At 61.6% G+C, this 55931-nt stretch carries 51 protein-coding genes and 7 pseudogenes (1 of these 58 cut by a window edge); 18 read left to right on the top strand and 40 right to left on the bottom strand.

The window, feature by feature from the left end; translation table 11 throughout:
* Positions 1-747 carry the 3' portion of a class I SAM-dependent methyltransferase gene (locus AC07V9_RS17020; protein ID WP_495016833.1) on the top strand. 24 nt of this gene lie to the left of the window's left edge, so the window shows 747 of its 771 coding nt (coding positions 25-771); the start codon falls outside the window, past its left edge; the stop codon is at positions 745-747.
* 99 nt (positions 748-846) lie between these two features.
* Here the strand turns inward: AC07V9_RS17020 and AC07V9_RS17015 are convergent, their stop codons facing one another.
* The 3 genes and pseudogenes from AC07V9_RS17015 to AC07V9_RS17005 all read right to left on the bottom strand — a co-directional run bounded on the left by AC07V9_RS17015 (position 847) and on the right by AC07V9_RS17005 (position 2899).
* On the bottom strand, positions 847-1713 hold the full coding sequence (locus tag AC07V9_RS17015) for an NHL repeat-containing protein (RefSeq protein WP_495016832.1): 867 nt from the start codon (positions 1711-1713) through the stop codon (positions 847-849).
* A gap of 25 nt (positions 1714-1738) precedes the next feature.
* Positions 1739-1963: pseudogene (locus AC07V9_RS17010) on the bottom strand (manganese efflux pump); the annotation flags it as partial.
* 21 nt (positions 1964-1984) lie between these two features.
* Positions 1985-2899, bottom strand: a complete 915-nt coding sequence (locus tag AC07V9_RS17005) for a LysR family transcriptional regulator (RefSeq protein ID WP_495016831.1) — start codon at positions 2897-2899, stop codon at positions 1985-1987.
* Between the two features lie 144 nt (positions 2900-3043).
* On the opposite strand from AC07V9_RS17005, the gene AC07V9_RS17000 reads away from it, so the two are divergent.
* A complete protein-coding gene (locus AC07V9_RS17000) occupies positions 3044-3448 on the top strand; it encodes a RidA family protein (RefSeq protein WP_495016830.1) in 405 nt (134 codons plus the stop codon).
* Positions 3449-3667: 219 nt separating this feature from the next.
* Here the strand turns inward: AC07V9_RS17000 and AC07V9_RS16995 are convergent, their stop codons facing one another.
* Positions 3668-4180 (bottom strand): GNAT family N-acetyltransferase, encoded by a 513-nt coding sequence (locus tag AC07V9_RS16995; protein WP_495016829.1) that lies wholly within the window; start codon positions 4178-4180, stop codon positions 3668-3670.
* Positions 4181-4228: 48 nt separating this feature from the next.
* Positions 4229-6244 carry an excinuclease ABC subunit UvrB gene (gene uvrB, locus AC07V9_RS16990; protein WP_495016828.1) on the bottom strand — a complete coding sequence of 672 codons (2016 nt, stop codon included), beginning with the start codon at positions 6242-6244 and terminating at the stop codon, positions 4229-4231.
* Positions 6245-6579: 335 nt separating this feature from the next.
* On the opposite strand from uvrB, the gene AC07V9_RS16985 reads away from it, so the two are divergent.
* Positions 6580-7776, top strand: a complete 1197-nt coding sequence (locus AC07V9_RS16985) for an amino acid aminotransferase (RefSeq protein WP_495016827.1) — start codon at positions 6580-6582, stop codon at positions 7774-7776.
* 309 nt (positions 7777-8085) lie between these two features.
* On the opposite strand, the gene AC07V9_RS16980 is transcribed toward AC07V9_RS16985, so the two are convergent.
* Positions 8086-8913, bottom strand: a complete 828-nt coding sequence (locus AC07V9_RS16980) for an alpha/beta fold hydrolase (RefSeq protein ID WP_495016826.1) — start codon at positions 8911-8913, stop codon at positions 8086-8088.
* Positions 8914-9134: 221 nt separating this feature from the next.
* On the opposite strand from AC07V9_RS16980, the gene AC07V9_RS16975 reads away from it, so the two are divergent.
* Complete coding sequence (locus AC07V9_RS16975) at positions 9135-9614, top strand: MerR family transcriptional regulator (protein ID WP_495016825.1); 480 nt, start codon at positions 9135-9137, stop codon at positions 9612-9614.
* 15 nt (positions 9615-9629) lie between these two features.
* Here AC07V9_RS16975 and AC07V9_RS16970 read toward each other — a convergent pair whose 3' ends face one another.
* Positions 9630-10556, bottom strand: a complete 927-nt coding sequence (locus tag AC07V9_RS16970) for an acetoacetate decarboxylase (ADC) (protein WP_495016931.1) — start codon at positions 10554-10556, stop codon at positions 9630-9632.
* A 115-nt stretch (positions 10557-10671) separates the two neighbouring features.
* A complete protein-coding gene (locus AC07V9_RS16965; protein WP_495016824.1) occupies positions 10672-11475 on the bottom strand; it encodes a type 1 glutamine amidotransferase domain-containing protein in 804 nt (267 codons plus the stop codon).
* Positions 11476-11669: 194 nt separating this feature from the next.
* Between AC07V9_RS16965 and AC07V9_RS16960 the strand changes: the two genes are divergently transcribed.
* A complete protein-coding gene (locus AC07V9_RS16960; RefSeq protein ID WP_495016823.1) occupies positions 11670-11858 on the top strand; it encodes a hypothetical protein in 189 nt (62 codons plus the stop codon).
* Positions 11859-12109: 251 nt separating this feature from the next.
* Entirely contained in the window at positions 12110-13342 is a 1233-nt protein-coding gene (locus AC07V9_RS16955; RefSeq protein WP_495016822.1) for an NADH:flavin oxidoreductase/NADH oxidase family protein, read from the top strand.
* Here AC07V9_RS16955 and AC07V9_RS16950 read toward each other — a convergent pair.
* From AC07V9_RS16950 to AC07V9_RS16940, 3 genes and pseudogenes are all read right to left on the bottom strand, one after another.
* Positions 13306-13824, bottom strand: coding sequence for a hypothetical protein (locus tag AC07V9_RS16950; RefSeq protein ID WP_495016821.1), 519 nt, complete (start codon positions 13822-13824; stop codon positions 13306-13308). The two genes, AC07V9_RS16955 and AC07V9_RS16950, sit on opposite strands and share 37 nt — an antisense overlap.
* Positions 13825-13996: 172 nt before the next feature.
* Positions 13997-14092 (bottom strand): annotated as a pseudogene (locus AC07V9_RS16945) (3-oxoacyl-[acyl-carrier-protein] reductase); the annotation flags it as partial.
* Positions 14073-14465, bottom strand: a pseudogene (locus tag AC07V9_RS16940) (carbon-nitrogen hydrolase family protein); the annotation flags it as partial. The pseudogenes AC07V9_RS16940 and AC07V9_RS16945, both read right to left, overlap by 20 nt.
* A gap of 160 nt (positions 14466-14625) precedes the next feature.
* On the opposite strand from AC07V9_RS16940, the gene AC07V9_RS16935 reads away from it, so the two are divergent.
* Positions 14626-15222: a cupin gene (locus AC07V9_RS16935; RefSeq protein ID WP_495016820.1), complete on the top strand. Its 597-nt coding sequence runs from the start codon at positions 14626-14628 to the stop codon at positions 15220-15222.
* Between the two features lie 258 nt (positions 15223-15480).
* On the opposite strand, the pseudogene AC07V9_RS16930 reads toward AC07V9_RS16935, so the two are convergent.
* Positions 15481-16245, bottom strand: a pseudogene (locus tag AC07V9_RS16930) (oxidoreductase); the annotation flags it as partial.
* Between AC07V9_RS16930 and AC07V9_RS16925 the strand changes: the two are divergent.
* Positions 16236-16682 (top strand): annotated as a pseudogene (locus tag AC07V9_RS16925) (helix-turn-helix domain-containing protein); the annotation flags it as partial. The pseudogenes AC07V9_RS16930 and AC07V9_RS16925 sit on opposite strands and share 10 nt — an antisense overlap.
* Here the strand turns inward: AC07V9_RS16925 and AC07V9_RS16920 are convergent.
* Entirely contained in the window at positions 16671-17189 is a 519-nt protein-coding gene (locus AC07V9_RS16920; RefSeq protein WP_495016930.1) for a TetR/AcrR family transcriptional regulator, read from the bottom strand. The pseudogene AC07V9_RS16925 and the gene AC07V9_RS16920 overlap by 12 nt on opposite strands.
* 21 nt (positions 17190-17210) lie before the next feature.
* Between AC07V9_RS16920 and AC07V9_RS16915 the strand changes: the two are divergent.
* Positions 17211-17516 (top strand): annotated as a pseudogene (locus AC07V9_RS16915) (glutathione S-transferase family protein); the annotation flags it as partial.
* 81 nt (positions 17517-17597) lie between these two features.
* On the opposite strand, the gene AC07V9_RS16910 reads toward AC07V9_RS16915, so the two are convergent.
* A complete protein-coding gene (locus AC07V9_RS16910) occupies positions 17598-18350 on the bottom strand; it encodes an SDR family NAD(P)-dependent oxidoreductase (protein WP_495016819.1) in 753 nt (250 codons plus the stop codon).
* 245 nt (positions 18351-18595) lie between these two features.
* Between AC07V9_RS16910 and AC07V9_RS16905 the strand changes: the two genes are divergently transcribed.
* Together AC07V9_RS16905 and AC07V9_RS16900 are read left to right on the top strand one after the other, a co-directional pair.
* Positions 18596-19483, top strand: a complete 888-nt coding sequence (locus AC07V9_RS16905; RefSeq protein ID WP_495016818.1) for an alpha/beta fold hydrolase — start codon at positions 18596-18598, stop codon at positions 19481-19483.
* Positions 19484-19643: 160 nt separating this feature from the next.
* The gene (locus AC07V9_RS16900; RefSeq protein WP_495016817.1) at positions 19644-19880 is read left to right on the top strand and encodes a hypothetical protein; all 237 of its coding nucleotides are present in this window, start codon (positions 19644-19646) and stop codon (positions 19878-19880) included.
* Positions 19881-20105: 225 nt separating this feature from the next.
* Here AC07V9_RS16900 and ydiJ read toward each other — a convergent pair whose 3' ends face one another.
* On the bottom strand, positions 20106-23132 hold the full coding sequence (gene ydiJ / locus AC07V9_RS16895; protein ID WP_495016816.1) for a D-2-hydroxyglutarate dehydrogenase YdiJ: 3027 nt from the start codon (positions 23130-23132) through the stop codon (positions 20106-20108).
* A gap of 159 nt (positions 23133-23291) precedes the next feature.
* On the opposite strand from ydiJ, the gene AC07V9_RS16890 reads away from it, so the two are divergent.
* Positions 23292-24176 carry a LysR substrate-binding domain-containing protein gene (locus AC07V9_RS16890; RefSeq protein ID WP_495016815.1) on the top strand — a complete coding sequence of 295 codons (885 nt, stop codon included), beginning with the start codon at positions 23292-23294 and terminating at the stop codon, positions 24174-24176.
* 8 nt (positions 24177-24184) lie between these two features.
* Here the strand turns inward: AC07V9_RS16890 and AC07V9_RS16885 are convergent, their stop codons facing one another.
* From AC07V9_RS16885 to AC07V9_RS16835, 11 genes are all read right to left on the bottom strand, one after another.
* A complete protein-coding gene (locus AC07V9_RS16885) occupies positions 24185-25729 on the bottom strand; it encodes an amidase family protein (RefSeq protein ID WP_495016814.1) in 1545 nt (514 codons plus the stop codon).
* A 44-nt stretch (positions 25730-25773) separates the two neighbouring features.
* Positions 25774-26667, bottom strand: a complete 894-nt coding sequence (locus AC07V9_RS16880; RefSeq protein WP_495016813.1) for a glycine betaine ABC transporter substrate-binding protein — start codon at positions 26665-26667, stop codon at positions 25774-25776.
* A 42-nt stretch (positions 26668-26709) separates the two neighbouring features.
* Positions 26710-27375, bottom strand: coding sequence for an ABC transporter permease (locus AC07V9_RS16875; protein ID WP_495016812.1), 666 nt, complete (start codon positions 27373-27375; stop codon positions 26710-26712).
* Positions 27376-27377: 2 nt separating this feature from the next.
* Positions 27378-28376 (bottom strand): ABC transporter ATP-binding protein, encoded by a 999-nt coding sequence (locus AC07V9_RS16870; RefSeq protein ID WP_495016811.1) that lies wholly within the window; start codon positions 28374-28376, stop codon positions 27378-27380.
* Positions 28373-29056: an ABC transporter permease gene (locus AC07V9_RS16865; RefSeq protein ID WP_495016810.1), complete on the bottom strand. Its 684-nt coding sequence runs from the start codon at positions 29054-29056 to the stop codon at positions 28373-28375. The genes AC07V9_RS16870 and AC07V9_RS16865 overlap by 4 nt, the downstream gene beginning before the upstream one ends.
* Before the next feature lie 327 nt (positions 29057-29383).
* Positions 29384-30379 carry a GlxA family transcriptional regulator gene (locus AC07V9_RS16860; RefSeq protein WP_495016809.1) on the bottom strand — a complete coding sequence of 332 codons (996 nt, stop codon included), beginning with the start codon at positions 30377-30379 and terminating at the stop codon, positions 29384-29386.
* Between the two features lie 264 nt (positions 30380-30643).
* A complete protein-coding gene (locus tag AC07V9_RS16855) occupies positions 30644-31618 on the bottom strand; it encodes a dienelactone hydrolase family protein (RefSeq protein ID WP_495016808.1) in 975 nt (324 codons plus the stop codon).
* A gap of 34 nt (positions 31619-31652) precedes the next feature.
* Entirely contained in the window at positions 31653-32546 is an 894-nt protein-coding gene (locus AC07V9_RS16850) for an amidohydrolase family protein (protein ID WP_495016807.1), read from the bottom strand.
* 166 nt (positions 32547-32712) lie between these two features.
* Positions 32713-33039 carry an AzlD domain-containing protein gene (locus tag AC07V9_RS16845; RefSeq protein WP_495016806.1) on the bottom strand — a complete coding sequence of 109 codons (327 nt, stop codon included), beginning with the start codon at positions 33037-33039 and terminating at the stop codon, positions 32713-32715.
* Positions 33036-33779: an AzlC family ABC transporter permease gene (locus AC07V9_RS16840; protein WP_495016805.1), complete on the bottom strand. Its 744-nt coding sequence runs from the start codon at positions 33777-33779 to the stop codon at positions 33036-33038. Before AC07V9_RS16840 ends, AC07V9_RS16845 begins: the two co-directional genes overlap by 4 nt.
* A 131-nt stretch (positions 33780-33910) precedes the next feature.
* A complete protein-coding gene (locus AC07V9_RS16835) occupies positions 33911-35095 on the bottom strand; it encodes a DUF2252 domain-containing protein (protein WP_495016804.1) in 1185 nt (394 codons plus the stop codon).
* A gap of 168 nt (positions 35096-35263) precedes the next feature.
* Here AC07V9_RS16835 and AC07V9_RS16830 point away from each other — a divergent pair, with 168 nt between their 5' ends.
* Positions 35264-35746 (top strand): DUF2938 domain-containing protein, encoded by a 483-nt coding sequence (locus tag AC07V9_RS16830; RefSeq protein WP_495016803.1) that lies wholly within the window; start codon positions 35264-35266, stop codon positions 35744-35746.
* Positions 35747-35817: 71 nt separating this feature from the next.
* Positions 35818-36071 (top strand): annotated as a pseudogene (locus AC07V9_RS16825) (NAD-dependent dehydratase); the annotation flags it as partial.
* 157 nt (positions 36072-36228) lie between these two features.
* On the opposite strand, the gene bla reads toward AC07V9_RS16825, so the two are convergent.
* From bla to AC07V9_RS16790, 7 genes are all read right to left on the bottom strand, one after another.
* Positions 36229-37116, bottom strand: coding sequence for a class A beta-lactamase (gene bla, locus AC07V9_RS16820; RefSeq protein WP_495016802.1), 888 nt, complete (start codon positions 37114-37116; stop codon positions 36229-36231).
* A 90-nt stretch (positions 37117-37206) separates the two neighbouring features.
* Entirely contained in the window at positions 37207-37635 is a 429-nt protein-coding gene (locus tag AC07V9_RS16815) for a TOBE domain-containing protein (protein ID WP_495016801.1), read from the bottom strand.
* A 145-nt stretch (positions 37636-37780) separates the two neighbouring features.
* Positions 37781-37984: a hypothetical protein gene (locus AC07V9_RS16810; protein WP_495016800.1), complete on the bottom strand. Its 204-nt coding sequence runs from the start codon at positions 37982-37984 to the stop codon at positions 37781-37783.
* 42 nt (positions 37985-38026) lie between these two features.
* On the bottom strand, positions 38027-40096 hold the full coding sequence (locus AC07V9_RS16805) for a 2Fe-2S iron-sulfur cluster-binding protein (protein ID WP_495016799.1): 2070 nt from the start codon (positions 40094-40096) through the stop codon (positions 38027-38029).
* A 164-nt stretch (positions 40097-40260) separates the two neighbouring features.
* Positions 40261-40884, bottom strand: a complete 624-nt coding sequence (locus AC07V9_RS16800; RefSeq protein WP_495016798.1) for a glutathione S-transferase family protein — start codon at positions 40882-40884, stop codon at positions 40261-40263.
* Positions 40885-41056: 172 nt separating this feature from the next.
* A complete protein-coding gene (locus AC07V9_RS16795) occupies positions 41057-41959 on the bottom strand; it encodes a LysR family transcriptional regulator (protein WP_495016797.1) in 903 nt (300 codons plus the stop codon).
* Positions 41959-42879, bottom strand: a complete 921-nt coding sequence (locus tag AC07V9_RS16790) for a LysR family transcriptional regulator (RefSeq protein ID WP_495016796.1) — start codon at positions 42877-42879, stop codon at positions 41959-41961. The genes AC07V9_RS16795 and AC07V9_RS16790 overlap by 1 nt, the downstream gene beginning before the upstream one ends.
* A 531-nt stretch (positions 42880-43410) precedes the next feature.
* On the opposite strand from AC07V9_RS16790, the gene AC07V9_RS16785 reads away from it, so the two are divergent.
* Complete coding sequence (locus tag AC07V9_RS16785; protein WP_495016795.1) at positions 43411-44703, top strand: MFS transporter; 1293 nt, start codon at positions 43411-43413, stop codon at positions 44701-44703.
* Here the strand turns inward: AC07V9_RS16785 and AC07V9_RS16780 are convergent.
* From AC07V9_RS16780 to cydP, 5 genes are read right to left on the bottom strand one after another with little or no spacing between them, the layout of a single operon-like run.
* Positions 44691-44993 (bottom strand): cyd operon YbgE family protein, encoded by a 303-nt coding sequence (locus AC07V9_RS16780; protein WP_495016794.1) that lies wholly within the window; start codon positions 44991-44993, stop codon positions 44691-44693. The genes AC07V9_RS16785 and AC07V9_RS16780 overlap by 13 nt on opposite strands.
* Entirely contained in the window at positions 44983-45099 is a 117-nt protein-coding gene (gene cydX, locus AC07V9_RS16775) for a cytochrome bd-I oxidase subunit CydX (protein WP_296257165.1), read from the bottom strand. Before cydX ends, AC07V9_RS16780 begins: the two co-directional genes overlap by 11 nt.
* Positions 45100-45125: 26 nt before the next feature.
* The gene (cydB, locus tag AC07V9_RS16770; RefSeq protein ID WP_495016793.1) at positions 45126-46268 is read right to left on the bottom strand and encodes a cytochrome d ubiquinol oxidase subunit II; all 1143 of its coding nucleotides are present in this window, start codon (positions 46266-46268) and stop codon (positions 45126-45128) included.
* A gap of 10 nt (positions 46269-46278) precedes the next feature.
* Positions 46279-47868, bottom strand: a complete 1590-nt coding sequence (locus AC07V9_RS16765) for a cytochrome ubiquinol oxidase subunit I (RefSeq protein WP_495016792.1) — start codon at positions 47866-47868, stop codon at positions 46279-46281.
* Positions 47865-48062 (bottom strand): cytochrome oxidase putative small subunit CydP, encoded by a 198-nt coding sequence (gene cydP / locus AC07V9_RS16760; protein ID WP_495016791.1) that lies wholly within the window; start codon positions 48060-48062, stop codon positions 47865-47867. The genes AC07V9_RS16765 and cydP overlap by 4 nt, the downstream gene beginning before the upstream one ends.
* Before the next feature lie 294 nt (positions 48063-48356).
* Between cydP and AC07V9_RS16755 the strand changes: the two genes are divergently transcribed.
* Genes AC07V9_RS16755 through AC07V9_RS16745 form a run of 3 tightly spaced genes read left to right on the top strand, consistent with a single transcriptional unit; the run spans position 48357 to position 51244 of the window.
* Positions 48357-49127 (top strand): substrate-binding periplasmic protein, encoded by a 771-nt coding sequence (locus AC07V9_RS16755; RefSeq protein WP_495016790.1) that lies wholly within the window; start codon positions 48357-48359, stop codon positions 49125-49127.
* 2 nt (positions 49128-49129) lie between these two features.
* The gene (locus AC07V9_RS16750) at positions 49130-50476 is read left to right on the top strand and encodes a GGDEF domain-containing protein (protein ID WP_495016789.1); all 1347 of its coding nucleotides are present in this window, start codon (positions 49130-49132) and stop codon (positions 50474-50476) included.
* Between the two features lie 18 nt (positions 50477-50494).
* Positions 50495-51244: a substrate-binding periplasmic protein gene (locus tag AC07V9_RS16745; RefSeq protein WP_495016788.1), complete on the top strand. Its 750-nt coding sequence runs from the start codon at positions 50495-50497 to the stop codon at positions 51242-51244.
* 116 nt (positions 51245-51360) lie between these two features.
* On the opposite strand, the gene AC07V9_RS16740 is transcribed toward AC07V9_RS16745, so the two are convergent.
* Positions 51361-53622, bottom strand: coding sequence for a TonB-dependent siderophore receptor (locus tag AC07V9_RS16740; RefSeq protein ID WP_495016787.1), 2262 nt, complete (start codon positions 53620-53622; stop codon positions 51361-51363).
* 166 nt (positions 53623-53788) lie between these two features.
* The gene (pvdP, locus tag AC07V9_RS16735; RefSeq protein WP_495016786.1) at positions 53789-55414 is read right to left on the bottom strand and encodes a pyoverdine maturation tyrosinase PvdP; all 1626 of its coding nucleotides are present in this window, start codon (positions 55412-55414) and stop codon (positions 53789-53791) included.
* Positions 55415-55931: the final 517 nt, after the last annotated feature.

Below are 55931 nucleotides of genomic sequence, written 5' to 3'. Positions count from 1 at the left end.
CAAGTGGGATTTTCGACGCAAGCAGGCACATACACTCAGGGGCGCCCGGATTACCCGGATGCGTTGAGCAACTGGCTCAGGCACACCCTGGCCATCGACGCCCAGGCCTGGGTGGTCGACCTGGGCGCCGGTACAGGCAAGTTCACCCGGTTGCTCGAACCGTTGACCGAACATCTGACCGCGATCGAGCCGGTCGAGCCCATGCGGCAGGAGTTCGCCAAGGGCCTTCCCGACACCCCCATCCTTCACGGCACCGCACAATCTCTTCCGCTTGCCGATGCCACCGCCGACGCGCTGGTCTGCGCCCAGGCCTTTCACTGGTTTGCCAACGAAGCCGCATTGGGCGAGATTCATCGAGTGCTCAAGCCCGGTGGCCGACTGGGGCTGATCTGGAACGTGCGCGATGAATCGGTGGACTGGGTCGCCGAGATCACCCGCATCATCACGCCGTATGAAGGCGACACCCCGCGTTTCCACACTGGCCAGTGGCGCCAGCCGTTCGATGGACGCTTGTTTGCTTCGCCCGAACTGACTTGCTTCAACTACAGCCACAGCGGCCCGCCGGAAACCGTGATCATGAACCGCTTTCTGTCGGTGAGTTTCATCGCCGCGCTGCCTGAAGCGGACAAAGCCATCGTCACTGCACAGTTGCGCGAGCTGATCAAGACTCACCCTGCCCTGCACGGTCGCGAAACCATTGATTTCCCTTATCAGACCCAGGCCTACCTGTGTCGCCGGCTGCCTTGAACCAAGGAAAACACCATGAAAATCATCCGCACCAAAGCCTTCACCGAGCAAAGCTGGCGCGAGGGCCGCGTGGCAGTCCTTGCCCAGTAAAACCCAGGCTCAAAGTGGTGCCGGGGTCAGCTCCAGAATCCGGTCACGCCCGCCCTCGGCCAACAGGTACGTGCCCCGCGCGGTGGGAATGATCGACTGCGGCGCCTTGAGGAACGACACAATGGTGTGCCGCTTGCCCTGCGGGTCGATCAATAACAACCGGGCGCGATGAGTGGCGTCTTCACTGATCCACAGGCCACGCGGGTCGCACATCAGGAAGGTGGGCTGATTGAAACCGCTGAATACCACGGGGTCGTGGCCATCTTCGGTCAGCTGGTGGATCACGCCCTTTTCCTTCTCGGTGTAGAGCATGCGGCCATCGGTGCAGCGGGTAATGGATTCGGTTTCCGAGAGCCCGGCGCGCAGCACCGTCAGTGAGCCGTCGCCCCAGTGATAGCGCAGCAAGCGGCCATCGCCCTTGCGGTCCTCAATGGCGTAAAGGTCATCGCCCTCGTTCCACAACCCCTGCACATCGGCGCCTTTGAACAGCTCGGTGACCTTGCCGTCCTTGAAGAAATTCACCATCGCGCCGTCGACTTCCTGGCTGAACACCCAGCCGCCCCGCGCCGCGATCATGCCATCGGGTTTTGACAAACCCTCGACCAGCGTTTCCCGCTGGCCACTGGGCCGGATGCGCACGATGCTGCCTTTGCCGTCGCGCAGTTCCTGGCTGACCACCAGCGAGCCGTCCTCGCTCACCACCATGGACGCCGCTTTCGGCACGCCCTTGTGCAAGACATCAACGCGCCAGCCATCGCTGGCCTGCACCGGGAAGAAGCTTTGCCAGGCGAAGAAGCCGAGGGCCGCGAGAACGATCACGCCCGGCACCGCCAGCATCAGTGTGAGGAAGCGACGTGGCGCGCGTGTGGGGGTCATGCTTTCAACTGCTTTATTCATCGAATCAGACTGCCGACAGGTGCTCGTAGAGGATGGTTGAGCCGACCATTATCAACACAATGCCGCCAACAATCTCGGCGCGTTTGCCCACCACCGTTCCCAGCACGCGGCCCAGCATCACGCCGATGGTCACCATGACCGTGGTCGCAATGCCGATCGCCATGGCCGCCACGACGATATTCACGTCGACGAGCGCCAGGCCCACACCGACGGCCAACGCGCCGTCACTGCAAGGCATTGCCCTCACCATTCAACGCATCTGCGGCGCAAGCCCCGCCATCAGTTCGACGACCCAGTCGATGAACACCCGCAGCTTGAGACTGATGTGCCGATTGGGCGCATAAGCCACGAACATCGGCATCACCTCCAGTTGCCAGTCCTCGAACAGCGGCACCAGTTCGCCCTTCTCCACTGACGTTTTGGCCATGTAGGTCGGCAGCCAGAGCACGCCCATTCCCGCCAGGCCAGCGGCGATGTAGGCATTTCCGTCGTCCACTGCCAGCGCATAGCGGCTCTGCACCTGAATGGTTTCGCCTGCGCGGCGCAGGATCATGGGGAACAGCTTGCCGGTGCGCGCCCAACGGTAACCGACAATGCGGTGATGGGGCTCTTCCAGCTCGCGAGGGTGGCTCGGCGTGCCCACTGTGCGCAGGTAATCCGGGGCGGCGTAGACACCCAGTTGCAGGTCGCCAATGCGCCTCGCCATCAGCGACTGGTCCTTGAGCTCGCCGCCGCGCACCACGCAGTCGACGTTTTCGCCGATCAGATCAACCATGCGATCGCTCACTCCCAGATCGATCTGGATGTCCGGATAGCGGGCATGAAAGGCAGGCAGCGCCGGAATCAGAATGAACCGCGCGAACGGGCTGGGCACGTCGATCCGCAGTCGTCCGCGTGGCAAAGTGGCGGCGCTGGACAGGCTCGTTTCAGCGTCATCGACATCGGCCAGCACCCGCACCGCACGCTCGTAATAGGCAGCACCATCGGCCGTGACGTTGACCTTGCGCGTGGTGCGGTTGAGCAGCTTGACCCGCAGGCGCGCTTCGAGCTGCTGAATCAGCTGTGTGACGCTGGTCTTGCTCATATGCAGCGTGTTCGCAGCCTTGGTGAAACTGCCGGTTTGAACCACACGAACGAACGCCTGCATTGCATCGAAACGGTCCATTACGGCTCCCGGAATCAGCATGATTGTTTGCAATGACCAAACAGTGCTGATCAAGGTTGCTCGTTTATCCGTCCCGCGCAAGCCCTTTACAGTCACGCCATCGTTAATGATGGGTCAACGTTGACCCGCTATTGGAGGCTGCACATGACTGTACGTGACGTTGTTTTCCCACCGGGTCGCCAAGCGCTTTACGAGATCAACCGCTACTCGCCTGCGATCAAATCCAATGGTCTGCTGTTTGTGTCCGGCCAGGTCGGCAGCCGTGAAGATGGCTCACCCGAGCCTGAACTCAAGGCACAGGTGCGACTGGCATTCACTAACCTCAACGCAATCCTCAAAGAGGCCGGCTGCACCTTCGACGATGTGATCGACGTCACCGTGTTTATCGTCGACCCGCAGCAACGGTTCGAGGAGATCTGGAGCGTCGTGCCGGAGTTCTGGGGCCAGGCGCCACACCCGACCGTCACGGCGGTGGGCGTGACTTGGCTCTATGGGTTTGATTTCGAAATCAAGGTCATTGCCAAGCTGCCGGAAACAGGCGCGGTCTGATGACGGGAGGCTGAGCTTGGTAGGACGGCGATCAATGTGGGCGGCCCTCTCAACGTCTGGCCTACACCCTGTGGGAGAATTCATTCGCCAGAGGCGGGCACATCCGACACATTTCTGTCGTCTGTACTTATGTCTCGCGAATGAACTCGCTCCCACAGGACGCTGGCCAAATACATTGTTGTGGTGGTTTTGATGTCTGGTTTCACTCTCACGAGGAATTTACCGCCTCGCTCGATAAACCAGACTCGCCGCCTGCCCCGGCACATCGTTCAGGGTGTCGATGCGTTGCATGCCGACCTTCTCCAGCACCCGTATCGATGCATGGTGCTGGGGCCTGACGATGGCGTAGACCTCGGGCACTGCAAGCTCAAGCAAGCCGTAATCGAGCGCCGCCTGGCTGAGCTCGGTGGCGTAGCCCTGCCCCCAGGCCTTCACGCCGAAGCGGTAACCCAGATTCAGGCGCTCGACTTGCAGGTACTTGCGCGCATCGATGCCGCCGAAACCGATCACCGCATCCGGCGCCTCGCGGGTGGCGATCGCCCATTGCCCGTAACCCTTGATCTGCCAGTGCGCCATCCAGCCATCGAGCAGCCCCTGCGCCTGCTCGATGCGGGTCAGTGGGCCTGAGGGATTGAACTGGTTCGTCGCCGGATCGCCGTAAATCGCGAACAAGTTTTCCAGATCGTCCGGGGTCGGTGCTCTCAAGATCAGTCGTTCGGTGGTTCGTGGCATCACACTACCCTGTCTGATGAAAAGCCATGGGGCTACAGGTCCAATGCGCTAAACCGCCAGCAACCGCTCGCGCATCTTGGCGATTTCGTCGCGCATCTGCGCCGCGGCCTCGAATTCCAGGTCGCGGGCGAGTTGGTACATCTTCTCTTCCAGCTGGCGAATGCGTTTGTTGATCTCGCTGGGCGAGCGCAACTCGGCTTCGTATTTGGCGTTCTCCTCGGCGGCCTTGGCCATGCCCTTGCGCTTCTTGCTGCGCGAGCCGGGCACGGTCGCGCCTTCCATGATGTCGGCCACATCCTTGAACACACCCTTGGGGGTGATGCCGTGGGCGAGGTTGAAAGCGATTTGTTTTTCACGACGGCGCTCGGTTTCGCCGATGGCGCGCTCCATGGAGCCGGTGATGTTGTCGGCGTAGAGGATCGCTCGGCCATTGAGGTTACGCGCCGCACGGCCGATGGTCTGGATCAGCGAGCGCTCGGAACGCAGGAAGCCTTCCTTGTCGGCATCGAGAATCGCCACCAGCGACACTTCCGGCATGTCCAGACCTTCACGCAGCAGGTTGATCCCCACCAGCACATCGAAGGTGCCCAGACGCAAATCGCGGATGATCTCGACCCGCTCCACGGTATCGATGTCCGAGTGCAGGTAGCGCACGCGCACGCCATGGTCGGCCAGGTAATCGGTGAGGTCTTCGGACATGCGCTTGGTCAGGGTGGTGACCAGTACGCGCTCTTCCAGCTCGACGCGCTTCTTGATTTCCGAAAGCAGATCATCGACCTGAGTCAGTGCCGGACGAATCTCGATCTGCGGGTCGACCAGGCCGGTCGGCCGCACCACCTGCTCGACCGTACGCCCTGCGTGCTCGCCCTCGTAAGGGCCGGGGGTGGCCGACACGAAGATGGTCTGCGGGCTGACGCTCTCCCACTCATCGAAACGCATGGGCCGGTTATCCAGCGCCGAGGGCAGGCGGAAGCCGTATTCCACAAGTGTCTCCTTGCGCGAGCGGTCGCCTTTATACATGGCGCCGACCTGCGGCACGCTGACGTGGGATTCGTCGATCACCAACAGCGCGTCCGCCGGCAGGTAGTCGTACAAGGTCGGTGGCGGCGCGCCGGCCGGACGACCGGAGAGGTAGCGCGAGTAGTTTTCGATGCCGTTGCAGTAACCCAGTTCGAGGATCATCTCCAGGTCGAAACGGGTGCGCTGCTCAAGGCGCTGCGCTTCTACCAGCTTGTTGGCGCCGCGCAGGTATTCCAGGCGCTCCTGCAGCTCGACCTTGATGCCTTCCATCGCGTCCAGCAGGGTTTCCCGGGGCGTGACGTAATGGCTCTTGGGGTAGAAGGTGAAGCGCGGCAGCTTGCGAATGACCTCGCCGGTCAGCGGGTCGAAGGCCGACAGGCTCTCGACCTCATCGTCGAACAGCTCGATGCGGATCGCTTCCAGGTCCGATTCCGCCGGGAAGATGTCGATCACGTCGCCACGCACGCGGAAGGTCGCACGGGCAAAGTCCATGTCGTTGCGGGTGTACTGCAAGTCGGCCAGGCGACGCAGCAAGGCGCGCTGGTCCATCTTGTCGCCACGATCGACGTGCAAAACCATGCGCAGGTAGGTTTCCGGGCTGCCCAGACCGTAGATGCACGACACCGTGGTGACGATGATCGCGTCCTTGCGCTCAAGCAAAGCCTTGGTCGCCGACAGACGCATCTGCTCGATGTGATCGTTGATCGAGGCGTCCTTCTCGATGAAGGTGTCCGACGACGGCACATAGGCTTCGGGCTGGTAGTAGTCGTAATAGGAGACGAAGTACTCGACCGCGTTGTTGGGGAAAAACGCCTTGAACTCGCCATACAGCTGTGCCGCCAGGGTCTTGTTCGGCGCCAGCACCAGGGTCGGGCGCTGCACCTGCTGGATCACGTTGGCGATGCTGAAGGTCTTGCCCGAACCGGTCACCCCGAGCAGGGTCTGGTGCGACAACCCGGCGTCGATGCCTTCTACCAACTGACGAATCGCCTCCGGCTGATCACCGGCCGGCTCAAAACGGGTAACGAGCTGAAACTCGGACATGACGTACCTCTGTGTTCGCCTCGCCCCGAAACAGGATCGGGACAAGGCGTGATGAGCGCGGACGACTGCTCTCGCCAGGAGAAAAGGCGTTCGAAGAAAAGATGATGGGACTACAGATGGTGTTCATATAACCAGCTTTCAAGCCGTCATCAGGACATTAGTCCGCGCGACATGACTAATGGTCGAAAATAATCGGAAAAACCCGGAAAAAACCGCCCCGCACCTGTCGCCCCCGCCCCCGATGCTCTCTATACTGACTCCCCGTTTGCGCACCGCTCTAGTGCATTCGGCCGGAGCGATGCAGTCCATTCACTCCCATTCAGAGCCGCCGCAAAATGAGCCTGTTCTCCGCTGTCGAAATGGCACCACGCGATCCTATCCTGGGCCTCAACGAAGCATTCAACGCCGATACCCGTACCACCAAGGTCAATCTGGGTGTGGGCGTTTACAGCAACGAAGAAGGGAAAATCCCGCTGCTGCGTGCCGTTGCCGAAGCCGAAGAAATCCGTGTCGCTCAACACGTGCCGCGCGGCTACCTGCCGATTGACGGGATCGCCGCCTACGACAAAGCCGTGCAGACCCTGCTGTTCGGCGCCGAGTCGCCCCTGCTGGCCTCGGGCCGCGTGTTGACCGTGCAGGCCGTCGGCGGCACTGGCGCCCTGAAGATCGGCGCTGACTTCCTCAAGCAACTGTCGCCGAACGCCGTCGTGGCCATCAGCGACCCAAGCTGGGAAAACCACCGCGCGCTGTTCGAAACCGCTGGTTTCCCGGTACAGAACTACCGCTACTATGACGCCGCGACCCACGACGTGAACCGCGCCGGCATGCTCGAAGACCTGCAGAACCTGCCATCGGGTTCGATCGTCGTCCTGCACGCGTGCTGCCACAACCCGACCGGCGTCGACCTGACCCTCGAAGACTGGAAAAAAGTCCTCGAGGTGCTCAAAGCCAAAGGGCACGTGCCGTTCCTGGACATGGCCTATCAGGGCTTTGGCGACGGCATCGATGAAGACGCCGCCGCTGTGCGTCTGTTCGCTGACTCGGGCCTGACCTTCTTCGCTTCCAGCTCGTTCTCCAAATCGTTCTCGCTGTACGGTGAGCGCGTCGGCGCGCTGTCGATCGTGACCGATTCGAAAGAAGAAACCGGGCGCGTGCTGTCGCAGGTCAAGCGTGTGATCCGCACCAACTACTCCAACCCCCCCACCCATGGCGCAACCATCGTCGCTGCCGTGCTGAACAACCCTGAGTTGCGTCAGAAGTGGGAAGACGAGCTGGCCGAGATGCGCGTTCGCATCAAGGGCATGCGTGAGGAGATGACCAACCGTCTGGCCAACAATGCGGCAGGTCAGGACTTCAGTTTCGTGGCGCGTCAGCGTGGCATGTTCTCGTACTCGGGCCTGACCACGCCGCAGGTGCATCGTCTGCGCAATGAGTTCGGGATTTACGCGCTGGATACCGGGCGGATTTGTGTGGCGGCTTTGAACAAGAGCAACATTGAGGCAGTGACAAAGGCGATCCTGGCGGTCATCTGATCATCAGGTGATCCATCTGCAGCAACACGGCTTGCCACCGGCAGCGGTTTTAAAGAGGCCACTGCGGGCAAGCCGTACTGCGACGGAGATAGACGATAAAGGGGAAGCGGATTTTGGTCTGCATCCCCTTTTTTTTGGATGGATTCTTATCGACACTCGCTTGCGGCATATCCGAAGCCACTGCCGATACCGAAGCCGGCGTGCCGCCCTCTCCCGAACTGCTCGCCGCCATGGGCCACTCGGTGTAAGTACAATGTCAATCCAGTAATGTAGAAACAAAAAAAGGGCGGGATCATACCGCCCGGATTTCTAACGCCGAACGAACGCTAGTAGGTCGGCGTTAATCGTCTCGGCGTTGGTTGTAGGCATCCCATGAGGAAAGCCGGGGTAGATTTTCAACGTACTGTTTTGCAGAAGTTTGGCCGACAAGACCCCGGCATTTTCATAAGGCACGATCTGGTCATCATCCCCATGCATCACCAGGACGGGGATCTTGATGCTCTTTAAAGCTTCGGTGAAGTCGGTCTGAGAAAACGCCACGATTCCGTCATAGTGTGCCTTTGCACATCCCATCATGCCCTGTCGCCACCAGTTCCAGACAATGCCCTCGGACGATTTTGCACCTGGGCGGTTATAGCCGTAAAAAGGCCCTGGAACGTCATAGTAGAATTGCGCGCGGTTGGCTTTCAGTTGTGCCTGCAAGTCGTCGAACACTGATTTCGGCAAGCCGCCAGGATTGGTCGGCGTCTGAACCATCAACGGGGGTACCGCACTGATGATGGCTGCTTTTGATACTCGGTCTTCGCCATGGCGAGCGATGTAGTGAATGACTTCGCCGCCGCCGGTTGAATGCCCGACATGGACGGCGCCTTGCACAGCCAGATGATCAACTACGGCCGCGACGTCGTCGGCATAGTGATCCATGTCGTGACCGTCCCAAACCTGAGTGGAACGCCCGTGTCCCCGCCGGTCATGTGCTACAACCCGGTAGCCGTTGCCTAGGAAAAAGAGCATTTGCGCGTCCCAATCATCCGCACTCAGTGGCCATCCGTGGTGGAAAAAGATGACCTGGGCATCGCGTGGCCCCCAGTCTTTGTAATAGATTTCGACACCATCCGGCGTAGTGACATACCCCATATTCGTATCTCCTGTGTGAAGTAAAGGCCGTCATCGAATCGTGTTCCGATCATGGCCTCGAATGAACAGAGTGCAGCCCGTCCATTAGGCAGTTCAGGGGGTGATGGATTAGTCCGGCTTCCCCATGAGCGCCATTGCGACCAAGCCATGTTGTGCTTGGTCGCCCGATGACTTTAGGTTTAAAGTCAACTTTAAGGTCAACAGGTTTTTCAGGGTGAGGTATGAGAATAGGCGAACTGGCGAAAATCAGCGGACTGGCGCCGTCACGCATACGATTCTATGAGGCCAGTGGCTTGATCAGCTCCGTCGAGCGCAAAGCTAATGGCTACCGTGACTACGCGCCTGATACCGAGTGGGTTTTGGACATCATCACCGGCGCACAGGCGGCGGGGTTCTCGTTGGAGGAGATTCGGCAACTGATGCCGATGAACGCCGGTGCCTGGCGGCATGACGAGTTGCTTGCCAGACTCAAGCAAAAGGTCGAGGAAATCAGCGTCTTGCAGGAGCGACTAGCGCAGAACAAGGCGCAACTTGTGCTCGTCATCAAGGGCATCGAAGGTAAGCCCGAGGGCATGGCATGTGGGGACAATGCGCAAATGCTGATAAATCGCCTGCGGGAAGAAGGGATTGGCAAAGCTTCGGGTGGGCGTAAGGCAACGTCTTCCACGAAGAAAAAAGCCCGCCAGGCTTCCGGGGCCTGACAGGCGCAAACTGTCTCAGCGCTGGCCAGTCAGACTGGCGAGTGGTTGGGGTGCATAAAGCGCACTCTGGAACTCTGGCACGTATTCGTACTTCATCATTTTCCCCAGCTTCAGGGCGCGGAGGTATTTCGACAGACTGCCTTCGCCCAGCGTGAGGGTGACCGATTCTGCGTCGCGGCTGGAGCCGTGACTGAGCTGGCGAGAAACCGCATATCCGTACGCCAATTGGCCCTGATGATCGAGATTGGTGAAGCTGCTGGTGACAATATCGGCATCATGAGACAGGTTGTCGAGTTTCTTCGCTTTGAAGGACACGTCGACTTTTCCTGATTGGCTGTCGGTGATGTCATAGACCACGGATTGGGCATCTTCTTTGCGGTCAATACCGGTCAGCCATTTTGGCAGGTTGTAACCGACGACACCGCGCACCCGTGCCAGCTCGGTATTGACCGGCAGCTTGAGCACATAGCCCCAGAAGTCGCCAGACATCGACTGGCCAATCAGCGTGAGCGGCCCCAGATTGGCTTTGCCTGGCTTGTTGGTAATGATCGACACCGCCACTTCGTTATAGGCGTCATTATCACAGTGCTCATAGGTGTACGCGGTAAATGCAATCAAACCGCGACCTGGCCAGATTTGCAGGGGGTGTACGGTTGCCAATACTTGCGGCGGTATCAATGCTCGAAGTGCATCCAGATCGGCCGTATAGACCGCCGTAACCCGACTGTTCTGGTAGTAAAAGTTCGGGGAGTATGATTCGAAGCCAATGTCGACTTTTTGTTTTTCCAGTCCTTTGAACCAGCTCAAATCCACACCTGGCAGTTCTGCTGCAATCACCGACAGGGGCGGATTCGAGCGATAACGGTCGTACAGGCCGCCCTTGACGACCGGCACCGTATGGCCTGCGATATCGATTGTGTTGGTTTCATTCGAGCTGAGCATTTCAGGCGTCCCCGCCAACGCATGGTTGGCAATTGAGCTGTACAGCAATCCTGTTACTACGTCGCTTGCGAGTTTCAATCGGTCTCTCTCCGGGTGATGGGAACTATTTGAGGGTTCAGCGAGCCAGGGTGTCGCCAGAGAGCACCGCCATCACGGCTTCAGCTACGGCTTTGGGCGATTGAGGGTTTTGGCCGGTGACGAGCCTTCCATCCGTGATGGCAAATGACGTGAATGGCAGCCAGCCCTTGCGGTACCGCGCACCCTGGCCCACTAACTTGTCCTCCAGGAAGAAAGGCACCTGGCTTTTCATGCCGGAGAGCAACTCTTCACGATCCGAGAAGCCGGTGATGTGCTTGCCCTTGATAATCAACTGGCCTTTTTCATCCTTCAGATCCAACAGACCCGCTACGCCATGGCAGACTGCCGAGACGATACCGCCCTGGTTGTAAATGCTTTCGGCGACACGTTGCAGATCGGGATTATTGGGGAAGTCCCACATCACCCCATGGCCGCCGGTGAAGTAGATAACGCCGAACTGGGTGGGGTCGACATCGGCGATCGGCAGCGTGTTTTGCAGGCGAGCACGAAAGGCGGGAGACTGCAAATGCTCACGGGCGGCGTTGTCCATGTACAGCCAACCGAGGCTGCGCTCATCCAGAGGCACTGCACCGCCTTTGGGGCTGGCAAAAACTGTGCTGTAGCCAGCTGCCTCCACTACATCGGTGAAATGCGTCAGCTCAGTCAGCCACAACCCCGTCGTATCAGTGCGCGAGGGATAGCTGGAGTGATTGGTTAGAATCACCAGAATTTGGCGATTCCTGGCAGAAATTGTGGAAGGGGCGGTGTCAGCATTTACAAATGTCATGAAAGCGCTACCTATCAATATCAACGCATAAGAAACAAAGGACTTGAGCATCATCCCGGTTCCATCAATCAAGCAGGTCAGTGCATGCTCACCTTAAACCTCGCTTTAAGGTCAACCCCGCTGCTGCAAACAATATTCACCGCTATTCGCTCACTTTAACTTGCCCCTCAACCTGACTTTAACGTTAGCGTCTGATGCTGGATGGGCAAGGCAATGACGCCCGTCACTGATTCACTCGGGAGCCATGCATGAGCCAGCAAGACAACGTCGATACGCGGATGAAATGGTTTGCTAACTGGATTCGTCCTTTGCTGGGTTTGCCGTTCGTGCAGCGACTGTGCAACGCGAGAGTTGGCAAAACGGTGATCGGCCCGGATCAGGAAAAACGCGCCGACCAAGGCACTTATGTGGGGGCGAGCTTCGTAACGCCCGGGTGATTGCAAAACCGCACGCGTGCATACCGCGAACGTGTACAGCCTGAGGTCGACGCCGCATTGGCAGTGGTTGATTACGTTGCAAGTGCGTCCGACTGGCGGGGCTTACACGCCCGCATTGTTGTTGGGTGCTGAACGGGTGAGGCACTTGCCAGGGTCTGGCGCGGTGAACATCGACTGACCCGGAAAAAGGTGTTGACCTTAAAGTTGGCTTCAAACTTAAGGTAGCCTCATATCCAGTTGAGGACTGCTCCATGAATGTGTTCGACACCCTGATGCTTCCCAACGGTTCGTCCGTCAAGAACCGAATCGCCAAGGCCGCCATGGAAGAAAACATGGCGGACGCTGATCAGGCACCCTCTGAAGAACTGATGCGCCTCTATCAAGCGTGGGCCGACGGTGGTGCCGGCTTGATCATCACCGGTAACGTAATGGTCGACGGCCGCGCCATGACTGGGCCGGGTGGCGTGGTGTTACAGGATGATCAGCAACTGGAAAAGTTCAAGCGCTGGGCGCGGGTTGGCCGATCCGGTGGTGCGCAGGTCTGGTTGCAGATCAATCACCCAGGTCGGCAAATGCAGGCCAACCTTGGGCAAAAAACCTGGGCGCCGTCGGCTGTGCCGCTGGATCTGGGCAAAATGTCCAAGCGTTTTGCCACGCCTCAAGCTATGACCTCAAGCGTGATCGAAGAGGTCATTCAGCGCTTTGCGAATACCGCACGCTTGGGCGAACAGGCTGGCTTCACCGGCGTAGAAATTCACGCCGCCCATGGTTATTTACTGAGCCAGTTCCTTTCGCCACTGACCAATCAAAGGACCGACGAGTGGGGTGGGTCTCTGGAAAACCGGGCGCGCCTGTTGCTCGAAATCGTTAAGGCGGTCAGGGCCGTGGTTTCAGCTGAATTTGCGGTAGCGGTCAAACTCAATTCCGCCGATTTCCAGCGCGGAGGCTTCACCGCCGATGATGCGAAAAAAGTCGTTGAGTTACTTAACGGGCGTGGTGTGGATTTGGTGGAATTATCCGGCGGTAGTTACGAAGCGCCGGCCATGCAGGGGGAGGCGCGAGATGGCCGCACCCTGGCTCGCGAAGCCTATTTCGTCGAGTTCGCCCGTGATATCCAAACGGTCGCAAAAATGCCGGTGATGGTCACCGGCGGTATACGTCGCCGCCCGGTGGCCGAAAGCGTGGTGCAGAGTGGCGTGGACATGGTAGGCATAGGAACGGCGTTAGCCATCGACCCGCACTTGCCTCGAGACTGGCTGCTGGGCAAAGACAGTGCCCCGCAATTGCCGCCGATTACCTGGAAAAATAAAGCCATCGCATCTTTGGCAAACATGGCGGTAGTGAAGTTTCAATTACGAAAATTGAGCCGGGCGAAAAAGCCCGATCCGAACGTTTCACCGATGCGTGCGCTGATCCTGCAGCAGCTCGGAATGGCATTTCGCACTCGTCAATATCGGCGTTGGGTGGAAAAGCGTTTGATGTGAGTCGATACTTTTTTGATTTGAAGCGTTAATCCCTGTCGTAACAGGCATTTGGTAAAGCAGGAGCGTCCGCAATTGGCCGATCGTGTGTCATAAGCCCTGCTCGGAACATTCTGACGTGATGTTCCAGCGCTCAAACTCGGCATCGAAGTCTTCAAGCTTGAGCAACCTCGCTCGCCACTCTCGGCAGTCCCCAGCACCTCAACCTGCATCGCGCCAAGGTCGCTACCAAAACGGTCCAGCATGAGATCGGAAAACCGGTTCAGCCGAGTCGCCCACCGACCGACCGGCATCGGCACCCCACTCCGTCTCACCGCTGCCGCCGACCAGAGTGCGACGTGTTGAATGCGCAACTCCAGCGCGGCATGGAACTCGACATCACGTACGCCAGGATAACGCGCCGGGAACAGCGCCAGATCAGGCACATCGCAGGCCGCGCCCAGCGTGGCGCCATGCCGGCGAAGGTGAAGCGACGGTTTGATCAAGCTATCGGCCGCTCTGCCGTGTTTTTCCAAAGTTCACGCACGAGCACGCACCTCGGTTTTTGGTCGACGTTTTTACACACTCTGGGCCAAAAGCGGTCCTTGGCCACAGAGCGCTGACCAAGACACATCTTTGTTCAACAAGTATCTACCCTTTCCCGCGTCCGCGAAGCTGTCAGAGGTATTCCACATTCCCATCAACGCTGATGGACTGGCCGCTGATATTCACCGCCGCTTGAGAGGACAGAAAGCGCCCCGCCATTGCCAGCACTGAACACCACGTCTTCCCCGGTGTGCAGGTGCTGCTTGATGTAGATCGCCTGCGTGCCATCGGCAGCCAACACCAGCGCGCCAATCAGGATGGCGTCGCTGCCCGGCTGACGCAGCGGCAGGCCGACGACAGTGGTCATGGCCAGGCGTTGCGCACGCTCACGCAGCGGCTGCAGGCACGGCGCATCCGGGGTTTGCGCAAGTTCGCGGGCCAGCGAGGGCTCGTAGCCGGTAAGGGACAATTCCGGGAAGAGCAGAAAGTCGACCCAGTGTTCGGCGGCGAGGGTCATGAAGCGCAGGTGGCGATGGATATTGGCGTCGAGATCGCCGGCGATCGAGCAAAACCGGGCAGCGCAGAGAGTGAGGTGGGCCATCGGCGTCACGTCTGAAAAAGGGGTCAGTAAAGCACGGTTTTTTGTCGACCGGGCACTGCCCGGCCCCTCTGCAGGTCCAACGCGCAGACGCCCGTTCGGGGTTTGCCCCATCACCCACTCCGACAGGCACCGTCAAACCTTCCGATTGCGGAGATCCAGCATGGCGACGTTCGACAGACGAGGCTTCATCAAGAGTGCATTGATCATCGGCGCAGGATCGGTGGCGTTACCTGCGCACGCGGCTTCAGCCAAGACACCGGCGGCGCCTCAGACGCTGTTGCTCAAGCGCAATGACTGGGTGCCGAACAACCCTCGCTTGCCGGTGCTTCATTACAGCGGCGTGATCGGCGGCGGCGATATCGCTGCGCAAATGGAGGCGTTGTTCGCCCGTAATGGCTGGCCGCCACAGTGGCGCAACGGCATCGACGACTACCATCACTATCACTCCACCGCCCATGAGGTGCTGGGATTTGCAGCCGGTTCCGCCCGGCTGATGCTGGGTGGCCCGAACGGCCATGAAGTAGAGGTGACCCAGGGCGATGTGGTGCTGCTGCCGGCGGGCACCGGCCACTGCCGTCTCTGGGCCAGCAGTGATTTTCTGGTGGTGGGCGCTTACCCGCCGGATCAACCCTGGGATATTTGCCGTGAGGCGCCCACCGAGGCCATGCTGCAACGCATCGCTACGCTGCCGTTCCCCGGAACGGACCCGGTTTCCGGCAAGCAGCCGCCGCTGACGCAGTACTGGCAGACGGTGTGATCGACGCCTGTGAATCACTGCTAGTGCCGATAAGGCGTCGGCCACGGCGATCCCGGCACCGATGCCGACGGCGGTCAGAAACAGCGTCGCGATCGAGCCGCCAAACCCGCGCAAACCGATGACGGCGAACAGCGCCGCCAAGGCCAGGAGGATCACCCGATCACGCCCGATCCGGCGCGCCAGCCAAGGGGTGGACAAGGCCAGCAAACCATGAGCAAGGTTGGAATGGCGGTCAGCAGGGCCGGCTGGTGCCTGTGATCAGCCGGCGTAAGCCGGGTAATCGGTGAAACCCGCTTCGCTGCCGCCGTACATCGTCGCCGGGTTCAGGGGGTTGAGGGGCCAGCCGTTGATGATCCGCGCAGGCAGATCCGGGTTGGCTATGAACCGACGGCCGAACGCGATCAGGTCCGCGAGCCCCGCCTCCACCAGCCGCGCGCCACGCTCTGCGGTGTAGCGGCCGGCGTAGATGATCCGGCCACTGAACGTGCTGCGCACGTCACGGCGGAACGCCTCGGGCAGGTCGGGGGCGTTGTCCCAGTCGGCTTCGGCGATGGAGACGTAGGCCACGCCCGCCTGCTCCAACACCTTGATCGCTTCGATGTAGGTACGGTGCGGATCGCTTTCCACCATGCCGATGTACACACGGTCCTGATCGGTGGTGGTGAACAGCGGCGTGAAACGCACACCCAGACGCTCCGCGCCGATGGTCCGAGACACGGCGTCGATGATTTCCCGCAGAAAGCGCAAGCGGTTTTCCAGCGAGCCGCCGTACTCGTCATCGCGCTGATTGGCGTGTTCGGAGATGAACTGGATGACCAGATAACCGTTCGCCGCATGGCTTTCCACGCCATCGAAACCGGCGGCACTGGCGTTGCTTGCAGCCTTGGCATAGAGCCCGACCAGCGTCTTGATTTGCGCCACGGTCAGGGCGCGCGGCACCGAGGGTGCGACCAGCTCGCCAGTATTGGCCGCCGTTTCGATGAAGGCTTTGGCGTTGGTTGCGGCGATGGCCGGACCTGGCGCGCAGGATCGCGCGTAAACTGGTGATCTATCAGCGCCGTGGCAGTGAGCAGTCGCAGCTGTCAGCGCTGCTGGAACTGGACCCCAAATCCGATCGCGTGCAACTGGCGATGGCGTATGCGCGCGAGAACCTGACCGACAATCTGTCGGTCGAGGCGCTGGCGGCCGTGGCCCGGCTCAGCCCGCGACAGTTCAGCCGGGTGTTTCGCGAGGAGACCGGGCAGACCCCGGCCAAGGCCATCGAAAGCCTGCGCCTGGAAGCCGCGCGGGTGATGATGGAAACCAGTCGGCATCCGGTGGAAGTCGTGGCCAAGGAAACCGGATTCGGCGACCGCGAGCGCATGCGCCAGGCGTTTTTGCGCGCCTTCGGCAAGCCACCACAGGCCATGCGCAACGAGCTGTTCAACGCCGCTGTCGGCCACTGCGGGTCAGGCCTGTGAAGTGGGGATCAACCCGGCTTCGCGATAGCTAAGGATCAATTCGTCGAATACCGCAATTTCACCCCGAGTGCGGACAATCAATTGAGCACCGGCAACCGCGGTATAGATTGCGCGGGCGCGTCGCTCGCACTGTTGCGCGTTGCCGACGCCCGCATCGGTCAATACGTGGGTCAGCCAGCTGACATTGGTGTCGGCGAACGCCCGGACCTCAGCCTTGACCTCCTCGGGCAGATCTTCGTGCTCGGCGGCCATGAAGCTGAACAGGCACAGGCGATTGCCGTGCTCCAGCGAGGTGCGGAAGATCGACGGGTAGATCGCAAGGCTCGCAAACGGGTCAGGATTGGCCTCGCGAATCGCGCTCAGCACCTTGGCCGTGTCCTGCCAATATCGCTGCGCTACCGCTGCGCCCAGATCGGCTTTGCTGGAAAAGTGGTAATAGATACTGGCGTTCTTGATCCCCACCGCCTCGCCGATGCTGCGGAAGTTGATGCCGCTGTAACCGTGCATTTGCGCCGCTGACTTCGCCGCTTCCACCACGCCACGCCGGGCCTCGGGCCGCAGGTGGAGTTGCGTCAGAACGCCGAGTGGGGCAACCGCATGCGGGACAAGGCCATCAGGGGCATGCACTACTTCGACAGCGTGCTGCAGCAACAGCCCTTCGTGGCCGGGGAGCGATTTTCGATGGCCGATATCGCGCTGCTGGGCGGCATGATTTTCGCTTCGCTGGTCAAACTCGACGTGCCTGAACAATGCCAGGCGCTGCGGGCCTGGCACGCCCGCATGCAGGCGCGGTCGAGCGTGCAGCAGTGGCGAGCGATGGTCGATCAGCAAGCGTGTGCCCGAGTGATCGATGATCCTCGGGTAACAAACGCATCCGGACAACGTCAGTCGTTGTCCGAATGCGTGTTTATCGGATCAGATCTGAGCCTGACCGCCGTCGACGAAGAGCTCGATGCCGTTGACGAAGCTCGCATCATCCGAGGCCAGGAAGACCGCTGCGTTGGCGATTTCCACCGGCTCACCGACACGACCCATCGGCACCTGCGAAGCCAGATTATCCAGCAGGCCTTGCTGTTGCGCGGCGTCAGGGCCGGCCAGGTTAACCAGGCCTGGGGTTTTGGTAGCGCCTGGGCTCAAGGTGTTGACGCGCACGTTGCGGTCTTTCAAGTCCAGAATCCAGCTGCGGGCGAAGGCGCGGACTGCCGCTTTCGAGGCCGAATACACGCTGAACGCTGCGGTGCCCGAGCTGCCTGTGGTGGAGCCTGTGAGGATGACCGAGGCGTTTTTCGCCAGCAGTGGCAACGCCTTCTGCACGGTGAACAGCACGCCTTTGACGTTGCGCTCGAAGGTGTCGTCGTAGTGGGCTTCGGTGATGTCGCCCAGCGGCAGCATCGAACCGCCACCGGCGTTGGCGAACAGCACATCCAGACGGCCCTTCTCGGCGCCGATCTGCTCGTACAGCGCATCCAGTTGTTCCAGTTTGGTCGAGTCGACCTGTACGCCGGTGGCGTTGCCGACCAGTGCGACCGCTGCATCCAGTTCAGCCTGACGGCGGCCAGTGATGTAAACGTGTGCACCTTCCTCGGCGAAGCGTTTGGCGGTGGCCAGGCCGATGCCCGTGGTGCCGCCGGTGACCAGTGCGATTTTGCCTTCGAGCTTGCGAGCCATGATGTTTCTCCAGATGTTCAAGTCAGTTACTTGATAGGTTGGTGCGGTGTGGGAGCAGCATATCGAGGGCTCGATATTTCCAAAATAGAATCATCCGAAAGCTATCCTTTCAAAAATGAAAGGATCAAACAAAGTGTCAGGGGCGTGCTGCGCTCAAAATCGGCTAGACCTCACCGAACGTTTCGCGGTCTCATCTGACAAGCCAGGTGCGGGACCTGGCGGCGCACATCAGCGGAGGGCTATTGATGAAGCAGATTTCGGCTGGGGTACTGAACACGTCCTACCTCGATCTTGGGCCTGCGGATGGGCCGGTGGTCGTGTTGCTGCATGGGTTTCCTTATGACATTCATGCCTGTGGCGAAGCTGCGAAGATCCTCGTCGAGGGCGGTTGTCGCTGCATCATTCCCTACCTTCGCGGTTACGGCCCGACGCGCTTCATCGACCCGGCCACCCCACGCTCTGGCGAGCAGGCCGCTTTGGGCGCAGACCTGCTGGCGTTGCTCGACGCCTTGAACGTCCAGCGGGCAATACTGGCGGGTTATGACTGGGGCGGTCGCGCGGCGTGCGTGGTGGCGGCGCTGTGGCCGGAGCGGGTCATTGGCCTGGTGAGCGGCGACCCTGGCTACAACATTCAGGACATCGCCGCCGCCAACGCGCCCTCCTCCCCTGAAGCGGAACGGCGCTTGTGGTACCAGTACTACCTGCACGGTGAACGGGGTTATGCGGGCCTGGCCGCCAATCGCGAGGCGTTCTGTCGCTTGCTCTGGTCGTCGTGGTCGCCTAGCTGGGATTTCAGCGACGCGACGTTCGAGCAGTCTGCCGTCTCGTTTGCCAACCCGGATTTCGTCGATGTCGTCGTTCACTCCTACCGCCATCGCTTCGGCCTGGTGGCGGGCGATCCGCAGTACGCCGAGATCGAAAACAGGCTCGCCGCACGCCCGCCCATTACGGTGCCGACGGTGATTCTTTCGGGAGCTGACGATGGCGTTTCCTCACGACGCAGCGATGATGCCGCCGTTCGCGGCTTCACAGGGCCGGTGCAAAGACTGGTGCTCAGCGGCGTCGGGCATAACGTGCCGCAGGAGGCCCCCAAGGCGTTTGCCGACGCGGTACTGAGTCTTTTGAAGGGATGACGGGCGTGGCGCCAGACGATTTCACTGGCGCGCGACAAACCGCGCCGCGGCTTTGAAAAACGCGCCTACACTGCAACTGGTTTATCCGCAGAAGGCGTCCAGCCGTCCGCGCTACTGCGCTCAGGCTCGATCAACCGACTCAATACCGGGAGGTGCAGACATGCCGAACAGACGTCTTCCTTTCACCATGGATGGCTGGAACAAGGACTGGATCATCCTCGGCCACAAACTGGTCTGCCGCAGCTGCGGCGCTGGCCAATGTCCTGCGCTGGACGAGCAACCGTTCCAACACACCGAGGCCTGCACAGCGTCCACCGCTGGCGCGCGCTATCCGTGGAAAGAGCTCAACGACCTGCTCAAGGAAAGCCTGACCGAAAGCCGACGGATGTTGCACTGAAGCCCATTCGCCGGCGTCTTGCCTGACACACCGCTTTCGCCGCTGTCGCACAGCTCCAGCAGCTCCCACAGGTTCGGTGGCGTTCATCAGAATTCGGTTCACCACAAAACCTGTAGGGGCAGTCGCAGGTTCGACGGCCGCGAAAGCGTCTTGCCTGACACACCGCATTCGCCACTGTCGCACAGCTCCAGCAGTTCCTACAGGTCGATGGCGAACCGCATCGCCTTACTTCACCAACAGCCGCTCCAACACCACCTCCAGCGGATGACGCAACTGCCGATCGGCCTGGCGTTTGACCTGACTGCGGCAGGAGTAGCCGGTGGCCAGGGCTTCGCCTTCCTTGTCCAGTTTGGTCGCCCAGGACTGCTCGAAAATGGTCTTTGAGGTTTGCTGATTGCGCGCTTCGTGGCCGTAGGTGCCGGACATGCCGCAGCAGCCGGTGGCTTCGGTGACCAGTTTCAGGCCCATGCGGCCGAAGACCTTTTCCCATTGCGCGGTGCTGGCCGGGACGTTGGTTTTTTCGGTGCAGTGGGCCATCAGGCGGAACGATTGCGCCGCCCCATCACCCGCCGATTCCGGCAACACGTCGACCAACCATTCCTGCGGCAACAATACGTTCGGGCTGCCCTCCAGCCCTGCCACTTTCTGGTATTCCTGGCGATAGACCATGGTCATGGCCGGGTCCAGGCCCACCAGTGGCACGCCGCAGTCCGCCAGGGCCTTGAGCTGGGAAGCATTGCGAATCGCGGCTTTGGCGAACGCGCCGAGGAAACCCTGCACGTGCAGCGGCTTGCCGTTGGCGCTGTAGGGCGCGAGGAAGACGCGGTAACCCAGTTGGTGCACCAGTTGAATAAGCGACGCCAGCAGCGGCGTTTCGAAGTAGCGGGTGAAGGCGTCCTGCACCAGTACCACACTGTGCTGACGCTGTTCATCGCTCAGCTCACGCAGGGCCGGAACGCTGGCGACTGAGACGTTGCAGCGGGTCAGCGTGCTTTGCAGGTTGTAGCGGTGGATCAACGGGCTGTCGAGCATGCCGACGTGGCGTTCCAGCAGGCCGCTCACCCATTTGGACCCCATCACCGCGTTGTACAACCCCGGCGCGCAGGCCATGTACGGGATGGTGAATTCCAGCGAGCCAATCAGGTAATCACGCAGCGGACGCTGATAGCGGCCGTGGTACAGCTCAAGAAAGCGCGAGCGGAATTCGGGCACGTTGACCTTGATCGGGCATTGCCCCGCGCAGGATTTACAGGCCAGGCAACCGGCCATGGCGTCGTAGACCTCGTGGGAGAAATCCGCCTGACCACGGGAGCGCTTGAGGTTATTGCTCAGCCGCGCAGGCAGGCCCTTGATCCAGTGGGCCTTGCCTCTGGCCGCTTCCAGCACGTCGATGTTGGCCGCGCCTTGCAGCCGCAGCCACTCGCGGATCAACGATGCCCGGCCTTTGGGCGAGTGCTGGCGTTCGCGGGTTGCCTTCCACGACGGGCACATGGCGTCGTTGGGGTCGAAGTTGTAGCAGGCGCCGTTGCCATTGCAGTGCACAGCGCTGCCGAAGCTCTGCCAGACGCGCTCATCGATCTGCCGATCGAGATCGCCACGCAGGGTCACTTCGTTGACCTTGAGCAGGCCTTCGGCGGCGTCCGGTGGGGTGCAGATCTTGCCGGGGTTGAGCTGATTGTGCGGGTCGAACGCGCCCTTGAGCGATTGCAGCGCCGGGTACAGCTCGCCGAAAAACGCTGGTACGTACTCGGAACGCAGACCCTTGCCGTGCTCGCCCCAGAGCAGACCGCCGTAGCGCTGGGTCAGCTCGGCGACGGCATCGGAGATCGGCTTGACCAAGGCCGCCTGGGCCGGGTCTTTCATGTCCAGTGCGGGGCGCACGTGCAACACGCCCGCATCGACGTGGCCGAACATACCGTAGGCCAGGCCGTGACCATCAAGCAGCGCGCGGAATTCGGCAATGTAATCGGCCAGACGCTCCGGCGGCACGGCGGTGTCTTCCACGAACGGCTGCGGACGAATCTCGCCCTCGACGTTGCCCAGCAGGCCCACCGAACGCTTGCGCATGGTGTAGACCTTGTTCACCGCCGCCGCGCCTTCGGCCAGCGTGTGCCCCAGGCGCTCGACGCTGGTGTCGGTTTGCAGGTGGCGAACGAAGGCCTCGACCCGCGCATTCACCTCATCCGCCCCATCGCCGCTGAATTCCACCAGGTTGATACCCAGGGTCGGACGCGCAGCATCGGCAGGGAAATACTCGGCCACGCTGTGCCAGACGATGTCTTTCATCGCCAGCATCAGCACCTTGGAGTCGACGGTTTCGATGGACAGCGGGTTATGCGCCAGCAAGGCGTTGGCATCGCGCAAGGCGTCCATGAAGCTGGCGTAACGAACGTTGACCAGCACCGAATATTTCGGAATCGGCAGCACGTTGAGCTTGGCTTCGACAATGTAACCCAGTGACCCTTCGGCGCCGCACAGCACACTATTGAGGTTGAAACGTCCTGCGTCATCACGCAGGTGCGCCAGGTCGTAGCCGGTCAGGCAGCGGTTGAGCTTGGGGAAGACCGATTCGATCAGATCGGCCTGGGTCTCCTGAATCTGCCGCGCGGTACGGTAGACCTCGCCGATGCGACCGGGCCGGGCGCAGGCGGCGTCCAGTTCGTCGTCGGAGATCGGCAGGCTGTGCAGACGTTCGCCGCCGAGCAGCACGCTGTGCAGTTCCAGCACATGATCGCGGGTCTTGCCGTAGGTGCAGCTGCCCTGGCCGCTGGCGTCGGTGTTGATCATGCCGCCGACGGTGGCGCGATTGGACGTCGACAACTCCGGCGCGAAAAACAGCCCGTGGGGCTTGAGCGCAGCGTTGAGCTGGTCCTTGACCACGCCCGCCTGCACACGCACCCAGCGCTCTTGGGTGTTGATTTCCAGAATGGTGTTCATGTGTCGCGACAGGTCGACCACGATGCCATCAGTCAGCGACTGGCCGTTGGTGCCGGTACCGCCGCCGCGCGGGGTCAGTTTGATCTGACGAAAGCGCATCTCGGCCATCAATGTGGCGACGCGGGCGACGTCATCGGCGTCCAGCGGGAACACCGCAGCCTGCGGGAGGCGCTGGTAAATGGAGTTATCGGTCGCCAGCACCGTGCGGGTGGCGTAGTCGGCGCTGATCTGGCCGCGGAAACCGCTGGCGCGCAACGCGTCGAGAAATTCGGGGTACTGGGCCGCAGGTGCGGCGGCAGGCAGTTGGGCGATCATCAAAGGATGGCCTCTCGTCGGTCTGATCACGGGAAACAGCAAAATACTTGTCGCCTGAGCATTAATCGTTAAGCTGCAGGTCGTTGTTTGCGCCAATGATCCCGCAGGCTTCGGCGCGACACAAACGGATATTCCTGCCGCTATCGATGACTTTTCTGAATGAATTACCGCCATCTCACGCCGTCCATGTCCCTGCTGCTGGCATTCGAAGCCGCGGCCCGTCATGAAAGCTACACCCGCGCGGCCGTCGAACTGTCGCTGACCCAGAGCGCGGTCAGCCGTCAGGTGCAAGCGCTGGAGCAGCAATTGGGGCTGACGCTGTTTCGCCGCGAAGGTCGTCAGGTGCAGCTGACCGACGTCGGGCGCCTGTATCAACGAGAAATGAGCGAAGCCCTCGGGCGCATTCGCAGCGCAACCCTGCAGGCCATGGCCTACCAGTCCGGTGGCGGCAGCCTGCGCCTGGCGACCCTGCCGACCTTCGGCTCCAAATGGCTGCTGCCACGCCTGCATGACTTCTACCAGCAGCACCCCGGCATGCTGGTGCACATCAATTCACGCATCGATGCGGTGGATTTCGAAACCAGCGGCATCGACGCCGCCATCGTCGTCGGCCACGCCGGGTTGCCGGGGCTGATCAGCCATCGCCTGCTTGCCGAAGAGCTGGTGGTGATCATCTCTCCACAAGCCGCCGGTAACCATCAGGACTGGACGCCGGAGAAGATCGCCAGACAGATGCTGCTCAACGTCGCCAACAACCCCAACGTCTGGGGCGACTGGTTCAGCCATCATCGCCTGCCTCACCCCATGATGCGCCTGGGACCGAGTTTCGAGCTGACCTCGCATTTGATTCAGGCCGTCAAAGCGGGGATCGGCATCGGCCTGGTGCCGCGCATTCTGGTGGCCGACGAGCTGGAGAACGTCGAGCTGATCAGCCTCGACCTGCCCTTCCCCAGCCAGCGCAGCTATTACCTGACCTACCCGCCACGCAACGAAATGCTGCCGTCCCTGCAGGCATTTCGGGCGTGGTTGCTGGAGCAGATATGAGGACGCAATCAGCGCCCGAGGAATGAATAACCGAAGTTCACGACCTTGGCGTCCTCGCCGAAGCCTGCCAGAAACGACACCCCGACCGGCAGGTTGCCTTTGATAGTGCCCGCCGGTACGGTCATTTCAGGAAAGCCGGTGGCTGACGCAATGTACGATGAGGCATAGGTGTCGCCCGCCTTGCACAGGTAGCTGTCGTCAGTCACACCGTGCACCACCGATGCCGGGCAGTTAATCGTGGCAAAAAACAGGCTGTCGACCATGTGCTGTTTCATGATGCCAGTCAGCTGCGCGCGCAGTTGCGGGATCGTCTGCGACAGAATCGAGATGTACTGCGGCGAGTCGGTACTGCCCACTTTCGCCACCGCCTCAAGCCCCGCCAGTCGCGCCGGGTTCATGCCGTGATCGGCGTTGTCGGCCTGATTCTTCTTCGCCAGTTCGACGAACTGGTCCAGCGTACGCGGCTGAGCGGCGTCCAAGGTACTCAGGTAACGCTCGAATTGCGGCCTGAATTCGCTGTCCCCCACCGGCCCCAGCACGTCGCTCCACAGGGTTTCGAAGCCCTTGGGCAGTGTGATCGCAACGACTTTCGCGCCGCGCTGACGCAGGGTGTCCTGAGCCTTCTGGAACACTGCGTCGACCTCCGGATTACCGCCTTTGAAGTTGGTCAGCACGCCGATGGTCTTGCCCTTGAGCGAGGTGCGGCTCAGGTTTCTGGTGAACTGCACGCTGTCCGACGCCAGATCCAGCGTCGCCGCGTCGCCCTTGTCCTGCCCCTTGATCACGTCCAGCACGACCGCCTGATCCTGCACGTTGCGGGTAATGACGCCCGCGGTGTCGAAGCTGAGCGACAGCGGAATGATGCCGCTGCGACTGACCAGCCCCAGCGAAGGACGCAGGCCGACCGTGCCGGTGACGCTGGCCGGGGCGCGAATCGAGCCGCTGGTGTCCGAGCCTAACGCGAACGGCGCGAAGTTCGCCGCCACCGCCGCTGCCGAACCGCTGCTGGAACCAGAAGCATCGCGCTTGGTGTTGCGGGGGTTGAGCGTCTGCCCGCCGAACGAGCTGTAGCCGAACCAGCCGAAGGACGCCGCCAACTCGGAGAGATTGGTTTTGCCCAGCAGGATCGCCTGGCGGTCGACCAGTGTCTTGACCACGAACGCATCCTGGCTCGGCACCGAGGCGCGCAACACGTAGGAGCCGCCCGAGGTGATCAGGCCCTGGGTGTCGTAGTTGTCCTTGACCACGAAGGGGATGCCGGCCAAAGCCGAGCGCCTTGCGTCAGGATTTTTTGCTCGCTCGGCGTCCCACTGCTTCGCCTGATCGACGGCCTTGTTGTTGAGGGTCACCAGCGCATTGATCTGCTGACCCGCACGGTTGTTGGTCTGAATGTTATCCAGATAGTGCCGGACCAGTTGCTCTGAACTGAGTTTGCCGCTGTCCAGCGCCTGACGCATGTCGGCCAGCGTCATGCCGTCGATGTTGCTGTCGGCATGGGCCGCCGTTGCCAGAATGAAAAACGAACCTGCCACGACACAGTGATTCAACCGCATTGATTACGCTCCAGATGAGGGCAGGCGAAAGAAAAGGAAGTGGGTCAGATCAGCTTATTGTTTTGAAGGAATTCCTTGGCTACGCTCTCGATCGACTCACGGCCGACATCGACCCGGGAGTTGAGTTGAGCGATGGTGCTGTCGTCCAGCTTGGAGGACAGTGCGTTGAGCAACTCGCCGACCTTGGGGTTTTCGTTGAACACTTTGGTGCGGATCACCGGGGTCAGCGCGTAGCTGGGGAAAAAGCCCTTGTCATCCTTGAGCACCACGAAACCGAATGCAGGAATCCGGCCATCGGTAGAAAGCACAAGTGCGAGGTCCACCTGACCGTCGCGCAGCGCCTGATAGGTCAGCCCGCCGTCCATGCGGATGATGTTCTTGCGTTCGAACTCGAACTTGTACATCTCCTGCAGCGGACGCAAGCCATCGGGGCGCGAAAAGAATTCGGCGTTGGAAGCGAACTTGTAGGCCCTGCCGCCTCCGATGTTTTTCGCCAGATCACTGATCGAGACGATGCCTTCCTTCTCCGCTTCGTCCTTGCGCATGGCGAAGGCGTAGGTGTTGTTGGCTTTGGACGGGTTGAGCCAGGTGATGCCCTTTTGCGCGTCCAGAGCGCTGACCTTTTTGTAGGTCTCGTCTGCATCAAGGCGGTCCTTGACGTTGTTGTAGATAACCAGCGAGGTGCCGGTGTATTCCCAGTACACGTCGACCTGGCCGTTCTCCTGTGCCGAGCGCAACACGGACGAGCCCAGGTCAGGGCGTTTGTCCACGCCAAAACCATTGGCGCGCAGCAATTGGGCGGTCATTTCGGCCACCAACTGCTGCTCGGTGAATTTCTTGCCGCCAACGACAATCGTACTGTCGGCACTGGCTTGGGCGGCGAGGCCGCAGAGTACGGCCAGGGAAAGGGCCAGACGGGCGAGCGTTCGAGCAATCATCATGCACCTCTGATTATTGTTTTTTGCACAGCGTTGTTGGGGTCAGCGCGCCGCAAGCCGCAGGCCTCGGGACACGGTGACGGTCTGCAGCACGCCGCAGGCCATGTCCACGGCGATGGCCAGCAGCGCTGTGGAGATCGCACCGGTCAGCATCATGCCGAAGTCGTTGAGGTCGATACCGGTGAAGATCAGTTCACCCAATCCCCCGCCGCCGACCAGAAAGGCCAGCGGCGCGGTGCCGACGTTGATCGCCAGGGCCGTGCGCACCCCGGCGAAGATCACGTTCATCGCGTTGGGAATTTCCACCTTCCAGAGGATTTCCCGAGGCGTCATGCCCATGGCATCGGCCGCTTCCAGCAAATGCGTCGGCACCGCGCGCAAGCCCTCATAGGTGTTGACCGCCACCGGCAGCAAGGTCGCGACCCACAAACCGAAAATCGCCGCCCCACCGCCCACGCCCAACAGACTCATGGCCAAGGCCAGCAGCGCCAGCTTGGGGATTGCCTGGCCGACGTTGAGCACCTGCATGGCCGCCATGGCATAACGCTGGTTGGCCGGGCGGCTCATCCACACCCCCAGCGGCAGCGCGACGATCAGCGCCAGGCCGCCACTGATGGCGACGATCTGCAGGTGCTGGCCGCTCAGATAGGTGATGTCACTCCAGTGATCCTGAAGCCCCTCCCAGAATCTCATCATCAGCTCGGACATGATCAGTGCACCGCCGCAGTCGTGTTTTCCACCAGCCGGGCGAGGATGTCGCTCTGGTGGACATAGCCGATGAAACGCCCGTCGCTGTCGTTGCACAGCGCCCAGTCCTGGCCTTTGCCGAGCAGTTGCGAGAGCACCTGGCGCAGGTCATCGCCGGGCCGGACCACCAGTTGCGAACGCGAGGACACCGCCCCGTTTCCGCCCACCACCTGCATGTGCTGGCGAGGAGGATTCTGGGTCGCGACGTCCACGGCGCGCATCAGGCGCAGGCGCTTCATGATCCGGTCGCCGCCCATGAAGTTGGCAACGAACTCACTGTTGGGACGTGCCAGCAGATCATCGGAGCTGCCGAACTGTTCGATCCGACCGTTATGGAACAGCGCCACGCAGTCGGCCATCTTCACCGCCTCGTCGATGTCATGGCTGACGAACAGGACCGTCTTGCCGACCTGGCGCTGGATGCGCATGAACTCGTCCTGAATCACCTCGCGGTTGATCGGATCGATGGCGCCGAACGGCTCGTCCATCAGCATTACCGGCGGGTCGGCGGCCAAGGCGCGGGCCACACCGACCCGTTGCTGTTGACCGCCGGACAACTCACACGGGTAACGCTTGAGGAACTGCGCCGGGTCCAGCGCCACGACTTCCAGCAGTTCGGCGGCGCGCTTGCGGCTCTTGGTCTTGTCCCAGCCCAACAGGTTGGGCACGACGCAGATGTTCTCCTCAACGGTCATGTTCGGAAACAGGCCGACCTGCTGGATCACGTAACCGATCGAGCGCTTGAGCGTCACGCTGTCCAGCTCCGAGGTGTCGCGCCCGGCAATGCGGATGCGGCCAGAGGTTGGGGTGATCAGACGGTTGATCATCTTCAGGGTCGTGGTCTTGCCGCAGCCCGATGGTCCGAGCAGCACGCAGATCTGCCCTTCTTCGACGTTGAACGAGACGTCTTCGACGGCGGTGGTGGTGCCAAATTTCTTGTTTAAATTATCGATCTGGATCACGTCGTGGCTTCCTTCAGTGGGGCTGCGGCCATCTTGTTCAGGCCTTTCGGCGTCAGGACGCGCTGCAAGGCGTACAGCGCGTAATCGGCGGCAATGGCGATGACGCTGATGATCAGCGCACCGGCCAGCAACTGGCGCGGGTCGGACTGCGCGATGCCGCGAATGATCAGGCTGCCCAGGCCGCCCGCGCCGATGTAGGCAGCAATCGCGGCGATGCCGATGTTGATCACCGTGGCCATGCGCACGCCAGCCATGATCAGGGGTACCGCCAGGGGCAATTCGACCTGCAACAGCCGCTGCCAGGTGGACATGCCCATGCCGATCGCAGCCTCACGCAGGGCTGGATCGAGGTTGGAGATGGCGGTGGTGGTGTTGCGGATGATCGGCAGCTGCGAGTAGAGGAACAGCGCAATGACCGCTGGAACGACGCCGATGCCGTAACCGATGAGTGACAGCGCGGGGATCATCAGGCCGAACAGCGCGGCGGAGGGAATGGTCATCAGCACCGCGGCAAAAGCCAGGACCCAGCGACGGGCGCGCGGATGCTGTGAGATCGCGATGCCCACTGGCACCCCCGTGAGAATCGCCAGGCCCACCGCGATCATCACGATCATCAGGTGCTGCCCGAGCAACAGGCTGATCAGCCCGCCGTTTTCCAGAATGAAACTCAAGGTTTGCATCGTCGTGTGCCTCCTTCATGTCATTGTTATTTTTTGCCGGCGGTGCATCTGGAAGTGGACGCCGGTTTTGTAGGAAACCTTAACCTGCTCCCTGGCTGCGGCTGAGCTTTCAGTCCGACGATCTCTATCAAAAAATCGACGTCACGCAGATTTTTCCGGTCGCAGATTACTGCGTGCATGGGACATCGCACAGCGTTGGCAGGATGGGCCCACGCCATCGCGCCTGGTAGCGGCCCGCTAGCCATTTCATTAGCTTGCTATGGGATTTTCCTGCCCCCCGACGCCCTGCCCTATAACCGCCAGGCTGTCGGACGCCGATCGTTGGCCTCAGGAGTGCGCCTCATCAAATTTCCGCCGCTCCTCGCCCGGCGTGCAACCCCATACCCGGCGATAGGCCGCGCCCAGATGGGAGGCCGAAACGAATCCGCAGCTGTAAGCAATCGAGGCGATCGGCTGCGTGCTTTCGCGCAGCAGGCGACGGGCTTCGTTGAGCCTGAGTTCGAGGTAAAACTTTTTTGGCGTCATGCCGAAATGTTGATGCCACAGGCGTTCCAGCTGGCGGTGGGACAGGTTGCACTTGTCGGCGATGGTCTCGATGCCGACCACGTCCTCCAGGTGGTCTTCCATGAAGGCGATGGCCGCGGTCAGGCGTCGGTCGTGAATGCCGAAGCGCCACTGGATGGACATGCGCTGATGTTCCTCCGGGGCGCGAATCCGCGCGTGAAGGAACTGCTCGGCGATGCTCGCCGCCAGCTGATTGCCGAAGTCCAGCGCCACCTGCGCCAGCATCAGGTCGATGGCGGCCGTGCCCCCGGCGCAGGTCCAGCGGTTGTCGTGGTTGACGTACAGCTCTTTGGTCACCTCGATGTTGGGAAACTCTTCGGAAAACTGGCCGATGGATTCCCAGTGCAGCGTGCAGCGTTTGCCATCGAGCAGCCCGGCGCGGGCCAGGATGAACGTCCCGGTGCTCAGCGCGCCGACAGTCTTGCCCCGCGCCGAAGCACGCTGCAGAAAGCGCAGCATTTTTGGTGGCTTCTGGTGCTCGATGTCCAGGCTTGCCAGCACGAACAACCGGTCGACATCGGGGGCTGCTTCGATGGGCAGGGTGTGGATCTCGAAACCGCTGCTGGAACTGACCATGCCGCCGGATTCGGACAGCAGCGTCCAGTCGTACAGCGCCTTGCCCGACAACCGATTGGCCGCGCGCAACGGCTCGCTCGCCCCGGCCAGGGCCATCATGGAAAACTGTGGAAGAATGAGCAGCCCGATGCGCCGGGCGGCTTGCCCGTTAACGGGCGCGGGAGATTCAACAGGACTTGCCATCGCCGGATCCTTGTCGTGGGTCATGCCTGCCGCCCGCAACACAGGGCTATGCAGCGTGGGCAGGCATATTACAGCCAGACGGGATTTGGGTGACAGATAAGGAAGTTGCGGTTTGGCGCCAAACCTGTGGGAGCGAATTCATTCGCGATGCGCGCTGACAGCCGACACCTCTGCGGCGCTTGAAACGGCTTCTCGTGAATAAATTCGCTCCCACAGATCCAAGCCCAGACACCGGCCCGCCTGCGCGAGCCAGCGTCACTTCCTTCAAGCGCGGGCGCGGATCGCTTCGTCGATGCTCTGGATCATCGATTTGAACACCGGGCTGTCAACCTGGTTCTGCTGACCATGCTGCATGTGCGGCACGATCAATGCCTTCGCTCCGGCATCACCGGGGTACAGGCGATGCAGACGCTCGGACTCCGACGGCATGTGCAGGGTGTTCTCGGCGCCGTGGATGATCAACGCAGGCGGGAAGCCCTTGGCGCCTTCGATGGTCTGCTCGGGGTCGAACGCCACGTAAGAGGTGTACGACTTGGCGGTCACGTGGGTGCAACCCGGCCAGCGGTCCGCGCCGCCAGCTTCGGTGTAGCCGCCCAGTTGCTGATCGACATAGGCCTGGGTGTCCGGGTCCAGCGGGTAGTAGCCCAGACGACTAGCGTCGGTACCAGTATCGAACGGCGGAATCGGCGCATCGCCAGGCAGTTGACGCAGGGCCGCATCGGCCGCCTGTGGATCGGCGCGCAGTGCTTGCAGCTTGCCAATGGTGGTGTAGCTCATCGGCACCCAGAAGCGGATCTGCTCGCCACCGGCCGCAGCCAGTGCCGCCACCGCGCCAAGGCTGGCGACCGAACCCATTGCCCAGGACGCGACCACCGGCATTTCGCCAAAGTTATCCCTGGCCCACTGCACCGCACCGAGTACTTCATCCTTCTGGTCTTCCAGGTTGACGTTGGTGATCACCAGGCCGTCGGCGCGATGGGTGTTACGCACCTCCTTGTTGGAGAAGAAGCCCGCTACGTCGTAGGTCATCACCCGATAACCACGGGCCGCCAGTGCGCGACCGAACAGCTGGCCGTACATCGACACTCCGCCGGTGAACCCGGAGTTGAAGACCACCGGTGGCAATTTTTCGACATTGGCGCCGTCAGCGGAAGGTTCGAATACCCAGCCCTTGAGGTTGAGCGTCTGGTCGCCATACTGAACGGCGAAGTTGATTTCTTTTGTTTGAATGTCAGTCATTGTTCACTGTCTCTAAGTCAGGCGTGGGTGTTATTTAACCGATCAATTGACGCGTGGCACCACGCAGCAATACGTCAACTTGAATGGAAGTAGTGGCGCTAACATGCGTCGCGACGGCATCGATAAAACGCAACGTAGCGAGTGCATCGAATTGACTGGCATAAGGCGCGGCGTTATTGCCCGCGCCGACATGGGGCGCATCGGTGGCTTCCAGCAGCAAGTTGTCCGCGCCGACCCACTCGATGATCTGCGTGACGAAACCGGCGACCTCTTCAGGGTTGACCGAGGTGCGATAACCCGGCCCCTTGAACCCGACATTGCCCCGCCGCCGAGCCTCGGCCAGCAGCGCCTGATAGGCCGGTTCATATGCCCCGCGTTCGCTGTGGCAACTGCCGAGATGGTCGATGATCACCCGCACGGAGTCCGGAACCTGCCGCAGCACTCGCAGATTGGTCTCGGCTTCCTTGGCGTAGACATGCAGATGCTGATGAGGAAGCAGACGCGCGTAGAACGCCATCCAGTGCTCATCGCTGAACTGTGCGGGGCCGATGCTCTGGGGTGTAGCGTCGTGCAGAACGATGCGTGCGCCGACCACCTGGGGGTGGGCCAGACGCGCCTCGGTGGCGTATCCAGGGTCGGCCTTGATCGTACCTACCAGGCGAATGTGGCCGTAGCGAACGGGGTCTTTCGCCTGAAGGGCCTGCAACTCTTCAAATGAGGTAAATACATTTTCCGAGTCAGGAAGAATGCTCAGATGAACATTATTGAGCAGGGTCGGAACAACTTCGTTATCGATCAGTTGGTTCAGGTAGTTCGTCAGTGAATGCGGTTCGGGCAAGGCGTAAGGCAATGAACCTGCAACGCGATGAAGATCCTGCGCGGTATAAAAATGAACGTGACTGTCGATTCTTCTGTTGGGGGCCAGCATGATGATTGTTTTCCTGCAACGGTGGGAAAACAATAATCTGCGCCAGCCTGTCGTCGCTCACGTCGACCCGACGTCTCCTATCAAAATTTCGCCATGCATGATGATTCAGTGATTCCAGGCCTGGCAGCCGTCATTCGCCACGAACACTGCTGCAGACCCCGTGGCATCAGGCCCCGATGAACTTGAACGCCCACAAGGCCGCCATCCCCAACCCCAAGGTGAGCAAAGTGTTGCGTGTCTTCCAGGCGACAAAGGTCGCGATGATCGCCGCCGGAATCTGCGGGTTGTTCAGCACGAAGGCGCCCTGCCCGTTCGGGTAGACCACCGCTGGCAATACCAGCGCCGCCAGCACGCTTGCCGGGACGTAAACCAGCGCGCGGCTGAGCCGCGCAGGCATGCGCCAACGGCCATAGAGTTCGATGAACGACACACGCATCGCGAAGGTGCCCAGCCCCGCCGCCAGAAAGATTCCCCACAGGGTCAGGTCGCTCATTGCGCTTCTCCTTCTGCCGAGGACGCACATTCAGGGTTCGCCGGTTTCTTACGCCGGCTCTCGGTCACCACTCCAGCCACCACGCCGCCGATGGACGCCGTCACCAGCCCGAGGTTGTAGGGCATCTTCACCGCCAGCACCGCGATCAGACCGCCCACGGTGGCCGCCGCCAGGCTGGGTACATTGCGCAGCCCGGGAATCAACAGCGCGAGGAAGGACAACGGGATGGCGAAACTCAAGGACCAGGAGTCAGGAATGCTCGCCCCCAGACAGACCCCGGCCAGCACCGACAACTGCCAGGCCAGCCACATGGCGAACGCGGTCCCGGCATAGAACCAGTGGACGAACGGGCCTGTCAGTTCGCCCGAAGCGAACCTCAGGGTGCACAGGGCGTAGGACTGATCGGAGAGCATGTAGGACACCGGCCAGGTCCAGCGACGGGGCAAGTGATGCAGGTGCGGTGCAAGGGACGCGCTGTACATGACGAACCGCAGGTTGATGATCAGCGCGGTCAGCACGATGGCCACCGGCAAGGCGCCGCTGTGCAGCAATTGCAGGGCGACCATCTGTGCGGAGCCGGAATAGAAGATCAGGGTCATGCCCATGGCCGTGGTCGGCGACATGCCCATTTCGATCGCCATCACCCCGGTCACCAGACCGAACGGGATCACCCCCGGCGTCAGCGGCATCAGCGTGCGAACGCCCTGAATGAAGGCTTCCCGCGCAGATCGGTATGGCATGGCATTTCCTTGTTTTTTTGCCGTGGACGCAGCCCCACGTGTGGGCCAAGTGTAAGCACATGCAAGGGCCAGACTGAACCGACTTTTTTTCAAGGCAACCGATAACTTTTGTTATGGCAGGCGCGCCTCGGTCAATTCTGCAACGCGTAACGTCGGCAATGCTCCAGATAACCTTGCTCATGGCTGCCCACCAGTTGCACGACGCTGGACCACAACCACGACGGCGCATCCAGGGTCTGCGAGCGATTGGCCTGCAGCTCACGCATCCATGAGGCGCGGGTGGCGAGGTCCATCTGCCGCGCATGGGCGATGCCGACGACCCTGGCCAGATACCCCGCCGCGCGCATGGCTTCGGCCTGACTGAGCTGGTCAAGTTCCAGCTTCATGTCCTGAGGCAGCAGCTCGCGGATGAAGAAGCCATGATCGAGCAGGCGCGTGGCGACCATGCGATTGCCCAGGCCTGGGGACAAATGACGTGCGCCTTGCACCACTCGCCTGCCGTTGTCGCGCGGCATACCCGCCTTGGCGGTGCGTGGCGCGGCGGCGGCCACGGCTTCCTTGATGTCGAGCAGGCAAAACTCCTGATCGTCATCGTCGCCCACGCCGAGCAACACCGCGTAGCGCAACAGCCCCAGCGAACTGCAGCCTTTGACCCAATAGGCCGAGTCGAGCAGCTCGACGCTGTCTTCCTTGGAGCGGCCCTTGAGTGCGGTGACCAGGGCGTGGATTTCATCGGTGGCGCACAGGGCCTTGAGGGCGTGGCGCTCGTCCTTGGCCAGCGGCCAAAAATGTTTGCCCAGCGGAATGGTCGGGCGCATGTCTTCGATACGCTCCTCGGCCAGGTGCTTCCAGGTGCGCTGCACCGCGCTGCGCATGCCCGCCTTGACCTGTGCCGGGCGCGGCGGCTCTTCGTCATCGTTGCTTTCGAAGGCCTGCTCGTAGCCGATCATCATCTCTTCAAGCATGCGCGCGGTTGCTACCCCCGGCAGATCGGAGCCTCGGGCCGCAGTGGCCAACGACAACGCCAGCCGCACCAGATCGTGGGCCGGGTTGCCGATGACGGTCTGATCCAGGTCGCGAATATGAATGTCGATCTTGCCCTTGAGATCCCCGGTCGGCCCCAGATTACCCGCATGACAATCGCCGCAGATCCACACGGGCGGCCCGCTGGGCAGGCGCCGACCGGGCAGGCTGTGCAGCCATTCGTAGAACTGCACCGTGCTGCCGCGTACGTAGGCATGGGCAGATCGGGCCATTTTCAGGTTGCGCAGTTGGGTCAGCGGTTCGAGTCGAGCGGACGGACGAGGCAGTTTCATGAAGGCTTCTTGGCAGGGACGTGCAGTGTTGACCGGTGGCCTCTGCTGAATGTTTCAGAATATTTCAAAGTGAGTGGCCGCTCGCCTGATCCACGCCTACGCTGGCCCATGCCAAGCTCCGCGCAAAGCTGCTAACGTGTGGCGCCACTGACAGCCCCAAGGAAAATCATGGTCGCCTTCATTTTCTACGCCTTACTCATCGGCATCGGCGCAACCGCATTGCTCGACCTCTGGGCACAACTGCTCAAGGCCACGCTGGGCTTGCCCACCCCGCCCTGGCACCTGGTAGGCCGCTGGTTCGCCGGCATGCGTGAAGGCCGCTTCGTGCACCGCAACGGCATCGGCAACTCCCCTGAAGTGCCCAACGAACTAAGGATCGGCTGGACCATGCACTACGCGGTGGGCGTGTTGTTCGCCGCGGTGTTGCTGCTGATCTGGGGCGTGCAGTGGGCACACTCGCCGACCTTTTTCCCGGCACTGGTGGTCGGGCTGGTCACCGTCGGCGCGGGTTGGTTCATCCTGCAGCCCGGCATGGGTGTGGGCGTTGCCTGCAACAAGGCGCCAAACCCGCCGGTGGCGCGGCTGCAAAATGTCATCGGCCATGTGGTATTTGCCATCGGCATGTACGGCACTGCGCTGCTGGTGGGCTGAGCGCATTCCGCTGAACCTCTGTAACACCTTCGGCTTTGAGTCTTCAGGGCCGAAACGGATGATCACTCCTACTGTGGGCGACACCGACGGCGGCCAATCAGGCGTTCAACATCACCAATGGCGACGTGTTTCGCTGGAAGTGGATGTGGGGCCGGATCGCCGACTACTTCGGCCTCCACCTGGCGGCCTTCCCGCCGAGCGTGTCTGCGCTGGAAACACAGATGGCCGACATGTCGAAGAGTCGCGCCCTGGGCTTTAAGGAATTCAAAGCCAGCGATCAGGCGATGTCTTTGATGAACTGCGGGCGCGGCGGTTGATTCCGTAAGCGCGCGCTTCGTGCCAGACGCGGCCGTAAAGCTGTGAGAGCGAATTCTTTCGCGTGGAGCCGGTTCAGACGATAACGATGTATCGCCTGAACCTCCGTCTCGCGAATGAATTCGCTCCCACAGGGTTGGCCTACAGTCCAACCTATCCTGCGACCGCTAAATCGACGCCGCCAACCGCCCGACCTCGGCCATCACTGCATTGATCTGATCGCCGTTGGCTTTCGAATCGGTGTAATAAACCGTGACGATCAACGGCGCGCGGGCGGTGGGCCAGATCACTGCCACATCGTTGCTGGCGTTGTTGGCGCCGGACCCGGTCTTGTCCCCTACCCGCCAGGGTTTCGGCAAACCCGCCCGCAGTTTCTTATCCCCCGTGGTGTTGCTGACCAGCCAGGCAATCAGCTGATCCCGTGACGGGTCGGACAGCACTTCGGTAAAGATCAGCGTACGCAACGTCTGCGCCATCGCAATCGGTGTGGTGGTGTCCTGCAGGTCGCCCGGGCGATTTTCGTTGAGGTCGGGTTCGCGCCGATCAAGCCGCGTGACCTGATCTCCGGTCAAACGCAGCCAATCGGTCAAGCCCTTGGGCCCGCCGAAGCTGTCAAGCAGTAAGTTGGCCGCCGTGTTGTCGCTCAGGGTGACCGCCGCCTCGCAGATCGAACCCACGCTCAACCCGCCCTCACCCGTGTGTTTTTCCGTGGTCGGCGAATACGGCACCAGTTGGTCCTTGCCATAGACGATCCGCCTCGACAGGTCTTCTTCCTTGCGATCGACCCGCGCCAGCACGTGAGCGGCGGCCAACGCCTTGAAGGTGCTGCACATCGCGAAGCGCTCGTCACCGCGATGGGTGATCAGACGCTGGCTGCCGGTGTCGAGGATGGCCACGCCCAGACGCCCGCCATGGCGACGTTCCAGTTCCGCCAGTCGTTGCTCCAGAGAGGGGTTGCCAGGGGGAGCGGCAAGTGCCGCATGAGCAGTGAGGCTGTACAGCGCGGGAATCGCCAGCAGCGATGCGCCGAGCAGGGTTCTGCGAGAGATCAACATACACGTCCTTGTCGTGGCAGATGAACCAGCATGATCCCCGAAACGGCCGCCCTCTGCCAAGGCGGTCGTTGCACGGGGTGATCGATGAAATCAGGCAGGCACGCCCAGAATCACGTGCGAGGCCTTGATGATTGCCGTAGCGCTGACGCCTGGGGCCAGGCCCAGCTCGGTCAGGGCTTCGCGGGTCACGATCGAGTACACCTCGGTGCCGCCGGCCAGTTCGAGGACGACTTCGGCGTTGACCGCGCCGTCGCTGACCTTGGTCACCTTGCCTTCCAGAGCGTTGCGCGCAGACAGGCGAAAACCGCTGGAGTCGGTCATCAGCATGACCCACGGCGCCTTGATCAACGCCACCGCTTCCTTGCCCGCTGCCAGCCCCAGGCTCTTGACGCTTTGCAGGGTGACCACGGCCACCAGATCTTCGCCGCCTGGCAGGGTCAGGACGACTTCGGCGTTCACCGCGCCCTCCTGAATCTGTTTGACGGTGCCTTTGAAAACATTGCGGGCGCTGACTTTCATGTCGGGTGTCCTTGTTAGGGGGGATGAGGAATCGCCGCCCATCTTCCCCGGAGCGTCATGTCTTTACAACTATAGCGCTCGGCTTTTTTGACTTTGAAGTCAAGCCAGGAAACCTTCGTTTACCAGACAGCGAAACGGCGGGCAATCACCGGTGACGACTGAAGGTGGACACCGAGCGCACCCAGCTGATCAGGCGAAAGGTCGCGGGGTTCTCGTGCTGCTCATGCTCGGCCGCCAGCTCTCCGGCCAGTGAGGCCAGAGATTGCGGCAACAGCCAGGACACTTCCTGCTCGGTCACGCGCATCAGATTGGGATCGTCTTCTTTCTCGAACGCTGGCCATTCACTCATCTCAACCACTCCTCTGACGCATTTCTGCACACGCATGGATGTTTACAGATCGAGCACCAGCGGCCCTTCGGCCGGGACTGCGCAGCAGATCAGCACGTGGTCGGCCGCCGGCATGTCGACAGGCGGGACCGGGTAATGCACCTGGCCTTTGATCAGCCGGGTCTTGCAGGTGCCGCACGAACCGCTGCGGCAGCTGTATTCGGGTTCAAGGCCGCGACTCTCGGCCAGCTCCAGCAAGGTGCCGCCATCGGGTTGCCAACGTGCCTCCTTGGCCGAGCGTTCGAACACCACAGGTACCGAAGTGGTGGCGGCAGGCGGCTGTTGCACGCCGGCAGTCCGTTCGTCGCGGGTGCGCTTCAAGGTCGACGGCCCGAAGGTTTCAGCATGAATCCGCTCGTCACGGATGTGCATGGCCCTGAGTTCGTCATACAGCCCTTGTGTGAAGCTTGCCGGTCCGCAGACATAAAAATCGAAGTCGTCGAACGGCAACAGCGTCTTGAGCAGTGTCAGGTCAATGCGACCCGCAAGGTGAAAGTCCTGTCCTGCGCGGGCCTCGCTCTCGGGCTGGCTCAGCAGACGGACGACCGTCAATTCATTTCCGGCACTGGCAATCAGTGTGTCCAATTCTTCACGAAAAGCCAGATCCACCAGACGACGTGCACTCTGAACAAACCACACCGGCCGGTTCCGACGCTTGCGTTTGTTCTGGTAAAGGACCTCGCGCAGCATCGACAGCATGGGGGTGACACCGATACCGGCCCCCAGCAGCACCAGCGGCCGACGCTCCAGCGGATCGACGAAAAAACCGCCCTGGGGCGTGCGCGCCTCAATCAGGTCGCCGACCTTGAGGGTGTCGTGCAGATGCCCGGACACCCGCCCGTCGCGCTTGACGCTGATGCGGAAGAAATCATCCGAGGGCGCGCTGGACAGGCTGTACGTGCGGATCACTGGTTTGGCTTGCCCCTCCAGAGAAACCCGCAGCGGCAAGTGCTGCCCGGCCTTGAACCCGGACACGCCCGCGCCATCGGCGGCTTCGAAGTAGAACGAGCGAATCCCCTGGCTTTCATCCTCGACACGCATCACCCGCAGCGGCCGCCATTGATCGCGCAGGGCCTCGGCCTGCAGCCGCGCAGCGGTCTGCTCCCAGTCGCCGGTCATCAGGCTGTTGGGTGAAAACCCCTTGAACCCCCAGCGCGAACGCAGGGCGGCCGGGCGCCGGAGCACTTTTTCGACCTTGACCTGCCAGAGCCGCTCGGCGCCTTGAAATGCGGCGATTTCCGGGCTTTTCAGAATCACCGTGGCGAGCCCCGCGACATGCAGCATGTCGCCGCTGGCGAAGTCGATGAACACCAGCCCGGCTCTCGGGTTTACCAGGAGATTGCCCAAGGTGTTGAAGAACAGATTGCCAGCGAAGTCGGGAATCGTGAGGACATCGCCTTCGACCCGGACAAACCCTGCACGACCGCCACGGTGAGAGACATCCACCGAACGATGTGATTGCTCGCCAGGCCAGTCGCCTTTCTGGTCAACATAACTGGCGACGAAAAACGTGTCAGCGGCGCGAATGGTCGCGATTGCTGCATCATCCAGCGCGTCCAGGTGCTGAACCGGTGGGCGCTCGGTCACCGCCGTTTCGTCGGCGCGCTCCAACGGGCGCAATTGAATGTACTGCGGGCAATTGCCGTACGACTGCTCGACCGCCAGGGAAAACCCGGACTCGCTCAACGTGTCGATATGCCCGTTAAGCCGATTGCGCCGGCGGGTGTACAGATCGATCCCCAGTAATCCCAAGGCCGCGCCAGGCTTGAACGCCGCGCTCACCGGGTCGGTGGCATCCGGCAGCCATTCGATGTCCAGCTGGCGGGAATCCGGGGTGCTGATGAACCCCTCGTGGGCATCCATCATGCTCGCCCATGGCCAGCCCTCGGCGTCAACGGCGCCGACGATCAGGTAGGGAATCTGCTCATAGAAATCGCGATGCTGATCGGGCATGAAGTCGCGGACGAACTTGCGACCCACCACGTCCATGCGCTCGACAACACCGGCATGGATTTGCACCTGCAGCTCACCGGTGTGCCAGGGTGAGTTTTTTTCCGAGGGGATATCGTTCATGGCGCGGACTTCCACAGTGACAGTGGCGGGTGTCTTGTAGGAGCGAGCTTGCTCGCGATGGCGTCCGATCAGGCACCTGAGGGATCACCCGGCGAGCCCGATCGCGAGCAAGCTCACGCCTACAAGATCGCATTCACAACATTAACGACCAATCGCGTATCTGATCAAACCACCAGACCAGCCTTGGTACGCGGCATCGGTACAAAGCCTTTCAGGCCCTCGATGCGCGCCAGCCAGGCCCGCACGTTCGGGTAGCTTTCCAGCGAAACATTGCCCTCAGGTGCATGGGCGATGTAGCTGTAGCCTGCGACGTCGGCGATGGTGGCGTGGTCAGCGGCGAGGAAGTGACGACCTTCCAGATGCTGGTCGATCACTTTCAGGACGGCATGGGCGCGGTCGAGGGTGTCTTTAGGGTCGAAACCTGCGCCGAACACAGTGATCAGACGCGCACGAGCCGGGCCATTGTTGATCTGCCCTGCCGCCACCGCCAGCCAGCGCTGAACCTGCGCAGCGCCATCGGCGTCTTCCGGCAGCCATTTGCCCGAGGCGTCGTACTTCTTCGCCAGGTAAACCAGGATAGCAGTGGAATCGGCGACGATCGTGCCATTGTCATCGATCACGGGCACTTGGCCGAAGACGTTGATGGCGCGGTATTCCGGGGTGTTCTGCGCGCCTTTGGCGAGGTCCACCAACTCGATCCGTGGATCGATGCCCAAGAGCGACAGCATCAGCTGTGCGCGGTGGGAGTGGCCGGACAACGGGAAGTGATAGAGCTTGATCGCGTTCATGGTGTTGGCTCCTGGACTGTCGTGAATGAGTGTCAGCGGGGTTGATGTCGAGGGTGTGATTCATCGCGCTGATGGGATGAATAGTGGACCTCGACGCCCACCAGCAGAATCACCACAAAAAGCAATCCAGCGTTTCAACCGGTGAAATAATCGAGCGAATGGGCCGCTTGGATCAGGGGCTTAGCATCGGATGATTGCGCAGGCGCTCGAGGGCAAAGTCGATGAAGCTACGCACTCGCGCCGAGGCCCGCCGGCCTTCGCGATAGACCAGATGCACAGCCAGGGGCGCAGGTTCGAACGCCTCCAGTACCGGTTGCAGCCTTCCTGTTTGCAGATGCTCGTGCACCTGATAGCTCAGGCACGAGGCGAGCCCTGCGCCGCTGAGCGCAGCTTCAACCGTGGCTGCCTGAGTGGTGCAGCGCAGGCTCGGACGCAACGCGACGCTGCGCGGCGAGCCGTCGCGCTGAAAACGCCACTCCAGCACCGGATTATCGGCACTGCAGAACACCAGAGCATGGGCGCTCAGGTCACGCAAAGCCAAGGGCGCCGGGTGACGGCGAAGGTAATCTGCACTGGCGCAGATCATCTGCCGCGCGCTGCCGAGCTTGCGCGCGACCATGTAGCCGTCCGGCAAGGGGCCGATGAGCACGGCGACGTCGACGCCCTCTTCGTGCAGGTTAGGAAAGCGGTCCTGATAGACCACCGACATCTCGATGCCCGGCCAGGTGTCGAGAAAGTCGAGCGCCACTGGGAGCAGTAAGCGCTCGCCGAACATCAGCGGCGTGACCAGGTTGAGCATCCCGCGCGGCTCGCTGTGCAGCCCGTTGGCCGACGCGTCCGCCTCTTCAGCGGCGCGCAGCAAACGTGCGCTATCGCTGGCGAACAATCGGCCCACCCCGGTCAGGGTGACGCCGCGGGTGCTGCGCTCCAGCAACGGTGTGCCCAGACGTTTCTCCAGCGCGGCGAGAGAACGGCTGACCGTGGCCTCGGATATGCCCAGACGCCGGGACGCCGCCGCCAGCCCTTGCTCGCTGGCTACGGCGTCGAAAATCAGCATCTGCTGATGCCGGTCCATCAGCCGCGGCTCTGCCCGGCCGCCTTGATCGCGGGGTCTTGGGTCATGCGTTCGACGCAATAATCGACGAAGGTGCGCACCTTGGCCGAGACCTTGCGCTCGGCCTGATAGCAGACGTGAACGGGCAGCGGCGGCTCTTCGAAGTCCTGCAGAATCAGCTGCAGTTCGCCGCTCGCCACTGCGCTGGCGACCTGATAAGACAAGACCCGCGTCACGCCCCAGCCCATTTTCGCGGCGGTGATGGCGGCCTGGTTGGCGGACACCGTCAGGCGCGATTGCAGATCGACCTGGAGCGGTTTGCCCCCCTCCATGAACTCCCAGCGACGCACCAGCACGCTGGCCGCCGAGACGATCAACCGGTGTTCCTTCAAGTCCACCGGATGCCGTGGCCTGCCATGAACGGCAAGATACGCTGGCGATGCACACAGCACCCGCCGTACTTCGCCGACCTTCACGCCGTGCTGGCTGCTGTCCATCAAATGGCCGATGCGCACCGCAACGTCGATGCCCTCCTCGACCATTTGCGTAACGCGATCGAGCAGCAGCGCATTGACGCTGACGCCGGGGTATTGCTGCAAATAGCCCACCACCAGCGGCATGACAAACAGCTCGCCGAACAGCAGCGACGCAGTGACCGTCAATTGCCCGACCGGCGCGGCGATGCTGCCGCCGGCCGAATCTTCGGCTTCTTCGAGCTCGCTCAGGATGCGTCGGCAATCGGTGAGGTAACGCTGCCCCGCTTCGCTGAGGTGCACGCTGCGGGTGGTGCGGGACAACAGCAGCGTACCGATGCGCTTCTCCAGCGCCGCCACCGCCCGGGTGACGCTGGGCGCCGACATGTTCAAGCGCCGCGCCGCCGTGGCGAAGCTGCGCTCTTCGCACACGGCGATGAAGACCTGCATTTCCTGAAATCTGTCCATGGGTGGCTCGGCACGACGAGGGGCTGAATGGGCGCGATAGTAAAGGCTCGATCGCCAAAGCGCACTGTAGCAGCACGGCTTGCCGGTGGTGCTGTGCGGCTACCCGGTCAATCTCGAGCGCTTGATCTACCGCTTTCGCGGCCGTCGTAACCTCCGACTGCTCCTACCGTTCTGCGGCGATCATTTGTCATCGGCTTACCGCCAAACCTGTCAGGGCTTGCTCAGGTGTAGAGATGGAGTGCAATCCCTGTGGGAGCTGCTGGAGCTGTGCGACAGTGGCGAAAGCGGGGGGTCAGTCATGAATGAGTTGCCTGACATACCGCTTTCGCGGCCATCGTAACCTCCGACTGTTCCTACAGGATGCTGCAGTGAGCCGAAGATGGGCGATCGCCGCGGGACCTGTGGCAGAGTCTCGGGAACTCTTATGAAACATTCAGAAATATTCCCTTGACGAGCACGCTCCGTTTGAGCGTGAATATTGGCTAACGGTCATACTCCAAATTCACGCACTGGCTTCTCGGGGATTCACGCATGGTTTCGTCTGTTCTGGCGGCGTCGCTGTCTCGTCGTCGCATTCACTACAGCTGGGTCGTCCTGGCGGTCACGTTCCTGACCATGCTGGTGATGGCCGGCGCAGTCGGCGCTCCGGGTGTATTCCTCAAGCCGCTGGAGGCCGAGTTCGGCTGGGATACGGCAGAGATCTCCTCTGCGTTGGCCGTGCGCTTCGCGCTGTTCGGTCTGGTTGGACCCTTCGCAGCGGCGTTCATGAACCACTTCGGTGTGCGGCGCGTGGTGCTGACCGCGCTGACCCTGGTCGCCAGCGGCATGATCCTGTCGCTGTTCATGACCCAATTCTGGCAATTGGTGGTGCTGTGGGGCTTGGTGGTGGGGTTTGGCACGGGGCTTACGGCCATGGTCCTGGGCGCAACGGTCGCAACGCGCTGGTTCTCCCAACGACGCGGGATCGCAATGGGTTTGCTGTCGGCCAGTTCTGCCACCGGCCAATTGGTGTTCATGCCCATGCTCGCCAATCTGACCGAGCACTTTGGCTGGCGTACGGCGCTGACCTGCATCTGCGTGGCCATCGTCATCGCCGGGGTCGCGGTGCTCGCATTGATGCGCAACCACCCTGCCGATCTGCAGCTGCCGTCCTATGGCGACACCGAAATCCAGCCTACGGCGGCCAGCACACAAACCTTCGCCCAACTGCTGATCATGCCACTGCACGTGCTGGGTGAGGTGTGCAAAACCTGGACGTTCTGGGTGCTGTTCATGACGTTTTTCATCTGCGGTGCCAGCACCAACGGGCTGATCCAGACCCACTTCATCAGCCTGTGCGGCGATTACGGCCTGATCGCGACGACGGCGGCCAGCATGCTGGCGGTGATGGGAATTTTCGATTTTGTCGGGACCATCGGTTCAGGCTGGCTGTCGGACCGTTTCGACAACCGCTGGCTGCTCTTCTGCTATTACGGCTTTCGCGGCGTGGCGTTGATCATCCTGCCGTTCTCGGATTTCACGGTGTACGGCCTGTCGTTCTTCGCCCTTATATACGGGCTGGACTGGATCGCCACCGTACCGCCAACGGTCAAGCTGACGGTGCAGCGATTTGGTGCGGCCCGCGCCAACATCGTCTTTGGCTGGATCTTCGCCGGCCATCAACTGGGCGCCGCGTTTGCCGCCTTCGGGGCCGGATGGACACGCACACACTTTGCCAGTTACCTGCCGGCGTTCTTCATCTCCGGCCTGCTCTGCGTGATTGCCGCGCTGATTGCGCTGTCCATCGTCCCGGCCCTGAAGTCAGCCCAGCCTCAGACCCACTGACGGGCCATCAGCCAGATCGCGTAACCGATCGCCATCAGCCCCCAGGCCAGCAGCGGGTGAAACACCACCCGCCAGGCCAGCGCCCTTGGATCGAAACCGACGCCATGGACGAACCCGCCGGCCACGCCCCACATGATCAGCATCAACAGGCTGTGGGAATAGTGGCCGTTGGCGTCGAGCATCGACGCCGGATGAACCAACAGCACCAGGCTCAAGGGCACCGCCATCAGCAGGGACAAAACCCTGCCGAAGGTGTGCCTGAACGGTGCGTTCAGCGCCTCAGCGGTCACGGCCGTTCTCCACGGCGTTGGCGTCGGACGACTCCAGCCACAGGGCGTTGATGATGCCGAAGCTGCAAGCCAGCAATACGCCAAGTATCCAGGCGAAATACCACATGATGCTCTCCTCGATGAAATCCGGGCTCAGTACAGGCCGTGGGGGTTGTGGTCAATGTGCGCGGTGGTGACCTTGCCCCACATCTTGGCGTAGCACCACAGCGTGTAGCAGAGGATCAGCGGCACGAAAATGCTCGCCGCCACCAGCATGATGATCAGGGTCTTGTGGCTGGACACCGCGTCCCACACGGTCAGGCTCGATGCAGGGTCAAGGCTGGACGGCATGACGAACGGGAACATGGCGAACCCCGCGGTGCACAGCGCACCGACGATAGCCAGGCTGCTGCCCAGAAACGCCATACGGCCCTGCCCCGCACTGGCGCCCAGCAGCGCCAGGAGGCCACCGAAGATGCCCAGCAGCGGCGCCATCACGGTCAACGGATGCGCGTGGTAGTTGGCCATCCAGCCGTGGTTGCTCGCCTCTACGGTTTTGGCCAGCGGGTTCAGCGCTGCACCGGCATCGAATGCCGAGGTGATCGCCAGGCCTTGAATACCGCCCAGCAACAGCCACACTCCCGCGCCGATGAACGACAGCAGGAACACCAGCGACAGCCACTGCGCGGCGCGGCGGGAACGACGGGCAATCGCGCCCTCGGTGCGCATCATCAGCCAACTGCCGCCGTGCAGGCCGAGCATGCTCAGGCTGACCACACCGGCCAACAGACCAAACGGGCTGAGCAGTTGCCAGAAGTTGCCGTGGTAGCTGGAGCGCAGGGTGTCGTCGAACTGGAATGGCACGCCCAGCAGCAGGTTGCCGAAGGCCACGCCGAACACCAGCGAAGGCACCAGACCGCCGACGAACAGGCCCCAGTCCCAGCTCTGCCGCCAGCGGGTGTTTTCCAGCTTGCTGCGGTAGTCGAAGCCCACCGGGCGCACGAACAGCGCGAACAGCACCAGCAGCAGCGCCCAATACAGCCCCGAGAACGCTGCCGAATAGACCAGCGGCCAGGCCGCGAACAGCGCGCCACCGGCGGTGATCAGCCAGACCTGATTGCCGTCCCAGTGCGGGGCGATGGTGTTGATCACCACGCGCCGTTCGTTGTCGGTGCGGCCGACGAAGGGCATCAGCATCGCCGCGCCCAGGTCGAAGCCGTCAGTCAGGGCGAAGCCGATCAGCAGCACGCCGACCAGCACCCACCAGATGAGTTTGAGTGTCTCGTAATCGAACATCGTGTGTTCCTCAGGCCAGCGTCGGTTGTTGGGCAGCGGGCATTTCGCTCTCGCGGCGCTCGAAGTGATAACGACCGGTGTGCAGGCTGCTTGGGCCCAGACGGGCGAACTTGATCATCAGGTACATCTCGATGATCAGCAGGACGGTGTAGAACGCCACCAGCGCCAGGATCGAGCCGATCACATCGCCGCTGGACAGGGTCGAGGCCGACAGGTGGACCGGCAGCACTTCACCGATGGACCAGGGCTGACGACCGTGCTCGGCCACCCACCAACCGGTCTGCGTGGCGATCCACGGCAGCGGCAGGCTGAACAGCGCCCACTTGAGCAACCAGCGTTTGCTGGATTCGTTCTTGCGCGCCGACGCGTAGAACGCACAAGCGAACAACAGCAGCATCAACACGCCGCTCAACACCATGATGCGGAAGGTCCAGAAAATCGACGCTACGTGAGGGATGGAATCCAGCGCCGCCTGCTTGATCTGCTGCTCGTTGGCGTCCACCACCTTGTCGGTGTACTTCTTCAGCAGCAGGCCGTAGCCCAGGTCTTTTTTCACCTCGTTGAAGGCGTTGAGGGTTTGCTCGCTCCTGTCGCCGGCGCGCAGCTTGCCCAGCAGGTCGTAGGCGACCATGCCGTTGCGGATGCGGCCCTGGTGCTCGCTGACCAGATCCTTGATGCCGGTGACCTGCTTGTCCACCGAACGGGTGGCGATGATGCCCATCACATAAGGGATCTTGACCGCGTAATCGGTGCGCTGGGCTTCCTGATTCGGCAACCCGAACAGGGTGAACGCCGCCGGCGCAGGCTCGGTTTCCCACTCGGCTTCGATGGCGGCCAGTTTGGTCTTTTGCACATCACCAATCTCGTAGCCGGACTCGTCACCCAGCACGATCACCGACAGGATCGAGGCCATGCCGAATGCCGAGGCGATGGCGAACGAACGACGGGCAAAACCGATGTCGCGCCCCTTGAGCAGGTACCAGCTGGAAATCGCCAGCACGAAGATCGCGCCGGTCACGTAGCCGGAAGCCACGGTGTGGACGAACTTGACCTGAGCGACGGGGTTGAACAGCAGATCGCTGAAGCTGGTCAATTCCATGCGCATGGTGGTGAAGTTGAATTCGGCGCCCACCGGGTTCTGCATCCAGCCGTTGGCAATCAGAATCCACAAGGCCGACATGTTCGAGCCGATCGCCACCAGCCAAGTCACGGCCAAGTGTTGCACGCGGGTCAGGCGATCCCAGCCAAAGAAAAACAGGCCGATGAAGGTCGATTCCAGGAAAAACGCCATCAGGCCTTCGATGGCCAGCGGGGCGCCAAAAATGTCCCCGACGTAGTGGCTGTAGTAGGCCCAGTTGGTGCCGAACTGAAACTCCATGGTCAGGCCGGTGGTGACCCCCAGGGCGAAGTTGATGCCGAACAGCTTGCCCCAGAACTTGGTCATGTCCTTGTAGACCTGCTTGCCGGTCATGACGTACACCGACTCCATGATCGCCAGCAGGAACGTCATGCCCAGCGTGAGCGGCACGAAAATAAAGTGATACAGCGCGGTCATCGCGAACTGCAGCCGAGAGAGGTCAACGACTGATTCCGAAATCATTTTGGGTTCTTCTCATCAGATACGGGAGGGGCGCCCAATACATGCAGGCCTGCTTGCACCCCGTCAGCCTTGACGTCGACCGGAGCGTCGAACCAGACGCTGCGAATACCCATCAACAGGACGAGCTTGATCACCAGGATCAGGCCGATCTCTTTCGCCAGTGGGTGTTTGAGGAAATCGAAGGGACCGGGCATGTTGAAGACTCGTCGGGGTGCGTAGCAATTTTCCTACAGCACCTTCCAAGACCTTTGATCCAGGTCAACAAAGCCCGATGGCCCGGTGTGACACAACGCCACAGCGCCACCGGCGCTCTGCCCGCGTTCTGGGGGCAAGCCCGGCAGACGGTGGCATGATGAACGGCAGATAAACGCCTCAAGTGGCGGATTTTTCAGCCGATATCGTGGCTGTACGAGGCAGTCGGGTCAGGCGCTGCTACTTTTCCGCACCCCGGACAAGTGCCTCGACTGCCGCTCATGAGGTCGCTGTCCATGACACCCCCCACACTCAGACGCAAGGCTCGCAGCGTGCTGTACGGCGCGGTGTTGCTGTGCCTGAGTGTTTTCGACGCTCACGCCCAGCCCATCCGCGTGGTGACCGAAGAGCTGCCGCCCTACAACATGACCCGCGACGGCCAGTTGACCGGCATGAGCACCGAGGTGGTGCAGGCGGTGCTCAAGGAGGTCAACGTTCAGGCCAGCATCCAGTCGATGCCCTGGGCGCGGGCCTACGATCTGGCCCTGCACGAGCCGGACGTGCTGATCTATTCCATCACCCGCACGGCCGAGCGCGAAAACCTGTTCAAGTGGGTCGGCACCATCGCCGCCTCGCGTTGGTACATCTACTCCTCCGCAGACCATCCGATCAGCCTCATGGACCTGGATGATGCCCGCGACTGGCAGACCGCAACCGTCAACGAGGATGTGGGAGAGCAGTACCTGACCGCCAGAAAATTCGTCATCGGCGAGCAACTGCAGTCCAGCAACCGCTACGAACTCAATTACCAGAAGCTGCGCACCGGCCACGTCGACCTGTGGATTTCCGATGAATTGAACGCCAGGTACCTGGCCCGTCAGGCGGGTGACGATCCGTCCCTCACCCTGGTGCAGTCCTTGCGTATACCGGCGCTTGAGGACGCTGGCGGCTTCAACATGGCTTTCAGCGCCGCGACACCCGATGCTACTGTGCAGCTGTTTCAAAAAGGCCTGAAGACCCTCCGTGAAAACGGGACCTTTGACGCCATCGCGCGGAAATGGAATTGAGCATGCTCGCAGAGTCCGGCTCCAAACTCGCTGAAGACACCCTCGCCCCGCCGCGTACAGGCTCGCTGGCGCGTCGGCTGGTCATCGCCACACTGGCCTTCTGCGTGCTGTTCACCTTGGCCACCGTGTCGGTGCGCACCTGGTTTGCCTGGAACGCCAACCTCTCGACCATGAACGCCGAGCTGAGCCTGATCGATCAGGTGTTCCAGGGCACGCTGTCCAAGGCCGTCTGGGAAATGGACAGCGAGGCGTTGCAGGCGCAGATCGACAGCGTCGCCCTCGCCGCACCGGTCGGTCGCGTCGAACTGCGCATCCTGCGCCCCAATCGCGCGCCGGAAACGGTGGAACGCCAGCACCCCGGCCACTCCGGCTCGGTCCTGGCCCCTGCCCTGCACCGCCAACTGACCGTCACCCCCTACCCCGGCGCCAACGAAGTGGTCGGCGAGCTGACCATCGAAGGCGACGAAAGCCTGCTGTGGAAACGCCTGTGGAAAGAGGTCGGGATCATTATGCTGACCCAAATCATCCAGTCGCTGGCCCTGGCCGGGCTGATCATGGGCATGTTCAACCGCTCGGTAACCCTGCACGTGCGGCGCATTGCGCGGCACCTGGAACAGCTCACCCCGCAGAATCTGAAGCAGCATCTGGTGCTGGGACGCGATGGCAAGACCAGTGACGAACTGGACCTGCTCGAAGCCGGCGTCAACGACCTGCAGGACAAACTGGCCAACCATATCGAGCGCCAGACCCGGGACGAACTGGCCCTGGCCGCCAGCCGCGATCAACTGGCCGAGCTGGTGGAACAACGCACCGCACAGCTCAAGGCGGCCAATATTCGCCTGGAAGCCCTGACCCGCTTCGACCCGCTGACGGGCCTGGCCAACCGTCGTCATTTCGATGAGCTCAAGGAGCTGGAATTCAACCGCGCGCTGCGCCATGGCCAGCCATTTTCAGTGCTGATGTGCGACATCGACTTCTTCAAGGCTTACAACGACACCTACGGCCACGCCACAGGCGATCAGTGCCTGCGCGACGTCGCGCTGACCATGAGCGCGCTGTTCTCCCGCTCCGGCGAACTGGTGGCGCGCCTGGGCGGTGAAGAGTTCGCCGTGCTGTTGCCGGGACAGAACAAACAGCAGGCGCTGGCCTCGGCGGAGCGTGTGCAAGAGCTTTTGGCCAACCAGAAACTGCCCCACAGCGCCTCGCCGGTCTCGCCGTTCATCACGCTGAGCATCGGCATCGCCGAGCTCGATGCCACCACGATGGACCGTTTCGACCAGTTGCTGCAAAGCGCTGACAAGGCCTTGTACCGGGCCAAGAGCCAGGGGCGTAACCGGTGTGTGATCTGATCAGAGAGAAGATGTGAAATGAGCCGTTGCCCATCGTCGATCAAACAGGGTTTGAGCGTGTTGTCCGCCACCGCAGTGCTGCTGCTCGGTCTGACCGCCCACGCCGACACGATTCAGGTGGTCACCGAGGATTCGTCCTACAGCTCGCTGAAAAACGGCAAGGTGGTCGGGCCTGCCAGCGAGATCGTAGAACAGACCCTGGCCCGTGCGGGCATCACCGATTACCGCATGAGCCTATACCCCTGGGCGCGGGCCTATGACCTGGCGCGGCTGGAACCCAACGTGCTGATTTATCCGATCATCCGCAGCAGCGAGCGCGAGGCGCTGTTCAAATGGGTGGGCGAACTGGATCAGGTGACGCCGCTGTTCTACAAACTGCGCGCCCGTCGCGATGTGGTGGTCAAGGACCTGGCGGATGCGAAGCGCTACACGGTCGGAGTGGTGCGCGACGATTCGCGCCAGGAGTACCTGGAGGGCAAGGGGTTCAGCAAGATGGTGGTCTCGGCCAACAACCTGGACAACCTGCGCAAGCTGCTCAGCGGCCAGGTGATGCTGGTGCCCATGCCCGAGCGCGAAGCGCGAGAGCAGTGCGAAGGTCTGCACATTGCCTTCGAGGATCTGGAGAGCGTTTACACCATCGATGAGCTGTCCAAGGGGCTCTACGTGGCGTTGAGCGGCAAGACGCCGGCTGAGACGGTGAAGCGGATCACCGCAGCGTTTGCACAGTTGAAGGAGGACGGGACGGTGCACAACGTCCTGGCCCAGTGACCCCGTCTGCCCCTGAAGCGACGCTTGCAACAGGTTGACCTGTGACCCATGACGAAACCCCGGCCAGATGCGCTCTGGCCGGGGTTTTGTGTTACCAGCACTGCCCGATCAGCCGATCAGAACTTCCATTTGGCGTTGAACATCAGGTTGCGGGGTTCGCCGTAGGAGCCGGAGTTGAACGTGCCCAGGCCGTCGTAGTACTTGCGGTCGGTGACGTTGTTGAAGTTGGCGCCCACCGTCAAGTGGTCGTCGACCTTGTAGTTGGCCAGCAAACCGAGCACGGCGTACGGGTCCTGCTTGGCCTTGTGGATGCCGTCGTCAAACTCGTTTGCCGCGTAGATCTCGCTCTGCCATATCACATTGCCACCCACGGTCAGGCGATTCCACGCACCAGGCAGGCGATAGGTCGTGCCCAGCTTGAACAGGTTCGACGGCTGGTTGGTTTCGACGCGCTCGCCGTCCTTGTCGTGGGACTCGCGGTAGGTGTAGCCACCGAACACGTTCAGGCCATCGGCCACTTCACCGTTGATTTCCAGCTCGACACCCTTGGTACTGGTGCCGCTGATTGCGCGGTACACCTCACGCCCGGTTTGCGGGTCGTTCTCGACGAATTGCGGCGTGTTTTCCTGCTCGACATCGAACAACGCGATGCTGGCGTTCAGTGCGCCGTTGAAGAACTCGCCCTTCAGACCGATTTCATAGTTGTCGCCGGTCAGCGGGTCCAGCGACGTGTTGCTGGCGGTCTTGAAGAAGGTCTGCGGCAGGAAGATATCGGTGTAGCTGGCGTAGACCGAGTAAGTGTCGTTGATGTCGTAGATGATGCCGGCATACGGCGTCACGACGCCGGATTTTTTAGTGCGATCGGTCGATGCGGTGTACGGGTCGGTGTCCGTGGCGAACGTGCTGCTGAAGTCGTCCTGCTTCCAGTTGCTCACGCGTGTCCCGATGATCACCGACAGCGGGTCGAACGGTTTGAAGTTGGCCGCCGCGTAGAGGCCGGTCTGGGTCAGGGTGGTCACGTTCTCGCCAGCCTTGCTGAAGTGCGGCTTGTCGATCTGGTGCCCGTCCCAGGCGAAGATGTTCGGGATGTCCGGGAAATCGTTCTGGTAAGTCGGGTAGTTCAGGTGTGTGTGGCTGGCAGTACCGCCGACCACCAACTGGTGATCTCGCCCACCCAGCTGGAACGGGCCGGACGCATAGACATCGAGGGTGTCCTGCTCCTGATGGCTGTCCAGGCGGTTGACATACATGTACATGCCTTCGCCGGTCACAGGATCCGGAAACCCGCCGCTGGCTGAACCGGTGGTGCCCTTACGGTACGAATACTGGTGGCTGTAGGCCGTTTTCAGGGTCCAGTCATTGCCCAGTTTATGCTCCACCAGCCCTGTCAGGTTGTAGTGGGTGTTGTCCAGGTAGCTCCAGCGTGCGGCCGGGTTGAACGAGCGCGAGAAGTTGGTCTGCGTGCCGTTGTTGTAGAACAGCGGAATATGGCCGAACGAAACACCGTCGGAATCGGTGTCCTGATAATCCAGGCTCAGACGCAGCAGAGTGTCGTCGCTCAGATCGAAGTCCAGCGCGCCATACATGACCTTCTTCTCGGTGTGGTACCAGTCGACGAAGGAGTTGCCCCTCTCGTACACGCCCACCAGACGACCGCGGATGGTGCCTTCGGAGTTGAGCGGGCCGGAGACATCAGCCTCGTTGCGGTATTTGTCCCAGGCACCGGCCTCACCCGAAACATAGGCCTGGATGTCGCGGGTAGGACGCTTGCGCACCAGGTTGATGGTTGCCGACGGCGTACCGGCGCCGCTCATCAAACCGGTGGCGCCGCGCACCACTTCAACGTGGTCATACAGGGCCATGTCCAGCAGGCTGCTGGTGTACTGCTGGGATTCGTTGGCCACCTGCGACGGGATGCCGTCGTACATGAAGTTCTGAATCTGAAACCCGCGGGAGTAGAACGTGTAACGCTCACTGTCGCGGTGGTTGCTGGTGATGCCAGGGGTGAAGCTCAGCACGTCGTTGATGCTGGTCAGGTTCTGGTCATCCATCAGCTGACGGGTGATGACACTCACCGACTGCGGCGTCTCGCGCAACGACAACGGCAGCTTGGTCGCTGTCGACGTCGCACCGGTGGTGTATGACCCGGTGTTCTCGGTGGTCAGCCCCAGGCCCTGGCCATCAATGTTGGTGGCGTCCAGTTGCAGCGCCGAGGCGTTATCGGTCTTGGCCGCTTCTTCTGCGAATGCCGAACCCGAATACAGGGCGATGCCCACGGGAGCCGCAAGCGTTGCGCCGAGTGCGATGGAACGAACGGCACGCGGCAAGGCCTGCAGCGCGAAGACCCTGTCAGGGGAAGAGCGAAACGCGGTGGACATCGTGAATGATCCTTTTGATATGAAGTGATTGACGGCGTCTTTTCGCGCCTCTGATAACTGAGACGGATCACGAATAAAAACCAGACGCATTTGCGAAAAAAATCTGCAGATGCGCTCTGGCGTCCATGGGCGCCCTTCTCTTTTTGTCCTTGCATGCCGTTCGCGCTCAGGCCCAGGGCACCGCGTTGCGCAGGTTTCGCGCATACCACGGGCGTTGCGGCACGCGCTTGAACAGCCCGGTGAGCGTGTCTTCGTCCTCGAAGGTGATGCGCAGGGCGAGCTTCATGGTTTCCGGGTCCATCTCCAGGCTCTTGCCCGGCAAAATCCCCGGCGTGGTGCTGCAGCCGTGGGTCAGCGGCCCGAGCCACGGGTCGGCGACTTCAACCCAGCGCCCCGGAGCGAACCACGGCACACCGTTAAGCGGCTGACGCACCAGCTCGCCGGGATGGAAACGCTCGTGGGCGCGGAACCAGTCTTCAAGGCGATCATCGATCCAGCCGTGGAAGTGCCAGAACACCGGGTTGACGTGGGAGGAAAACGGATCGCCGAGAAAGTCGTTCTCAGGTGCGAACCAGCGCGCGGCAAAGTCGGCAGGGTCCCGGGCCATCGGCACCGCGCCACCGTTGGACGGGTCGCGCGGCACCGAAGCCCAGCGCATGTGCAGCCAGTCGTGCAGGCTCAGCTCGATCTCGGAACCGAACTGGCCCAGGGTCAGCTTCGACAGGTAGCGCGGGTTGCGATAGCGCGATTCCCAGACCTGGAAATTGCTGTGGAAGGTCTCGGCATTCTTGATGTCGCTGACCCACTGGGTGTACTCGTCATCGTCGTGGGCCAGCCAGGTCGGCGGGATCGAGTAGCCGTCGTGGTTATCGAAGTAGCGGGCGAAGCCCTGGCGATCACGCTCAAGTTCCGGTTGCGGCAACGGGAAGTGCTGCCACGATGGCAAGTCCTGCAGGGCGCGAGCGCTCCTGAGCATGTTGCGGTGCATGAAGAAGAAATCGACGCCCGAGCCGTTGCGGTCCTTGGTGTCGCCGCGGGCATCGCGCTCGCCGTCACGCGGGCCGGGCTGCCAGCCAATGCCGCGCAGGGCATCGCGCTTTTTTGCCGAAAGTTTGTGCCACTTGTCCCGCGAGGCATGCCAGAGCTGGTGAAACAACCGATGTTCCGGCGCGATCAGCCAGGCCAGCAGTGGCTCATTAAGGCCGATGCGCTGGCGGGCTTCGGGGAACAGACGCTTGACCGCGACGAAGCGATTGTCCCGCAGCGGCAGTTGCGCGGGCCTGTCCAGGCGCACCACGCGACCACTCAGGGTGGCGCTGCCGGCATTGCCGAAATCGGCCCAAACTTCATCAAGGGTCACTTCCAGCTCATAGCCGCCGGTGCCCTCTTCGCTCCAGGTATCGAACAGGCGCCAGTGCAGCAGCGCCGGGTTGGCCTGGGCCAGATCCCCCACCACCTGATAACGCGGCGCCTGAGCCGAACGCAGGTTTGCACCGGTGTCGACACAACCGCGCACCCCGCGCCCGCGCTGGGCGATGTCGATAAACATCTCCACCCCGGCCTGCGGCAACCCTTCAAACCCGGCATCAGCGCCCTGAAATCGAATGTCCCATACCCCGCGCAAGGTGTCGGCCAATTGCCGCCCCTGGGTGTCCGGCAGCTCGACTTTCGCCTCTTGCGGGGTGATCGGGAATTCAGGGCGGGCCAGCTCGCGATGCGCGTAATAGACCGCCGGCACGGCCGCGCCAGTGAGCGCCAGCCCCGCGATGAACCCTCGTCGAGAAATCGTCATTGCTCTACCTGTTTCCAACCCGGAAGCGGGCCTTATCCCAGCTAGAACGTTCATCGCGTCGGCAAATTTAACGTCGCAGATACGCCGCCGTTTTTTTGTAGGAGCGAATTCATTCGCGATGCGGCGTTGCAAACCACACATCTGTGCCTGCTGAAAGACCGTCTCGCGAATGAATTCGCTCCCACAGAGGGGCCCGGAGTTCTTCAAAGGTCCTGCATCAAGCCCCGTGCTTTTTGCAGCCAACTGTTCAACCAAGCCCGGCGCAAGACGAAACTGTAGATGCCCCAAGCCAGACGCAGGACAAAAAACTGTGGGAGCGAATTCATTCGCGAGGGGCCGTCGCAAGCCCCACATCTGTGACTGCTGAAAGACCGTCTCGCGAATGAATTCGCTCCCACAGGGGGCCCGGAGTTCTTCAAAGGTCCTGCATCAAGCCCCGTGCTTTTTGCAGCCAACTGTTCAACCAAGCCCGGCGCAAGACGAAACTGTAGATGCCCCAAGCCAGACGCAGGACAAA

The sequence above is a fragment of the Pseudomonas sp. GW821-FHT02A11 genome (assembly GCF_059421985.1).
This window is presented reverse-complemented; position numbering and strand designations above follow the sequence as displayed.

Bases quoted from the DNA above. Each gene is read 5' to 3' on its own strand.
- AC07V9_RS17015 (WP_495016832.1), bottom strand. From the start codon at position 1,713: ATGACCCCCACACGCGCGCCACGTCGCTTCCTCACACTGATGCTGGCG.
- AC07V9_RS17005 (WP_495016831.1), bottom strand. From the start codon at position 2,899: ATGGACCGTTTCGATGCAATGCAGGCGTTCGTTCGTGTGGTTCAAACC.
- AC07V9_RS17000 (WP_495016830.1), top strand. From the start codon at position 3,044: ATGACTGTACGTGACGTTGTTTTCCCACCGGGTCGCCAAGCGCTTTAC.
- AC07V9_RS16995 (WP_495016829.1), bottom strand. From the start codon at position 4,180: ATGCCACGAACCACCGAACGACTGATCTTGAGAGCACCGACCCCGGAC.
- uvrB (WP_495016828.1), bottom strand. From the start codon at position 6,244: ATGTCCGAGTTTCAGCTCGTTACCCGTTTTGAGCCGGCCGGTGATCAG.
- AC07V9_RS16985 (WP_495016827.1), top strand. From the start codon at position 6,580: ATGAGCCTGTTCTCCGCTGTCGAAATGGCACCACGCGATCCTATCCTG.
- AC07V9_RS16980 (WP_495016826.1), bottom strand. From the start codon at position 8,913: ATGGGGTATGTCACTACGCCGGATGGTGTCGAAATCTATTACAAAGAC.
- AC07V9_RS16975 (WP_495016825.1), top strand. From the start codon at position 9,135: ATGAGAATAGGCGAACTGGCGAAAATCAGCGGACTGGCGCCGTCACGC.
- AC07V9_RS16970 (WP_495016931.1), bottom strand. From the start codon at position 10,556: ATGCTCAGCTCGAATGAAACCAACACAATCGATATCGCAGGCCATACG.
- AC07V9_RS16965 (WP_495016824.1), bottom strand. From the start codon at position 11,475: ATGATGCTCAAGTCCTTTGTTTCTTATGCGTTGATATTGATAGGTAGC.
- AC07V9_RS16960 (WP_495016823.1), top strand. From the start codon at position 11,670: ATGAGCCAGCAAGACAACGTCGATACGCGGATGAAATGGTTTGCTAAC.
- AC07V9_RS16955 (WP_495016822.1), top strand. From the start codon at position 12,110: ATGAATGTGTTCGACACCCTGATGCTTCCCAACGGTTCGTCCGTCAAG.
- AC07V9_RS16935 (WP_495016820.1), top strand. From the start codon at position 14,626: ATGGCGACGTTCGACAGACGAGGCTTCATCAAGAGTGCATTGATCATC.
- AC07V9_RS16920 (WP_495016930.1), bottom strand. From the start codon at position 17,189: ATGCACGGTTACAGCGGCATCAACTTCCGCAGCATCGGCGAGGCGGTG.
- AC07V9_RS16910 (WP_495016819.1), bottom strand. From the start codon at position 18,350: ATGGCTCGCAAGCTCGAAGGCAAAATCGCACTGGTCACCGGCGGCACC.
- AC07V9_RS16905 (WP_495016818.1), top strand. From the start codon at position 18,596: ATGAAGCAGATTTCGGCTGGGGTACTGAACACGTCCTACCTCGATCTT.
- AC07V9_RS16900 (WP_495016817.1), top strand. From the start codon at position 19,644: ATGCCGAACAGACGTCTTCCTTTCACCATGGATGGCTGGAACAAGGAC.
- ydiJ (WP_495016816.1), bottom strand. From the start codon at position 23,132: ATGATCGCCCAACTGCCTGCCGCCGCACCTGCGGCCCAGTACCCCGAA.
- AC07V9_RS16890 (WP_495016815.1), top strand. From the start codon at position 23,292: ATGAATTACCGCCATCTCACGCCGTCCATGTCCCTGCTGCTGGCATTC.
- AC07V9_RS16885 (WP_495016814.1), bottom strand. From the start codon at position 25,729: ATGCGGTTGAATCACTGTGTCGTGGCAGGTTCGTTTTTCATTCTGGCA.
- AC07V9_RS16880 (WP_495016813.1), bottom strand. From the start codon at position 26,667: ATGATTGCTCGAACGCTCGCCCGTCTGGCCCTTTCCCTGGCCGTACTC.
- AC07V9_RS16875 (WP_495016812.1), bottom strand. From the start codon at position 27,375: ATGTCCGAGCTGATGATGAGATTCTGGGAGGGGCTTCAGGATCACTGG.
- AC07V9_RS16865 (WP_495016810.1), bottom strand. From the start codon at position 29,056: ATGCAAACCTTGAGTTTCATTCTGGAAAACGGCGGGCTGATCAGCCTG.
- AC07V9_RS16860 (WP_495016809.1), bottom strand. From the start codon at position 30,379: ATGGCAAGTCCTGTTGAATCTCCCGCGCCCGTTAACGGGCAAGCCGCC.
- AC07V9_RS16855 (WP_495016808.1), bottom strand. From the start codon at position 31,618: ATGACTGACATTCAAACAAAAGAAATCAACTTCGCCGTTCAGTATGGC.
- AC07V9_RS16850 (WP_495016807.1), bottom strand. From the start codon at position 32,546: ATGCTGGCCCCCAACAGAAGAATCGACAGTCACGTTCATTTTTATACC.
- AC07V9_RS16845 (WP_495016806.1), bottom strand. From the start codon at position 33,039: ATGAGCGACCTGACCCTGTGGGGAATCTTTCTGGCGGCGGGGCTGGGC.
- AC07V9_RS16840 (WP_495016805.1), bottom strand. From the start codon at position 33,779: ATGCCATACCGATCTGCGCGGGAAGCCTTCATTCAGGGCGTTCGCACG.
- AC07V9_RS16835 (WP_495016804.1), bottom strand. From the start codon at position 35,095: ATGAAACTGCCTCGTCCGTCCGCTCGACTCGAACCGCTGACCCAACTG.
- AC07V9_RS16830 (WP_495016803.1), top strand. From the start codon at position 35,264: ATGGTCGCCTTCATTTTCTACGCCTTACTCATCGGCATCGGCGCAACC.
- bla (WP_495016802.1), bottom strand. From the start codon at position 37,116: ATGTTGATCTCTCGCAGAACCCTGCTCGGCGCATCGCTGCTGGCGATT.
- AC07V9_RS16815 (WP_495016801.1), bottom strand. From the start codon at position 37,635: ATGAAAGTCAGCGCCCGCAATGTTTTCAAAGGCACCGTCAAACAGATT.
- AC07V9_RS16810 (WP_495016800.1), bottom strand. From the start codon at position 37,984: ATGAGTGAATGGCCAGCGTTCGAGAAAGAAGACGATCCCAATCTGATG.
- AC07V9_RS16805 (WP_495016799.1), bottom strand. From the start codon at position 40,096: ATGAACGATATCCCCTCGGAAAAAAACTCACCCTGGCACACCGGTGAG.
- AC07V9_RS16800 (WP_495016798.1), bottom strand. From the start codon at position 40,884: ATGAACGCGATCAAGCTCTATCACTTCCCGTTGTCCGGCCACTCCCAC.
- AC07V9_RS16795 (WP_495016797.1), bottom strand. From the start codon at position 41,959: ATGGACCGGCATCAGCAGATGCTGATTTTCGACGCCGTAGCCAGCGAG.
- AC07V9_RS16790 (WP_495016796.1), bottom strand. From the start codon at position 42,879: ATGGACAGATTTCAGGAAATGCAGGTCTTCATCGCCGTGTGCGAAGAG.
- AC07V9_RS16785 (WP_495016795.1), top strand. From the start codon at position 43,411: ATGGTTTCGTCTGTTCTGGCGGCGTCGCTGTCTCGTCGTCGCATTCAC.
- cydX (WP_296257165.1), bottom strand. From the start codon at position 45,099: ATGTGGTATTTCGCCTGGATACTTGGCGTATTGCTGGCTTGCAGCTTC.
- cydB (WP_495016793.1), bottom strand. From the start codon at position 46,268: ATGTTCGATTACGAGACACTCAAACTCATCTGGTGGGTGCTGGTCGGC.
- AC07V9_RS16765 (WP_495016792.1), bottom strand. From the start codon at position 47,868: ATGATTTCGGAATCAGTCGTTGACCTCTCTCGGCTGCAGTTCGCGATG.
- cydP (WP_495016791.1), bottom strand. From the start codon at position 48,062: ATGCCCGGTCCCTTCGATTTCCTCAAACACCCACTGGCGAAAGAGATC.
- AC07V9_RS16755 (WP_495016790.1), top strand. From the start codon at position 48,357: ATGACACCCCCCACACTCAGACGCAAGGCTCGCAGCGTGCTGTACGGC.
- AC07V9_RS16750 (WP_495016789.1), top strand. From the start codon at position 49,130: ATGCTCGCAGAGTCCGGCTCCAAACTCGCTGAAGACACCCTCGCCCCG.
- AC07V9_RS16745 (WP_495016788.1), top strand. From the start codon at position 50,495: ATGAGCCGTTGCCCATCGTCGATCAAACAGGGTTTGAGCGTGTTGTCC.
- AC07V9_RS16740 (WP_495016787.1), bottom strand. From the start codon at position 53,622: ATGTCCACCGCGTTTCGCTCTTCCCCTGACAGGGTCTTCGCGCTGCAG.
- pvdP (WP_495016786.1), bottom strand. From the start codon at position 55,414: ATGACGATTTCTCGACGAGGGTTCATCGCGGGGCTGGCGCTCACTGGC.